Origin of the sequence: Pseudoalteromonas sp. T1lg24, from assembly GCF_002964745.1 — a bacterium.
In the GTDB taxonomy this organism is placed as follows: Bacteria; Pseudomonadota; Gammaproteobacteria; order Enterobacterales; family Alteromonadaceae; genus Pseudoalteromonas; species Pseudoalteromonas spongiae.
This window is the reverse complement of the sequence record NZ_PQCB01000001.1, coordinates 1-57,671: the sequence shown is the minus strand read 5'-3', so window position 1 is coordinate 57,671 and position 57,671 is coordinate 1. Positions and strand designations below refer to the sequence as shown.

The window sequence follows — 57,671 nt, the reverse complement described above, 5'->3', positions numbered from 1 at the left end:
GAGTTTTTGGTTTTGCTGCGTACAATCAGTTTGATATCAAATGCTGTGCGCAGCAATCGGGCGAACAATAAACCAATGGCACCATGGCCAACAATATACAGCTTAGGCTTGTTCACTTTGTTTCGCTTTTGCATAGCGTTTATGCCATACAGCACTGATGATTAAGTAACTAAGAATACCTGCAACATCAGCAACAAAATCAGCAAATGAAGCTTGGCGATGAGGAAGCATGCCTTGCACATATTCCACACCAGCACCATACGCTGCCAAAATTACGATATATAACCAGAATGGCGCTTTTACCGCGCGTTTTAAAAAGCCTGTTAACACAAAAAACACAGCGAAGTGAGCAACCTTATCGATGTGCGAGATGCTAACTAGCGATGACTTTACTTCTTTAAAAAAGAGCAGGCTGCAGGCAATAATAAATACAATAAACAATGCCTGATAAATACGTCGGCTCACACAAAACTTCCTCAAAATCACGAATTTCGAGTATAACAAATAGCATTGCGTGAAAATATGAAAAATTTGTAAGTTTAATTATGCGCTTTATAATACCAATTCAATTAAATAGCTAATCATGCTTGCAGCTAAATTTATCGGTGTAGAGTGGTTACATAAATTAAATTCTGCCTTGTTAGCATTTCATTTATCCAGCGCTATATCTGATCACATATTTAACAGAATTGGTATAATCGCACCATTAGCACATTACGGAGATAACTATGCCTTCATTTGATATCGTTTCTGAAGTGGAAATGACTGAAGCAAAAAACGCGGTTGATAATTCAAATCGTGAATTAGATACGCGTTACGATTTTAGAGGTGTTGAAGCCTCATTTGAATTTGGTAAAGAAATTATCACGATGAAAGCTGATTCAGATTTTCAGCTTAATCAGATGTTTGATATTTTAGCGGCAAAAGCAGTAAAACGCGGCTTAGATGTAAAAAGCTTTGAAGTAAAAGATGTGGTTCACACTGGTAAAACGTATTCTCAGCAAGTGTTTATCAAGCAGGGCATTGAAAAAGACATTGCCAAAAAAATTGTGAAGCTGATTAAAGACTCAAAAGTAAAAGTACAAGCTGCGATTCAAGGTGAAGAAGTACGCGTAACAGGAAAAAAACGCGATGACTTACAAGCTATTATGCAACTCGTTCGCGAAGCTGAATTAGGGCAACCGTTCCAGTTTAAAAACTTCCGCGATTAATCGATGGATTTTCAAAATCGCCAATTATTTTAGCGGTTTAAATCAAAAAGAAAGAGCCACATTTATGGCTCTTTTTTTATGGATTAATCTTAACTTCGTCTGCGTAAGCTAATTAGAGTTAGAAGCCCTAACATTGCAAATAAACTACCACTTGAAGAACTTGATGTTGCCTCAGTAGTTGGAGGAGCAATGTTTTTAACTGTTACTTGAACACTTGCTGTGCTCGTTAGTAATTGGTCGCTCACTGTAACTTCAAATGTAAGTACTTGATCGCTATCAACGCTAGGTGCTGTGAAAACTAAGTTTGCCTCATCTGTACTGGTTAAATTCACTGCCGGACCACTGGTTTGTTTCCAGTTGTAATTGAGCGCATCACCATCTGGGTCGCTCGATTCTGCGGTTAACGTGACCGTTGTACCTTCATTTACTGATAAATCATTACCGATTGTAACTACCGGCGCTTGATTTGAGCGCTTGATGTCAATTGAAATATGAACACCTGAAGAGCCCTTACCGTCAGATACTGACACAAACAAATTAATAGAAGTATCACTTGCTACATCTGGCGCTGTAAAGCTAAGAGTGTTGCTGGCATTACCTGCTAAATCAATTGCAGGGCCTGAGATTTGTTGCCACTCATAGGTTAGTGCATCGCCGTCTTCATCTGTCGCGGAGACGGAAATCGTCACTAGCTCATTAGCTAATACTGATTGAGGTGTATCAATTTCGACAACTGGAAGCTTATTTACATTGATAACGTTTACAGTGATGTATGCGGTTGTACTACCTTTGCCATCATCTGCTGTGAGCGAGAATGTTAAGCTTTCGTCTGCTTGCACTTGCGGTGCGGTAAAGTTTAGGTTTGCACTTGTGCTATCTGCAATTGCCACTTCGGTACCTGATATTTGCTGCCAAGCTAGCGTGATCGGGTCGTTATCAGCATCGCTCACAGTTGCGCTTAGCGCCACAGCTTCACCTTCGGTAACATAATGAGTGGTTTCAAGTTGAATAATCGGTAGCAGGTTGTTGTCTACCGTATCTTCAACTTCAAGGTAATCAAGGTAATGTGAAATCAGCGCAGACTTACTGCCAGCAGATAAGTGGCTTAATGAGCAGGTATTCACAATTAGTTTGCTGTTATTGATCGCACCTTGAATGCCACACGGGCCAAACTCATTTTTCCATTTACCTTCAATGTCATCATAAAATAGACCTTTTGCGTTAAGAAAGGTTGTTGCATTTTGTTGTGTAATAAACTCAGAGCTTGGCGGTGAGATGCTATCCTCAGCAATGATAGTTTGGCTGACGGTTTGCCCATTATTAAGCGCGATACTTTCCACTTGCTCAACACGAACATCGGTGTTGGTTACCGTTAAATCGAGTGCATTGCTAAGTTCAGGCGATAGGCTAAGGACATTTTCACCGGCAATAATAAGCTTGCTGTTAAAGCGCGAGTAGTTATCAATAAATGATACTTCTTCACTGCTTGCTTTACGGTCACGGCCGAATGCTTGCAGTGTGCCATCGTCGAGTCTATTCCAAGGCGTGCGAGACTCACCAAAATCGACAGAGACAAATTTAAAATTGGTGCTAGTTAGCGGGAATAAAAAGTCTGAATAGTAAACTGGTAAGGTCAAGCTATCGTAAACTTGTTTTGTTTCCGCATTTAATGAGTGATCTAAATGAAAGTGCACTGCTGAAGATTCACCGTTGTATGCGAATACTTTCAAGTATTCAGCGCTTTTATAACCTTCTGCGGTAACGGCATTAAACTGCAAGTTTAGTTGGCCATTCTCGGTAATAAGCTCTGCAAAATTCACATCAAATGGTGCGGATAGTGTTTTTTTAAGTTCGCCGTTAATTAACAATTCAACATGATCAACTTGAGATAAGTCGTCACTGCTAATGGTTGCTTGTGCATTATGTGCTATCAGTGATTTATCGCTAATAGAACCGACCGAAATCGTCGCAATACTAGGGTAAACCTGTGCATTAAATGTAGCGCTATTGCCATCGGTATTGAGGTTTTGAATGTCTACGCCGGTATGTTTTGCGGCATAGTTTTTACTCGCTGGCTGTGTTTGAGGTGAAAAGCTATCGCCTGTAGTAAATACGTCGTTTTCATCAGCGTAGGCCGCAGCTAGTTCAATTTCATTTAAATTATCAGCTTGAATTAGGCGAATAAGTTTGTTGTCAGAGTAGCTGTTATCGTTGGCAAAGTAGCCCCAACTATTGAGCTCTGAATTTATATGCCAAATATTTAAACCTTCAGCGTTTAAGTTTAAGTCGTTACCGCTTCTATCACGGTATTGCACAATAAAGTACTCGTCGTATTTATTGGTGGCACTTGTGTCGCTGCGTAAAATAAGCGCATCTTGGTTAGTTGATGTGGCTGAAAGTTGATAGTTGGTATCTGAAGTTGATGCAAACTGTGGCGTCAGCCAGCCAAGCGCAAATTTACTAAATGCACTGTGATCTGAACTGTTATTATCCATCATATCCATGCCACCTGTACCACCACGTGGACCAATGCTGTCGTCGTAATCGTAGTAATCAGGCAGGCCAAGAGCATGGCCGGTCTCATGAATAAGTACAAGCGGCGAAAATGCTTGTCCTTCCGAATAGGCCAGCCATTGCCATGAAATTGTGCTGATGGTTTTACCATCGACGGTAAATGAATTGTCGCCAAAACCTGAGAAAGTACCCCACCAAAGGCTTGCCCATTCGCCAGGAGGGCCAGTCCAAATCACTGCAACGTAATCGATGTCGCCGTCGCCGTCGTTATCGTATTGGCTAAAGTCATGGCCAAGCGCATCATGGTGTTCAATTGCTTCTTTGATGATTTGCTGCTTTACCTGTGCGGCATTTGTGCCATCGTCAAGCGGACGGTTGTACTCGGTTTTATACCAATCAAGCACATTACCTTGAATATCAAGTTTGTTATATGACGAACGCTGGTAAAATGCACGGTGGCTTTCAAACGGGAAACTGCTGGCGTTGCCCTCACCAAATATTTTACTGTTAATTGCGCTTTGAGAGTTGCTTTCATTGTGTAAGTAATCGGGAAATTCAACTAGCAGCACCAACATTTTAGGCGTGCCTAAACTCGGAAAATACCCTTCAAATGGGTTTGCTTCATCTGCTCTATTTTGCATTGTTCGCAGTTGCGGCAAATGCTGTAAACGCTGGTGGTTACCATATGATTTTGCTTGCAAAGCGCGCTGGCTAAGCGTTTTTTCGGCTTTATAGCGTTTTAGCTGCTCTTGGGTGGGCGGTTGTAATGCACTTACGTGTAGTGTCAAAAATGCACTACAGGCAAGCAGTACCTTAGTTAACTGTTTCATAGTTGAATCCGTTACAAATCTATTGTCACTGTGTGAGTAATAAAGTTTACTCCTAAATGACCTTTTATAGAAACAATTACCGCGCAGTAGATGAACTGTTTTTAGCGGTTTAGACTTCTAAAATTGACATTTTCACTTATCCCCTCCACAATACGCGCCTAAATTTATAGCCTATTGGTGCCGTTAAATTTTTGCTCTTTCGCTTTAGTAAAATAGCGGGTCAAACATAACAACGGATAATCGGGAAGTTGGTGCATAAGTCTTTGCCTTATTAAGTCCAACGCTGCCCCCGCAACGGTGATGTATTTTGTATTAAATAAAATGCTCAGCCCGGAGACCGGCCAATTGGTTTCTTAAAACGATTAACATTGTGCGGTGGGCACAAGGGGATAATATGTATCACAAATCTAAGTTAGGTTTGGCGCTTAGCCTTGCCTTGTCTTCTTCATTCGTTGCAGCTAACACAACTGACGCTCAAACACAGCATGATATTGAAACCATTGTTGTTACCGCGAATAAGCTTGAGCAATCAATTGACCAAACTCTGGCAAGCGTGCAAGTTATTGACCGTGCGCAAATTGAGCAATTAAATGTGCGTGATGTGTTAAGTGTATTAGAAACACAAGCGGGCATTCAAGTAAACCGTAATGGTGGGCAAGGGCAAAATGCGAGCCTATTTGTACGTGGCTTAGAATCTCGTTACTCGCTTATTTTAATTGATGGTGTGCGCGTAGGCTCAGCAACCTTAGGTTATAAAAGCTTATCAACTTTGCCATTAAATTCAGTTGAGCGTATTGAAGTAGTAAAAGGCTCTCGCGCAGCACAATATGGTTCTGATGCGTTAGCGGGTGTTATTAATATTATTACGCGTCAATCACAAGGTCACAGTATTGCATTAACAACAGGCTCTAATAGTTATGCGAGCTTAGAAGGCACGTCACGTTTTACTACGGAATACGTGGATATCGCGCTTAATGCAGGTTATGAGCGCACTGAAGGATTTGACGTATTAGAAAACGATGCAACAAACTTTGCAGATCCAGATAAAGACGGTTACGACAACTTAAACCTAGGGCTAAACCTTACTCATAATAATGCGTTGTTAGGTCAATTAGGTTTTATTGCTCAGTATTCAACGGGCGAAGTAGAGTTTGATAATTATTTTGATTATCAAGAGTCTACATTAGATAAAACCGAATATGAAAACTACCATGTAAATGCTAATTGGTTTAAACAGTTAGGTGACTTTAGCCATAAAGTAGATGTTGCGTTTAGCCAAGATCAAGATGATACGTTTGGCACTAAACCAACTAGCCGCTTTGCAACAGAGCGTGTACAGCTAGATTATTTATCGACATATCAGTTATCTGAGCAAATCGACTTTAATGGCGGCTTAAACTGGCATCAAGACAAGATTGATACAACGAGCAGCTATGATGAGAAAAGTCGCAATGCTTATGCTGCATTTGTTGGCGCGTATTACGATGACGGAAACTTTTTAGCTAACGTAGCTGTGCGTCACGATGATTATGATGAAGTTGGATCTGAGCAAACGTATAACATCGCGGGTGGTATTTACCTGCATCAAGACGCAGTACTGCGTGTAAGTCAAAGCTCTGGCTTTAAAGCACCTACGTTCAACGACTTATACTACCCAGGTTCAGGTAACCCAGAGCTTGAAGCTGAGACATCAGTTAACCGTGAGCTTGGCTTACGTATTGATTTTGATAGCTTAAGTGTGGATGTTGCGGCATTTCGTAACGAGCTAACCAATAAAATTGCGTGGGCACCAGCACCAACAGCGGATAACCCATATCGTTGGTCACCATTTAATATTGCTGAAGCACGTTATGAAGGCGCAGAGCTAACCACTAATTTTGCTTTTTACGGTTTTGATAACACGCTTAATGTAAGTTATATCGACGCGCAGAAAGTGGATAACTCACCAACCGCTCTTGAAAAATATAGTGACTTACCATTTGTTGCAAAAGAAAATGTACGTTACAGCATCGCTAAGCAGTGGCAAGATTTAGATATTAATTTAAGTGTTGCGTATCAATCAGAGCAAAAATCGACGCTGATTAATAAAATCCCATCGCGCATTGTGTGGGACTTAGCTGCAAACTACCAAATTCAACAGCAATTAACGGTAAGTGCTCGTATCGAAAACCTATTTGATAAAGAGTACATTCCAAGTCAAGGTTATGGCGTAGATATCGATGGTGATTGGGTGAATGATGCGTTTTACCACTACAACGAAATTGGTCGCCAGTTATTTGTTGGTATCGCGTACGATTTTTAACTGAGCGATTTAACAGCGAATCATTTTGTAAAGAAAAGCCGCAATTTGCGGCTTTTTTTATTGCGCTAGTAATGTCGCATAATTAGCTGAGAACTTAGCTAATTTAGGGCCAATCATAATACTGCAATACGGTTGATTAGGGTTATCGCGGTAGTAGTCTTGGTGGTATGTTTCAGCACTATAAAAAAGTGTCGCTGGGCTTAGCTCAGTGACAATTTTGTCTGCCAAAAGTGCTTGCTGACTTGCCAGCATTTTTAAGCTCGCTAGCTTTTGAACATCATCAAGATAAAAAATAACACTGCGGTATTGTGTACCCACATCATTGCCTTGGCGGTTTAATTGTGTTGGATCGTGTAACTCAAAAAAGATTTGTAATAGTGTTGAGTAGCTAATGACTTGCTCATCAAATTCAATTTTCACCACTTCGGCATGACCAGATAAGCCGGTACAAATATCTTGATAAGTTGGGTTATCTAAATGACCACCACTGTAACCTGATAGCACCGATTGCACGCCTTTTAAACGGCGAAATGCCGCATCAATACACCAAAAGCAGCCACCACCAAAAATTGCTGTTTGCATTATTGTTTAATCTATTTTCTTGTTAGTTGCGTAAAGATTAATACAGTTAGACAAGGAACGGCAAGATGAAACAAAGTTTAATTATTGGGGCGGGCGGCATAGGCTTGGCTGTTGCTGAGTTATTATGCCAACAAGGCGACGAACACAACATTACCATTATCACCAGCAATCCAACTCTTTTAAGTGATAAACGCTTTAATGTGTTGTTAGTCGAAAACCACAGCGAACAGCAGGTCGCAAGCTGCTTAGCGACGTTATCAATTAAGTTCGATTATGTCTTTTGTTGTTTGGGTTTATTGCATCAAGAGGAAATTCAGCCCGAAAAAAATCTATCACAATGGCGTGTTGATTCGGCAATGGCATTAATGCAAGCCAACGCATTTGCGCCGCTAACCTACTTAGTGCATTTGCAAAAGTTACTGACAAAAGAGTGTAAATTGGCGTTTTTATCAGCGCGAGTTGGCAGTATAAGCGATAACCGCTTAGGTGGTTGGTACAGTTACCGTATGGCTAAAGCAGCACTTAATATGGCAATCAAAACCGCGAGTGTGGAACTGGCTCGAAGTAGCAAGAAGGTGTGCGTAATAGCCTTTCATCCGGGCACAACTGATACCAAGTTATCTAACCCATTTCAACGTAATGTGCCGGAAAATAAATTGTTTACTGCACAATTTAGTGCGGAATGTTTAATTCGCTTGATGTTTCAGGTTAATGAAAAAGACAGTGGAAAATTCTTTGCGTGGGATGGGCAAGAAATAGAGTGGTAGCTAAGTTAAGCTTAGCTACCACTCTATAGTTTTATAACGGATGGTCGCTGGCTTGATCTTGTATTGCTTTTTCAGTGGTTTCTGGCGATTGTGTGTTACGCGCCAGCATGTAATACGCACTTGGAATAACAAATAGTGTTAGCAAGGTAGCCACAACCACACCGGTTAAAATAACAATACCAATAACCATACGACTTTCAGAACCCGGGCCAGATGCCAACACCAGCGGTACCGAACTCATTACTGTGGTTAAAGAGGTCATAATAATTGGGCGCAGGCGTTGTTTCGAAGCGCTGATTAATGCCTCGGTAAAGGCGACACCTTTATCGCGCAGCTGGTTGGCAAACTCCACAATTAAGATACCATTTTTGGCACTTAATCCTATCAACATAACAATACCAATTTGGCTATAAATATTGAGACTAGAGTTTGTAAAGAATAACCCTGTTAACGCGCCGACTAAGCCAAGTGGTACTGTAAGCATAATTACCAACGGGTGCACAAAGCTCTCAAATTGCGCTGCAAGTACTAAGAAAGTAACCGTGAGCGCTAAAATAAACACATAGGTCATTGCCGATGCGCCTTCGTAGAACATTTGCGATTCGCCTTTGTAATCAATCGCGCCTTCAATATCGTTTTCTTCCATTGCCACTTGGTTTAGGAAATCAAGCGCTTCCGCTAATGAGTAATCAGCTGCAAGGTTGGCGCTAATGGTAATGGCGCGCATACGGTTATAACGGTTTAAACGCGCTGCTGTCGCTTGTTCATCAATGGCGATTAAGCTATCTAGTGGTACTAAATCATTGTTACGTGATTTTAGGTAAATCGACGAAATATTTTTAGGGTCTGAAAAGTCAGCTTTGGTGCCTTTTAAAATTACATCGTATTCTTCACCGCGGTCAATAAACGTGGTGACTCGGCGCTGACCCAGCATAGATTCAAGTGTACGACCAATTTGCGAAATACTAATACCCAGATCTGCTGCTTTGTTTTTATCAATACTGACTAAAAACTGCGGAAAGGTCTCTTTGTAATCGTGGTCAAGACGCACCAGCCCTTTGTTCTCACGGGCACGAGCTAGAATTCTGTCACGCCAATCGGCCAGCTCTTCGTAGCTGTTACCTTGCAATACAAACTCAACCGGACGGCTGTTACCACGACCGCCAACACCAGAGCGCATAATGGCAAAGGCGCGCACATCGGTGACATCGGTTAATTTACCGCTGATTTCGCCCATAACTTGCCATGTATCGCGTTTGCGTTCGTCCCAATCGGCCATACCGACAATTGCAACGCCGCCACGGCCACCCCAGCCAGGAACACGAATAAGTACGCGACTCAATTCACCATTTTCCTGATATGGCATCAGTTTTTCTTCAATCTGAGCCATGTTCTGTGCGTTATTTTCGTAGCTTGCGCCTTCAGGGCCATTCATCATTATAAAGAAAGTACCGCGGTCTTCTTTTGGTGTCAGTTCCGATGGCAATTGTTTAAATAACAAGTAGCTAGCAAGGCCTGCAAAAATAAGTAATAGCAACATGCTTTTACTGCTAGCCACGTTGTTACGCAGTAAATTTTCGTAGCCGTTTTCAACTTTGCTAAATAGTGCATCAATTTTATGACTAAACTTCGACGCTTTCTCGCTTGGTTTTAAAATTTTCGAGCACAGCGCTGGCGATAATGTGAGTGCGGTTAAACTTGAGAAAATCACCGCAGCGCTGGTGGCCATAGCAAATTCAGTAAATAAGCTACCAATTCGGCCTTCCATAAAGACTAGCGGCACAAATACCGACACCAGTACGAGTGTTGTTGCAACAATTGCAAAGCCGACTTCACGTGCACCGCGATAGGCCGCAAGCAGTGGCGGTTCGCCAAGTTCTACTCGGCGGTGAATGTTTTCAAGCATTACAATGGCATCATCTACCACTAAACCAATTGCCAGTACTAAGGCGAGTAAGGTAAGTAAGTTAATTGAGTAACCCATGCCGTAAAGAAAAGTAAAGCTACCAATCAGCGCAACGGGTACGGTAATTGCCGGAATAAGGGTTGCGCGCACGCTGCCTAAGAATAAAAAGATAACGGCAACTACTAACGCCATTGCAATAGCGAGTGTGCGATATACCTCAGCAATTGATTCACGGATGAAAATAGATGAATCGTAACTGTCTTGAATGGTGGTGCCTTCAGGTAATGAACGCTTAATTTTTTCTATTTCTTCGCGTGCTTTTTCAACTACGGTTAAGGTGTTAGCTTTGGCTTGCTTAACAATACCAAGGCCTATCATGTCTTTGCCGTTACCGCGGAATAAATTTTCTTCATCAACCGCTTCAAGCTTTACATCGGCCACTTCTTTTAAACGCACTAAGTAACCACTGTCGCCACGTTTAATGACTAAGTTTTGAAAGTCACTTTGCGATTTATAGCTGCGCGCAATACGTACGGTGAAATCGCGATCTACCGATTCAATTTCACCGGCTGGTAATTCAACATTTTCTTGACGTAACACACGTTCAATTTCATCCGCAGTAACGCCTTTTGCCGCCATTGCATCGCGATTTAACCATACTTTCATCGAGTATTCGCGCTGACCACCAAGACGCACATTAGCTACGCCATCTACTACCGCAAGCCTATCAACAATATAACGCTGGGCGTAATCAGACAGTTGCAATGAATTCATTGATGTACTGTTTAATACAAACCATGCAATTGGGCTTTCATCGCTGTCGGATTTTGACACTTCTGGCGGGCGTACTTGCTCGGGTAAGCTATCAAGTGCGCGTGAAACACGTTCGCGTACATCGTTGGCAGCGGCATCAATATCGCGGTCAATATTAAATTCAATGGTAATATTTGAGCGACCATTTCGGCTTGACGAGTTAATGCTTTTAACACCTTCAATACCTGAAATACGGTTTTCTAATACTTGGGTTATTTTGGTTTCGATAACCTCAGAAGACGCACCTGTGTAGCTAGTGCTTACTGACACAATTGGTGTATCAATATCTGGGTACTCTCTTAGCGGAAGCATTGAAAATGCAACTAAACCAAAAGTAAGTAGCAATAAGTTTATTACGGTTGCAAAGACCGGACGTTTAACTGAAATGTCGGTTAAAATCATTTCAGCATCTCCTCAATTGTTACTTGGCTATTTGGTCTGACTTTAATGATGCCTTCAGTCACAATTTGTTCGCCTTCGCTTAAACCGCTGCCAATGGCAACCCATCCACCGCGGCGCAGGCCAATAGTGACTTGACGTTTTTCAATCACGTTATCGTTAATCACATAAACAAAGTGTTTGTCTTGCTGCGGAATAAGTGATTTTTCAGGCACCATCAAGGTATTCTCTGCGCTTAGTTCTAATTGTGTGTAAAGCAGCATGCCAGTGCGTAGCATGTTATCTTTATTATCAAAGTTAGCGGTGATTTTTACACTGCGTGTCGCCGCATCAATACGACTGGCAATGTGTGACACTTTACCGCTGAAGGTTTTTGTTGGGTAAGCAGGGCTTGTTGCGGTTACTGTCATACCAATGGCGATTTGTGCGAGGTATTTCTCTGGTACATTAAAATCGGTTTTAATCACGCTGGTATCATCCAGTGTGGTGATTTCTGTACTGGTATTTACAAAGGTACCTGTAGATACTTCTCGCAAGCCAAGTTTGCCGCTAAATGGGGCGTATAGCTTCATTTCAGCAAGTTTAATTTTAGCGCTAGCCAGTTGTGTTTTGGTTGCCTCATAGCTTGCCTCTTGCTCATCAAGTGCAGAGCGTGCAGTTGCTTGTGTTTTTGCCAGCTGTTGTAAACGCTTTAATTTGCGGTTCTCTTCTTTTAACAGAATTTCAAGTTCTTCAACGCGGGTTTTTTCTTCGGCATCTTGAAGTTCAACCAGTAGCTGGCCTTTTTTAACGGTGTCGCCATCATCAAAAAAGATATTTTTAATATAGTCTGATTGTGCGCTAACGAGCGTTACCGCTTGATTTGCACGCGCAGTACCAAGCGATTCGATAATATTTGCTTGGCGGCTAATTGCCACTTGATGCGCTTGTACTGGTGTTGCGTTTGCATTTTGCTTGTTTTGTTGTCCTTGCGATTCAGGTAAATACAAATAAATGCATAAACCGAATAAAACAAAACAGATGAGGGGGAATAATGCTTTACCAGATTGTTTTGCGTGCATAAAAGTTTCTCGTAAGTGTTCAGGGCTCACTATTCTACTAGACAGTTTAGAACTTGTGCGTGCTAGGCATCGTATAATATTGTGAATTAAACGTGTTTTTTTCCGTGAGTACGTAGAATTTATGAAAAATAAAAGTAAAAATTGCCCATATTGCAAACAGCTACGAGCAGCATTAATTTGGGGTGTTTTAATGGCATGTTTATATTTTAGTGTGTGGGGCTAATGGCAAAGCGTTTAAAAATAGCCGCATCGGCGCATAAATACGGTGGCGAGTTTTTGGTTGCCGGTAGCATTGTTCTGGTGCTGGTATTGTTGTTCGTTAAATTAAAGCCCGAACCCATCTCTATTTTTGATGTGGCGGTAGTGATTGGTGCCTTGTTTGCGATGTTTATTGGATATTTTAAATTATCAGAACCGCGCTATAATTTAGTATTGAGCAACAATGGTTTAGTGTTTTATCATCGCTACGGCAAAGTACGTATTTCTCGCGATAATATCGCTGAAGTTGGTCAGGTAAGTATTGCAAATGATGAACAGTTTATTGAACTTTCATGCTTGGGATTACGGCTTAAGTCGATTGCGCCACTAATTAAGCGTATGCCACCAAGGTTGGCACTTAAGCTAATTATGGAGCAGCGCAACTGGCTAATTGCAGGCATTAAAGTTAAGTGGCCGCTAGGTAATGTGCCGGATGATTGGCTAATTGAGGCGAATCAGTATCAAGATAAGTTTGAATCCAATGGTTTACTCGCCATGATGAGCCATCGTCTTGAGCATTTTAATGAGCTTTATGGCTATCATTTTTTGATATCCTATAATTATTTTGATCGCCCAGCAGATGAATTTGTGAATTTATTGCAACACTGGTTGCGAGATCCCGAGAAAACGATAGAAAAATATAGTAACATCAAGTAGAAAGATAGTTATAAGCGCAAATTGTTGAATGAAAACTCTCAGAGTTTCGCGTTGCGTAAATCGGAAAGGCTGAATATGACAGTTGAAAGAGCATATGTAAAAAGTGGTCGCAACACCATAATTCATAAAGAAAAAAAGTTTGATTTAGTGATTGTTAATGGGGATAACCACCCCAAGATTAGAGTGACTGCTTTTGGTTTACAGCCTTTTAAAGAAAGCCTGCCGCGCAACCGCAGAGAAGCCAAAGAGCGTTATTTAGAGGTCGTGCAAATAGGCTCACCAGATGTATTTGGTGAAGAGAAACAACTTCTTTTTTTACAAGCACTGGATGGCCGAGAGTATAAAGTTGATTACTCAAAAGTTGGCACAAAGCTGTTTGTGCGCGTTCATCAAGAAAGTTACTTGTAGCCCAGAACGATTATTTTATTTCTAAAAAAGCAGTCATAGTTGAAAAATTATGGCTGCTTTTTTGCATTAAATTTTTATATTTTAGAACAACGATTTTTGATTAGGTGTTATTTATGACCATTGGAAAACAGCGTTCCGTGTTGCTCACTTGCTTAAGCGCCATGTTAGTACTGGGGTGCGGTGGCGGCTCAGGTTCATCTAACGATGACAATACCAGCGCGCCTTTGTCTGTTAATGCCGGAAGTGATATTGCACTCGATGAAAAGCTAACGTTTTCAGTTAACGCGGTCGCAAGCCCAGAAGGTGGTACGTTTACTTGGCGCCAGTTAAGTGGGCCGCAAATAGAAGGGTTTCCACTGGAGGGAGCCAAGCAAGAAATTGTCGCGCCCGATGTAAAACAAGATCAAACAATTGAGTTATCGGTTGAATATGTTGCCCCAGATAACCGTACGGTAAGCGATAACTTGGTGGTGTCGATTAACTCAGTTAATTTATTACCCGTTGTTTCAATTAAGCAAACTGCGCCAACAAGCTTACCGTCACAATATGGCGATACTATTGTGTTGTCTAGCAGTAGCTCATTTGATCCTGATGAAAATGGTCAATTAGTCAGTTATTTGTGGCAACAAGTTGCAGGAACGGCAATTACCATTGCCGATAAATCATCTGTTGATTTAACATTTACACACCCATTGCTTGAACAAAATAACGAGGTAACGTTTAGTTTAACCATCACTGACGATGAAGGTGGTCAGCAATCTAACGAGTTAGCGCTAACCTTACAAAAAAGTAATCAGCTAATTTTTGCCAATGCCGGCGCAAACCAAAGCGCGCAAGAATTTTCCACCGTTACCTTAGATGCAAGCGCTTCAACCAGTGTTGATGGCAGTTTTCGCTGCAATTGGGTACAGCAATCAGGTGTAACAGTTACACTCGATAATAGCGATGTGTGCAAAACTCAATTTATAGTGCCAGATGTTGATGCCCCTGAAAGCCTTATATTTGAGCTAACGGTAACGGATAACGCCAATCGCTCTGACAGTGCACAAACGCAAGTACTTGCAGAGCCAAAAGCTCTTGGTTTAATTAATGACAGTGGTATGAATCGCTGCTTTGATAACAGTAAAGAGTTAATTAACTGTGTTTCAACTGAATTCCCAATGCAGGACGCAGCACTTGGCCGCGACATTCATGCCGGTTTACTTGATAAAGTTGGCAGCGGCCCCGAAGCATTTGATTTCACCAAGCTTGATCAGTTTGCCGGAGAGTTGCCAGACAATGCCATTAACTTTAGCTGTGTAAGAGATAATATTTCAGGGCTAATTTGGGAAGTTAAACAGCCCAGTAGTGGCACATTGCCTAATACGCAACTGCGCGAGGCACAAAATACTTATAGTTGGTATTTAACAACGGTTAATAATGGTGGTTTTGCTGGGGTAGAGGCTCCCGCACAAGTTTCTTGCCCAAGTACGGTTAATTGTGGTCTTGATCAGTATGTAACTGAGGTTAATGAGATTAATTATTGTGGCGGTAATAATTGGCGAGTGCCAACCCATAGTGAGCTAAGCTCGCTACTGCATTTCGGTCAGCAGGGTTCTGGCAGTGTGCTGATCTCTGATTTTTTCCCGCACTCGGCAACACTCGCAATTGATGGTGTACTTCCGTATTGGACAATGCAAACCAGCGCTGAAGGTGGACAAAGCGCATTTGCTTGGGCGATTGATATGTTTTCAGGTAAAGACATTGGTTATCCTAAACAAAACCTTGGCTACATACGTTTAGTGCGAGACACCAGTAATGATGATTAATAAAGAGGGTACTATGCGTATTTTTAGTAAATTATCGATTATTGTGACTACAACTATCTTTGCATGCTCTGCTAATGCGCAAGTATGTGTTGGTAATATTCCTAGCACGTCACCAACAGCGCAATTTACGGTAAATGCAGATGGCACCGCGGTTGATAATTTAACTGGCCTGATGTGGATGCGTTGTAGTATTGGTCAATCGTGGGATGCGACTAATAGCACCTGCACCGGTGGCACTGAGCAGTTAACTTGGCAACAAGCCTTGCTAGTTGCAGCAGATTATCAATACGCTGGCTTTGACGATTGGCAGTTGCCGAATGTTAAAGAGTTAAGTTCGCTTGTTGAACGTCAGTGCGTTGATGCGGCAATTAATAACGTTGTATTCCCAGCAACATTGGCACAAAACTATTGGACCAATACAAGCGGTGTTGGCAGTATTACTCAAGCATGGGCTGTTGCCTTTTATAGCGGTAAAACAAACCTAAGAAGCAAAACCTCAGATGTGCACTTGCGTTTAATGCGCTATGCGAAATGATTTGGTATCTACCTCGTTAGTTTGATAATCTTGTTGGGTTATCTTTGGGGTAGAATTGTTATGAAGTTGGTGCGATTTTGGGTCTTTTTGATTACAAGCTTACTGTTTTCAAATGCATCGTTGGCTGATGAATTATGTGATGTTGAGCTTGGACATGGCTTAATTATTACCGATGATGTCATTCGCATTGTCGATAAAGGACAAACCAATGTGCAGATAAATAACGACACTCAGTTGTTTATTCGTGGCCGTTGGGTTGAGCTTAACGATGAAGAGATGCAAGTTTTAAAAGAATACAGTAAAGGGTTGCGCAGTACCGTACCTGAACTGGTTAAACTTGCTACCGACGGTGTGAATTTAGGCTTGTCAGCAATTGAACAAGTGGTTACAGGCTTTACCGATAAAGAGCCTGAAGTGTTAAAAGACCAACTAAAGTACGTTGAAATTGCCCTAAAAGATAAATTTAAAGCGGGCGATGACTTTTTCTATATCGCACCACAATCCCTTTCTAAATTAGATGATTTTTTTGAAAAAGAAATCAGTCAAAAAATTCACTCTGCTGTGCATGGTTCTCTCGGCGCTATTTTAGTTGCGCTTGGTGATGCATTTGAGTCAAATGAAGGCAATATCGAGCAGAAAATCACAGGCATGGGTGAGCGTATTGATATTATCGCCAGCGAAATTGATAAGTCATTGCAAAAGAAAGTTGTGCAGCTCGAACAAAAAGCGAATCAATATTGCGGTTGTCTACGTACCTTAAATGAGACTGAAGACAAACTACAGCAGCTAGTACCAGAACTTGCTGATTTTGATTTAGTACAAGTAAAAGGGTTGAGTTTGTAATGACTAATTCAGTATTTGATAACACTGATTTTCAAGTGGATTGTACTTGGTTAAAGCAACACCTCGATGACACTAACTTAGTTGTTCTTGATGCCAGTATGGATAACCCGGTAAATAAATCAAAAGATCAAAGCTGTGGCGTGATCCCAGGCGCAATACGTTTCGACTTTAGTAAACATATTGTAGATGTAACCGCATCATCGCCCAATACCATGCCGAGTGCGCACGTTTTTGAAGATAAAATACAGCAGTTAGGAATTAATCAAGATTCGCATCTGATTGTATATGATAAACAAGGTATGTTCTCTGCAGCGCGCGCTTGGTTTATGTTTAAAACTATGGGCTTTGATAATGTTGCTATTTTACGTGGCGGCTTACCTGCATGGCAGCAACAGGGTTTTGATGTTGTTGAAAATTATGCGATACCAACTGTGAAAGGTAATTTTAAAGTTCAGCAAGATAAGCAGCTATTTGTTGATAAGCACTATGTATTGAATGCAATTAACAATGACGATATTCAAATTGTTGATGCGAGAGGTTATGGCCGTTTTAGTGGACAAGAAGCAGAACCGCGTGAAGGGATGCGCAGTGGCCATATTCCAAACTCGCTTAACTTGCATTACGCCAGTTTGCTAGAGCAAGGTGAGTTGTTAGATAAAGCTACGCTAAAACAAATTTTTAACGAACTTGTTCCCGCACCCAAAGAGTTTATATTTAGTTGTGGATCAGGTGTAACTGCGTGTATTTTGGCATTAGCAGCCGAGATTGCGGGGTTTGATAATGTGAAAGTGTACGATGGCAGTTGGAGTGAATGGGGTAAAGATAAGCTGTTACCAATCGATACTGTGTCAAACTAAATCATATAATAAAACGAACTTTTAGATGATTTAGTTTGTTTCTATGTCATTTATCTTAGTTCTTTGTGCGTTCAACTTTTCGAAATATTTACACACAATTTACAACTAGCAATGATGATACAAACAACTAGACTACACCTAGTTATACCCCTGTATTATCATTATGAATATCACAAGAAGTTCCTTAAAAAACCCAGCCAGCGTGCTGGTGATTTTAGTGCTAATTATGCTGTTTGGTACAATTAGTATCTTTAAACTACCTATCCAATTAACCCCCGATATTGAGCAACCACAAATCACGATTATTTCAGGTTGGCGCCAAGCTGCCCCAGAAGAAATCGAGTCAGTGATCATTGAGCCGTTAGAAAATGCGGTAAAAAACACGCCTGGTGCGCTTGAGGTAAATACGCAAATTAACCAAGGGCAGGGTTTTATTAATTTAACCTTTGCTGTTGGCAGCGATATGCAAGAGGCGATGCTAAATGTGCTAAACAGCTTAAACCAAGCTCCGCCTTTGCCTTTAGATGCAATGGACCCAATTGTTACGGCAGGTGGTAATGCCGGTCCTGGCTCCGGTGGGCCAACCGCAGCAACGTTATTGGTGGTACCTACGGAAAGTAGTGGCCATCTCGATATGGCGCGTTATCAAAAACAAATTGATGAATTAATCCAACCACGTTTGGCTAAAATTCCCGGCGTAGCCTTTGTTAACTTGGCGAGTGAAAGGCCACGTGAATTGCGCGTTACTTTTGACCCCCATAAAGCGGCCGCATTGGGTATTAGTTTAAGTCAAATTAGCCAAACGTTAGCGTCGTCAACCGACACTTCAGGTGGTATTGCCGATGTTGGTCGTCGTCAATATACCGTACGTTTCACTGGGCAATATGATTTAGATAATATGGCGCAAATGCGCATTGGCTATTCAGGAGAGCGCGCTATTTTCTTAGGCGATGTAGCGAAAATTGAAAATACCGTAACAGACCGCCGTGCAATGACGCTGCGAAATGGTAAACCTGCTTATTACATTACGCTTACCCGTGCCAATGAATCGAATACAGTTGCGGTACTTGATGAACTGAATGCCACAATTAAAGAGTTAAACGAAGGTATATTAGCCCAAGAAGGCTTGGCGATTGAATTAAGTTACGATGCATCTGTGCATATTCGTAACGCATTACAGTTGGTAAAAAGTAACCTTGGCCTAGGTGTATTATTGGCCTGCGGTATTTTGTGGTTGTTTTTCAGAGGTTGGCGTACAACGTTAATTATTGCATCGACAATTCCGGTGTCGTTAATGGTGGCTTTTTTAGCGTTAAGTATTTTTAATCGCAGTTTAAATGTGGTGTCGTTGGCAGGATTGGCGTTTGCTGTAGGTTTAGTACTTGATGCTGCGATTATTGTGCAAGAAAATATCACGCGATTGATGCAAGCAGGCATGGCGCGAAAGCAAGCCGTGTTAAAAGGCGCGGTGCAAGTAAGTGGTGCGCTATTTGCCTCTACCGCAACCAGCGTGGCGATTTTCCTACCAATTTTATTTATGGCGGGTATTGAAGGACAGCTCTTTTCAGATTTAGCGTTAACGCTTTCTATTGCGGTAATTGCCTCATTAATTAGTGCTATCAGTATTATTCCTATCGCCAGTAAATATTTACTGAGCAATGAAAATAACGACGATCAATTTCATGCCTACTGGCGTCGTTTAACCAATTTAATTATGCGACTCACTAGCACGCGTACTAAGCAAGTTTCTTGGGTGGTAGGACTGTTAGGTGGCGCGATACTGGTGACATACACGTTAGTGCCGCAAACTGACTTTATGCCGCGCGCACCAACGGATGGTTTCTTTTATAGTTTAGTAACACCAGCCGGTGCCAATATTGACTACATGGAAGAGGAACTGGCCGAGAAAGTAAAACAGCGCTTAATGCCTTATTACTTAGGTGAGAAGTCACCTGCAATCAAAGATTTTAATTTCTATGTATTTGGTTCAAATGCGGGTGGCTTTATTTATTCTGCCGATGCTCAGCGCGTAGAGGAGCTAATGCAAGTTGCTCGCGAGGAAATATTTGCAGAGTTGCCCGATACCCAAGTCTTCTTATTTCGAGGCTCGATGATCCAAGTAGCAAATGGGGGTAACGGCCGTACTTTAAGTATCGATTTGCAGGGCTCCGATATGGAGCAATTGATGTCTACTGCGCAACTAGCACTGGCTGAAGTGAAAAAAGCTATGCCAGAAGCAATGGCGCAGCCGCAACCTTCTCTTAATATGGCTGAGCCTGAATTGCGACTCACGCCAAATGATAGACGCATTACGCAAGCGGGTTTAACACGTCGTGATGTTGCAAGTGCGGTGCAAGCCTTTACCAGCGGTATGTTTATTAGCGAATACTTTGACGGTAACGAACGCATGAACGTGATTTTACGCGCTAATCCATGGCAAAGCCCTGAAGAGCTAGCGAGTTTACCTATCACAACACCATTGGCAGGTGTGCAAACGCTGGGTGAGCTAGCCACTATTGAGCGAACCGTTGGACCATCTCAATTACGCCGTGTAAATGGCTACCGTACGGTGAGTATTCAAATTACGCCGCCAAATGATATGAGTTTACAGCAGGCGCAAAAAATACTTACTGAACAAGTGATGCCCGTTGTGCGTGAAAACTTACCTCGCTCAGCAAACGCAATTTTGGCGGGTAATGCGCAAAAAATGAATTCAGCAATTGAAGAAATGGCCTACAACTTTGTGCTTGCGCTATTTATTTTATTTTTGTTGATGACGGCACTGTTTAAATCGGCTCGCGATAGCCTATTGGTGTTGTTAGTTATGCCTCTGGCCGTAGCGGGCGGCATATTGGCGCTAGCGGCACTTAACGTTGTGAGTTTTCAGTCACTCGATTTACTTACTATGATTGGCTTTATTATTTTACTCGGGCTGGTTGTGAACAATGCGATTTTATTAGTAGATCAAACTCGCCAAGGCGAACGCGATGGTTTATCACGCCGTGAAGCGGTTGAAAATGCAGTACTTATTCGTGCAAGACCGGTTTATTTAAGTACCTTAACCAGTTTATTTGGCATGTTGCCACTGATGATAATGCCAGGTGTTGGCTCGGAGATTTATCGTGGACTGGCAACTGTAATTGTCGGCGGCATGGCAATTAGTGCCATGTTTACCTTAATTTTAATGCCAAGTTTATTACTACTAGGTAAACAAACGCCACCGCAATTAAAACAAGCAAATACTAAAAACGATAAAACACAATTAGATCTGGTTGCTAATAAATAGGGGATACCAAGATGAATAAACCATTAAATACGCTGTTAGTTGCTTCATCGCTGTTGGTTGCACCTTTATATGCATTACCAACGGTTGCGGTCAAATTGGTTGAGCAAGCGCCACTTGTTCAAACCGTGGCTTTGAATGGCACTTTAAGAGGTAAAGGCGATGTTGATTTAACCGTTGGCACCGCGGGTAAGCTTAGTTTTGTTGCAGAGCCAGGTGCCATGATAAAGCGAGGTGATGTGATTGCGCGAATTGAAATGCTACCGCTTGAATTAGAAGCGGCAGAGCAGCGCATTATGATTAAGCGTGCTGAAGTTAATTTAACTTATCAACGCCAAGAGCTTGAAAGGCTTAAAAAATTAGCTAAGACCAGCAGTGCAGCGGCAAACCAAGTTGATTTAGTGCAAAGTCAGCATGACTTAGCGCTGACCGATATTGAGCTGGCAAAAGTGAAGCTGAAACAAATTGAAGACCGCATGGCACGAGCAACTGTGGTTGCACCATTTGACGGCATAGTCAGCAAACGCTTTTTATTAGCGGGCAGTGATGCGAGCCGTGCCGATAAGTTGGTGCATTTTATTGATATCAACAATTTGGAAGTACGTTTTTATGCGCCGGTAAAGTACTTGGCATATGCAGCGGTTGGTCAAAACGTTAGCTTAAGTAGTGGCAGCTTTGATAATTTGCAAACCGGTAAGGCAAGGGTAAGCGCGGTTATTCCAGCCACAGATTCGCGCTCGCAGACATTTGAAGTACGCGCTAAGCTGCTCACAAACAATAAAATGAGTTGGGCCAGTGGCCAACTTGTTGATGTTGATTTTAATATTGAAAAAACACAACCAAGCTTATTAGTTGAACGTGATGCGCTTATTTTACGAAAAGCAGGCGTTCATGTTGTAAAAATACAAGATGACAATAAAGCACAACAAGTTGCCGTGGAAGTTGGTCAAGGGCAAGGCAGTAAAGTTGAAGTGCGTCCTGTAACATTGGAGCAATTAAAACTAGGCGATAAAGTTGCCATCAGAGGCGCTGAAAGACTCACATCAGGACAAGAAGTGTTAGTGCAAGAGTAAGCTTAATTAAAAATTTTGACACAAAGTGAGAAAATTTATTGTTACTTTGTGCCTTTACTTACGAAATTAGTAGGCTAATTTAGTTCTGTTTATAAAAAGAAAACTCGAAAAAACAGGCTGTTTTGCTTAATTCGCGGAAATAGTGAAAATAAAAGTAAGTTTTACTTTCCCTCGGGGCAAGAGATCACTATAATTAGCCGCTATAAAATTTACACATGAGCTGAACTAAAGATCGGGTTTCTTGATCTTAGCCTGTATTTGCTGTATAAAGAGCGCCCTTTGATTAATTCCGGGGCAGAAACGTACACAAACCTCGGAAGAAATGATTTAGCTCGAGCGAAGTTATTGGAGATAAATAGACATGTCTAAAGTCTGTCAAGTTACAGGTAAGCGTCCAGCGGTAGGTAACCACCGTTCACACGCTCGCAATGCGACTAAGCGTCGTTTTTTACCTAACCTACAAACTCACCGTTTTTGGGTTGAAAGCGAAAAGCGTTTCGTTACATTACGTACTACTACTAAAGGTATGCGTATTATCGATAAGAAAGGCATCGACGCGGTATTAGTTGATATCCGTGCTCGCGGCGAAAAAGTATAAGGAGCTTGAGTCATGCGTGATAAGATCCGTTTAGTTTCTACTGCTGGTACTGGTTATTTCTACACTACCGACAAAAACAAGCGTAACATGCCTGAAAAAATGGAAATCAAAAAGTACGATCCAAAAGTACGTAAACACGTGATTTTCAAAGAAGCAAAAATCAAGTAATTGTGATTTGCTGAAAGAATTAAAAAAACCCGAGTTTATCTCGGGTTTTTTATTGCCTGAATTTTAAGCCAGCTTAATTTAATAATATCCTCTCGCTTAAGTAAGTGTTTTACTTTAACGTTGTAAAGTTGTGTTGATGACAGGAAATGTTTTGCTGTTTAATGGTTCTAATTGGGAATTGGCATCATCAAGTATTTAACTTAAATGTTGCTTGAAATGTAAGATTACTGCCTTCAGCTCATTTTTTATTACTGTGTGCGACTGGTAACCGTCTTACTAACAATCATATCGTAGTTATTAATCACACTTGCTAGGTTGATTTGATACAAATCTAATAGTTCCCCTTGATTTCGTCCCGCCTGCTTTGCTTTGTATAACGCTTGATCTGCAAGTTCTAGGGCAAAGTCTAATGTTGTCTCATCATAAATATTGACGTTGGAAGCAGCGCCAATCGATACAGAAATTGACACGCGATGCAGTTCAAATGTAATAGGTTCTGAATTAGTAATAGTGAGTAATTTTTTGATAAGTTGAGCATCAGCTTCTAGGTTGCTATTTTCAATCACCAGTAAAAACTCTTCGCCACCCATGCGAATCAGATTATCTTGCTGTCGAATTGATTGCCGAATGCGCTGGCAAAATTGTTTTAGTACCTGGTCGCCACAGGCGTGGCCATAGGTATCGTTGAGCGATTTAAAATGATCAATATCAAGGGCGAATAAGCTAAAGCTAGCTTCAGGCACATTCAGCATGCGCTCGCGCTGCTGTACTTCAAAAAAGCGACGGTTTAAACCTTCGGTAAGCGGATCGATAAAGCGTTCTTCATTGAGCTTAGTATTGTGTTTGGTTAGCTTTTTATTGGATGTATTTAGCTTGCGATAAAAAAACGACAAAATAATAAAGGCTAACAAAGTGATAACAGCACTTAATACCCATATTCGTTTTTGCAATGACTTGTTTTCAATTTCAGTATTTTTGCGCTGATTATCAAACGCTAACTGCTCAATTTCTTGATCTTTTTGTGCCACCTCGTAAAGCTCTTTAATACGTAGCATACGGCTCTCGCGTTCGGTGTTAAATATCTTATCGCTCAGTTCTTTGTAGCGTAACTGTGCTTTATATGCCGCTTCAAAATTTTCAATGCTGGCCATCGCTTCCGACCAAGATTTATAGTTATCTGCCAACAAGCTAATCATTTTATACTCTTCAAAATAGCTATTGCCTTTATCGAAGTACTCTTGAGCTAGGTCGAGCTGATTTAAATAAACATTATTAATCGCCATAATAGAGTAGGCGTGCGCAGCGAGGGTTTGATAGTCACTTTGTTGTGCATATTGCAGCGTCTTTTTTGCGTAGTCATTTGAAAGCGCAAGTTCGCCTTCAGTAAAGGCAATTGCAGCTAAATTGCTGTAAATTTCGTGAATTGCATCTTGGTTTTCAAGTTTTTTAGCCTGTTCAATAGCGTCTAGGTAAATGGCTTTTGCTTGAGCTGTATTACCTTGGCTATTCAGAATAAACCCTCTATTTTGATATAGACCTAAAATGGCATTTTGTTGGTCTACACTTTTATACCAATCAATCGCCCATTGGTTATTTATCAGTGCGTCGTCAAAAAAACCTAGTTCTGCTTCTGAGATTGCGATAATGGCTCTACTGGTGGCTTCTCGGTAATTGTCTTTATTCACGTTAGCAATGGTCATTGCCAATTTTGCTGCCTCAATTGCCGCCGAGTGCCTGCCTGTATCTTGCGCCATCATGGCAAAGCTAATGGCAATCCAGTATTTAAGTACAGGTGTTTGTGCATTTAGTGCATAGTTAAATGATTGCTCAATGTAGAGATCGTATTGCTTAGCATCTTTTTCAAAATAATAGCGCCAAGATTTACAAAAGCTGGTTGCTGCAGAAATAGCGGGATCTGAGGCTGAGCTGATAGTCAGCGCCAGTAAACTTTGTTCTGTTTGTTGGTAGGCATCTTGTTGGTTATTCACCAGTTCAAGATAGCAGCGGTAACTTAATAAGTAGGCGAGATCGTTTAAATTTTTGTTGGATTTTGTTCATTGAACTGATTTAGCGCAGCCAGCATCTCAAGGTTGTCTTGATTATGCTTAAGCGAAAGCTGTTCAATGCGATTTTCGTAATTGGAGAATGTTAAGTTACTTTGCTTTTGAATGTGTGCGCTAATATTTTGCTGTGTTGCTTGCTCTATCTCTGTCGCATCAAGCGCAGCTGCAAATAAAACACAAAACAAAAATACTATTAATGGCATCGCAAACTTAACTAATTGAATTTATATAAGCATAGAGCTTAATTGATGGTTTGCATAGCGAAATGGCGCTTTATCTTAAGCATTAAAAAAGGCGCTAAACGCGCCTTTTTTACTAAAGCTTAATTAAGCAAATGCATCTTGTAGTGGTGGCACTACTTGCTTCTTACGGCTTAGTACACCATCTAACCAAACACGGCTTTGCTCAGGCGCAACACCGTAAGCACGCTCAACAATGCCTTCGTCATCAGACGCGATTAGCATTTGTGAACCTTCTTTCATGATGTCTGTAAGTAGTAAGAATACAGAATGACGACCACCTTCTTCTTTAAGCTTTGCAATATCAGCTTCAAGGTCAGCTTTGATGTCGTCAAATACAGCTAAGTCGATAACTTCTAACTGACCGATACCTACTAGGTTGCCGTTCATATTGAAGTCTTTAAAGTCACGCATAACTAGGTCGCGAGCTGGCGTACCTTCAACTGCAGACTTAACTTTAAACATTTCCATACCGAATGCTTTGTAGTCTTCGATACCTGCGATTTCAGCCAGTACTTCAACACACTTGATATCAGCAGTAGTACAAGTTGGTGACTTGAAGATTACAGTATCAGATAGGATTGCACCTAACATAAGCCCAGCGATGTTCTTTGGAATTTCAACACCGTAGAAGTCATACATCATCTTGATGATAGTGTTTGAACAGCCTACAGGGCGGATCCAACACTCAAGAGGTGTAGACGTTGTTAAATCGCCCAGTTTGTGGTGGTCAACAACACCAACAACCGTTGCTTCATCAATGTCATCTGGTGCTTGTGTTTTTTCAGTGTGGTCTACAATGTAAACCTCTTCACCTGCGTAGCTCATTTTAAGCTCAGGTGCTTCAAAACCAAATGTGTCTAGAATGAACTGAGTTTCAGGTGATACATCGCCTAAACGTGTTGCGATTGCTGCTTCACCAATTTGATTCTTTAAATATGCAAGTGCAATTGCACCACAGATAGAATCTGAATCAGGGATCTTATGACCCACTACATACATTGCCATGGACGGAACTCCTTAAATTTTGGCGCATAGTTTAGCAAAAAAATAGCCTTTTAACAGCGACAGAAATTACTCATTTGGTATTACTTATACACTACCTAAATGGATGCTAAAGCGGCGTGTTTCATATAGACTTAGTAATACTGAAATACGCGCGTTTAGGATCGAAATGATTAGGCTTGGAAGAACCGGCTGGAATAATGTAATTATTTTCGCCATGCTGCTAATGATTTTTTTGTTTAATGGACTGCATCATAAGATTATCTCGACGTCTGATGATGAGGCTACTCAATCATTGTTGCCACCCAATAGCGCGGTATTGACCTATCAATACAGTGATTTCAAAATTGAGCGTATCGGTACGAGTTGGCGCACTAATAAGCAGTTAAATATTGATGTTGAATTGCTTGATTTAAATTGGCGACAAGCAAGCGGTGAGGTGATGCCGATAGTTGATGAAAAGTCCTCGGCGCTCGCAAGCGTGGAACTTTTCATTGCAGGTTATGATCGCAGTTTGGTGTTTGACGTATTTACTACGCCAGGTGGGTGTTTTGTTGATGATAATCAAGCGCGTCGTTTAAAATTAGATAAACAAACCTGCAATCAGTTATTTCCTACCACGGAGTTTTAGAGTTTTTTATGCCTGAATTACCAGAAGTTGAAGTGAGCCGTTTAGGCATTACACCCCATATGCTAAAGCAAACGGTGAAACAAGTGCGTGTTCATCAAGCGCAATTGCGTTGGCCTGTGCCAAACGACGTTTATCAACTTGAAGGTAAAACAATTACAGACATCAGCCGCCGCGCGAAATACTTAATGATTAGTGTGGATACAGGTAGTGTTATTTTACACTTAGGCATGTCGGGGAATCTGCGGGTGGTCGATAATTCTGTTCCACTCAAAAAGCATGATCACGTCGAAATAGAGCTCGAAAATGGCAAAGTACTCCGTCTAAATGATCCTCGCCGTTTTGGCGCTTGTTTGTGGCAAGCAGCGGGTGAAATTCATAGCAGCTTACTAAAATTGGGTCCTGAGCCATTAACCGACGACTTTGATGCTGACTACCTCTATGAAAAATCACGACAAAAGCAAACTGCAATAAAACAGTTTTTAATGGATAACAGCGTGGTTGTAGGAGTGGGTAATATTTATGCCAATGAATCTTTATTTAAAGCGGGTATTCACCCTAAGCGCGCTGCAGGTAAGATCTCTAAAAAGCGTTACCAACAATTAGTGCCTATCGTAAAGCAAACATTAGCGGATGCCATTGAACAGGGCGGCACAACACTGAAAGACTTTGCCCAAACTGATGGCAAACCAGGTTATTTTGCTCAGAAGTTACTAGTGTATGGGCGTAAAGGCGAGCCGTGTGTAACCTGCAAAGAGCCACTGCTCGAAATTCGCCAAGGACAACGCAGTACCGTGTATTGTAAAAATTGTCAGAAATAGAGCTAGAAAAAAGGCGCTGTAGCGCCTTTTTTGTTTAAATGTATTTAAAGGTCAAATGGCGCAACGCCTACGCCTTCGATACGATAACCTACTTTTGCTAGCTCGCCCTCCCAACTTTCGGTTTTCATTTTACCGGTAACAGAAATGGCATCGTAAAGGCTTTCGATTGGTACACCATCTTTAAAAGTCACATGCACAATCTGGTTTGGCGGCGGTGGCGGCACATGAATACAGGCGCCAAAATAAGGTACTAATAAAAATTCGGTGATCACTTCATCATCACCCTCAAGTGGCACAACAAAGCCAGGCAATGTCACCATAGTATTATTTAGCTCTTTTACAATGGGCGCGTTTAAATCGGGCTGCACCCAATTGGCTTCAGAGTTTTCATTATGTGCAGCTTGCCCTTCAACAGGTGATGACGAGTAGCCTTTAGGAATGAGATCTTCCCAGTAAAGCTCTTTTGCTTTTCCATTGGCAAACAGCTGATTACTTAATAACGTTATTAAGGCGAAAAAAGTAAACAATAGCGAATGTCGTTTCATATAATTCTCAAACTTTTATGGTTAAGCCATCGCTCAATGCGTAACGATATGCTTTGTAAGCAGGTAAACAACCAAATATGGTGCCAAGCAAAATAATACCAGCCAATAAGCTCATTTGATATTGGCTAAGTGCCATAAGTTGCAAGTGAATCCCGCTGATACTGCCAAGCATGTTAGCAAGCAATACAATAACAAGGTAATAAAATGCGATAGCCAGCAAGGTAGCACACGTTGTGATTAATAGTGCTTCTAACCCGAGTAACGTAAATATGGTACTCGGCGATGCGCCCACTGAGCGTAAAATTGCAAGCTCGCGGCGGCGCTGACTGAGACTTGCCAATAAATTAGTCAACATGCCAAGTAAAGCAATAACGACAACAGCACCTGAGATAACCAATAAGGCTTTTTCAAATACACCGACCACTTCCCATAATTGGCGCAAAGTGAACTTGGGCATAATCGCCAACAGTGGCTCTTGCTTAGATTGGCTGATATTACGTTGTAGTTGCAGTGCAAAAATTGGACTTTTTAGGCCTAATAAAAATGCGCTGATTTTTTTTGGCTGGCCGGTGAGTTCCGCATTTGATAGGGCGGGCAGCTTGTCATGTTCATCATGCTGTTCGCTGTGGTGTTGATGATCATCATGGTGGTCGTGGTCATGATGCTCATCTGCTTGATGCTTCTGGCTAATACTAGGTATTGTTGAGCCATGAATATTATCAATTGCCACTAACGGCACATGCACACTGTTATCAACCGCCGTGCCGGTTGCCGCTAAAATTCCCACGACTTTAAATGGGTGGTCGTCATGATGATGAAAGCTGGTATTGCCAGCGCCATGCGACAGTACAATCGAGTCACCTAAATGGTAATGCAGCTTTTTAGCGACATTACTGCCAAGCACCACATGATTTACTTGTTCAAAAGCGTGTCCTTTTGTGAATACAAGGTTTTGCTTATTGGCATAACGATAATGAGCAAAGTAGTCATTATTAGTACCAATAACGCTAAAACCTTTGTGGCTATCACCAAGCGAAAGTGGAATAGCCCATTTTACTGAGCGTTTGCTGGTAATATCTTGATAGCTTGTGAAACTTAAATTGTTCGTTGGGTGACCGATACGAAATACCGAAAAAAGTAATAATTCGGTGCTGCCAGTGCGAGCACCGACAATTAAATCGGTGCCTGATACCGTATTATGAAAGCTTGCTTTGGCATCAACACGGGCACGTTCAATAAGCAGTAACAAGGTAATACTTAAAGCAATCGCAATGGTCGTTATGGCAATACTTGAAAAACGATTCAGTAAGCTTTTGCGGGAGAGGGTTAATAGGCTCATAGTGTTTGCTCCTGCATAAAGCTTGCAAGCGCTACTTGCCTATCAAACAAATTTGCGAGCGTTTGGTCATGGCTGACAAACAAAATACTGGTTTGATTATTGTTAGCTTGCTCAAAAAGCTGGTTAATAAATTCTTCTCGAGCGTCGTTATCAAGAGCAGACGTAGGTTCATCAGCAATGATGAGTTCTGGTTCACCAAGTAATGCTCTGGCAGCGGCAACGCGTTGTTGTTGGCCTATGCTTAGTTGATTGACTGGCTTAGCAATATTTTGTTCGCTTAAACCAAGCGCCATTAATAACTTATTCGCACCTTTTTCAACACTGCCGTATTTGGTTATGGCTTTTTCAGTACGTATTTTTGAGAACTCACACCCCAGCGCAACGTTTTCAGTTGCAGATAAAAAAGGGATTAAATTAAATTGCTGAAAAATATAGCCAATATGATCTGCGCGAAAGCGGTCTTTTTGTTTTTGTGAAAGAGTCGAAAAAGCGGTGTCTAAAATTGAGATTGAACCGCTGTTATGTTGCTGCACACCAGTAATTAGCGACAGCAATGTTGATTTACCACTGCCACTTGGGCCGTAAATAAACACATGTTCGCCTTTTGCTAAGGCAAAATCATGCAGCACAAATTGGCTCTGAGTGCCTGGATAAGAAAATGTGAGATTATTAATCGCTAACATGACTGCACAAAATAAATTTAAATTGGTGTGATACTATAACAACAACACCTTGAAACCAATCTTTTGCGATAGCAATTCATACGCTTGCTTTTTTTGTTCAATTATTGAGTTTGCAGCGACTTTTCACTAAAATTGGCGCACCCCAATTTAGAGCGCATAAAGTGCTTTTCTAGTATCAAAAATATCTTTTGGAGTTTCCATGAGTTCATATAAGGTTTTGGACGTAAATGACGATTTACCGATCCGTACCAAAGGTAAGGTTCACAGCGGTAAAGTTCGCAGTGTTTATTGGTTAACCGAGCAAGACAGCGTTCGCTTAATCGAAGAAAAGGGATATAACATTCCAAAAGATACACCACTTGCACTTATGGTTATTTCAGACCGTATTTCAGCGTTTGACTGTATTTGGCAAGGTGAAAACGGCCTTAACGGTGTGCCAGGTAAAGGTATTGCGCTTAACTCAGTGGCGTCTCACTGGTTTAAATTATTTGACGAAGCAGGCCTTGCGGGTAATCACATTGTTGATATTCCACACCCTTATGTATGGATTGTACGTAAAGCTGAAACTGTTCGCGTTGAAGCAATTGCACGCCAATACATTACGGGTAGCATGTGGCGTGATTACGCAAAAGGCGTTCGCAACTTCTGTGGTATTGATTTACCAGAAGGTTTAGAAGCTCACCAGAAATTAGACAATGTATTAATTACACCATCGACTAAAGGCATTATTACTGGCGTAGCAGAAGTGCCAGAAGTAGATGATGTCAATATTACACGCGAAAACATCGAAAACAATTTAGCAGCATTTAATTTTAAGTCGGCAAGCGATATAGATTTATACGAAAAGCTATTAACTGAAGGCTTTAAGCTAATTAGCGAGCAACTTGCTGAGCTTGACCAAATTTTTGTGGATACGAAATTTGAGTTTGGCTACGTTGAAGAAGTTGATGGTTCGCATAAGCTTATTTATATCGATGAAGTTGGTACACCAGATTCATCACGTATTTGGGATGGCCCAGCTTACCGCGATGGTAAGATTGTTGAAAACTCGAAAGAGGGTTTCCGCCAGTTATTAATTAATAACGTACCTGATAGCGATGTATTACTTAATAAAGATCGCATGGATGAACGTGAAGAACTCGCCAAAGGTTACAAACTACCGGTCGATGTGATGATGCAAGTGTCAGACACTTACGTTGGTATTGCGAGTAAAATTGTTGGTAAACAGTTAGAAATTCCAAGCGATCCGCGTCAAGAAGTGATCGACATTCTTGATAAAGAATACGGTCTAATCGACTAAGCTTTAATGCGCCTTAAATAACCCTTATTTAGGGCGCTTTTTTATTACACCTTTCCTTTATTAGATCTTACCTATTCAATCTACTATTTATTGCTTTCTACTTATCTTAGAGCTTTAGCCTGAAAATAAGGCTTCTCTCCCAGCATATTTTTGCCGTGTGTGTGACGTTTTTATGTGATGTTAACTTTGTTTACAAAGTGATTGTAAACAAATGTAACGGTGTTTTTGGGTTCAATATAAATGAAATGCGAAATAAGACTGATTTCTATTAAAGTTAATTTGAACAGGTCTGATGAGTTTGAAGACATATTTGGAAATATTATCCCTTTTTTTCGATTAATTGAGTTGTTTGTTGCAATAATGCTTTTAGCTGTTTAGCTCTGAAGCTGTTTAGATGTCTGCTTATGCTAATTTAAATTAAATTATTTTAATAATGGAATATGTGATTTTTGTTGTTGAAATGTTAAAACTTGGTTAACTTTATTCCCGAATACAGATACGGCTTTCAAAGCATGTGTCTCACTTTATGTAATCTGGGAAAGCTATATGAAATTAAAAACATTAACTACATCAGTACTACTAGCGTTAAGCACAGTAGCTACTGCGCAAGCAGCAGATGAAAACCGTTTTATCATCCAAGTTGATAACAACAACAAAGGCGTAGTAAAAGCGCTCGCTAAAAAACTTGGTGGTGATATTAAACTAGATTCAAATGGATTTTTTGCTGCAAGCTTCTCAGGGAAAGATTTATCAGAAGTGAAAGGACTTCTTAACAACCCACATATTAAACTAATTGAGCAAGATTTTGTGCGTAAGCCAATGTCACTTTACAGTGATGACATTGGTGATGCGACGACACAGCAATTAACACCGTATGCTGTATACCAATCACAGGCAGATCAACTAGCGTTTGATGCATCTTCAGATATGAAGGTATGTGTAATCGATTCAGGTCTTGATCAATCTAACCCAGATTTTGTTTGGGGTAACATCACTGGTGATAATGATTCTGGTACAGGTAACTGGAATGAGCATGGTGGTCCTCACGGTACTCACGTAGCGGGTACAATTGGTGCAGCTGATAACGGTTTTGGTGTAGTAGGTATGGCACCAGGCGTACCAATGCACATTATTAAAGTATTTAATGCTGAAGGTTGGGGTTATTCATCAGATTTAGCGCATGCAGCTAACCTTTGTAGCCAAGCTGGTGCAAACATCATTAGCATGAGCTTAGGCGGCGGCGGTTCTAACAGTACCGAATCAAACGCATTTGCGAACTTTACTGCTGCAGGTGGTTTAGTTGTAGCGGCAGCGGGTAACGACGGTAACAATGTGCGTTCATACCCTGCGGGTTACCCATCAGTTATGATGATTGGTGCAAATGATAATAACGACCAAATTGCAGACTTCTCACAATTCCCTAGCTGTACAACAGGTCGTGGTAAGCAAGCAACTGAAGATGAAACCATCTGTGTTGAAGTAACTGCTGGTGGTGTAGACACACTTTCTACTTACCCTGCAGATATGGCAACAAGTGCATCACTTTCTGCAGATGGCGTTGCGATGAATACATCATCAATGGAAAACGCAGGTGAAGCAACAGCCTCTACCTTCTTTATGGGTACAGCTGAGGTGGTTAACTCTGCAGCTGCAGGTAAAATTTGTGTAATCGACCGTGGTAATATTTCGTTCCACGATAAAGTACTTAACTGTGAAAACTCAGGCGGTGTAGGTGCTGTTATTATTAATAACGAAGCGGGCATGCTTTACGCAACATTAGGTGATACAAACGCGACGTCAATTCCTGCAGTAGGTGCAGCACTTGAAGACCGCGCGACGCTTCTTAATGCAGCATCAATGACAGTTAAAATTGGTACAAGTGATTACGGCTTTATGAGCGGTACATCAATGGCAACACCAGCTGTTTCAGGTATTGCAGCACTAGTTTGGTCAAACCACCCAACCTGTACTGGTACTGAAATCCGTGATGCGCTTAAAGCAACAGCGCAAGATGCAGGTGCGGCAGGTAAAGATGTTTACTTCGGTTACGGTATTGTTAAAGCAAAAGCGGCTGATGATTACCTAACAGCTAACGGTTGTGCTGGCGGTGACAATGGCGGCGGTAACGGTGGCGGTGAAGGCGATATCACATTATCAGCACAGGGTTACAAAGTGAAAGGTACTAAACGTGTAGACCTAACTTGGTCAGGTACAAGTGTATCTTCAATGGACGTTTTTCGTAACGGTTCAATGGTTGCGACAGTATCAAATACAGGTAGCTACACAGATGCAGTTGGTGGTAAAGGTGGCGGTAGCTTCACTTACCAAGTATGTGAAGCGAGTACTTCTACATGCTCTGCTGAGAAAACAGTTGTTTTTTAATTAATTTGCTAATCAACCCATAAATCAAAGCCGCTTACGCGGCTTTTTTATGCGCTGCAATATCTGTTATTACTGGCATTTCGCATAAAATTTACTATTCTAAAAACTGCAACAATCATGTTTGGGGCAGTAACTAATGAAACTCTCTTCTCTTACCGTATGCATTGCATTGTCTTTTACTGCGAGTGTGTACGCCGAAATCGATAACCACCGTTATATCATTCAAGTCGACAATGGTCATAAAGGCGTAGTTAAAGCACTTGCAAAGCAATTAGGTGGCGAAATTAAGCTTGATAGTGATGGCTTTTTTGCCGCGTCATTTAATGGTACCGATTTATCTACGTTAAAAGGGCTGTTAAATAACCCGCATATTAAATTGATTGAACAAGATCATCCTCGCCAAGCATTTAATCTGTTTAATGATGATATTGGTGATGCAATGTCACAGCAATTAACGCCTTATGCTGTGTATCAATCACAAGCAAATCAAGTGTTATTTGATGGCAATACTGGTATTAAAGTTTGCGTGATTGACTCAGGCTTAGACCAATCTAATAACGATTTTGTGTGGGGCAATATAGATGGCACTAACGATTCCGGTACGGGTAACTGGTATGAGCAAGGTGGACCTCACGGCACCCATGTAGCAGGCACCATTGGGGCTTCGGATAACAGTTTTGGTGTTGTGGGTATGGCACCCGGCGTACAAATGCACATTGTAAAAGTATTTAATACCAGTGGTTGGGGGTATTCATCAAGCCTTGCCCATGCAGCGAATGTTTGCGCGGCAGCAGGTGCTAATATCATTAATATGAGTTTAGGTGGCGGTGGTGCAAGCTCTACTGAGTCTGCCGCATTTGAAAACTTTGCAAGTGCTGGAGGTCTGTCTGTAGCTGCTGCAGGTAATGATGGCAACAGTGTTCGCAGTTACCCTGCAGGTTATTCGTCGGTGATGATGATAGGCGCCAACGATGCTAACAATCAAATAGCCGCTTTCTCTCAATTTCCAAGTTGTGAAACGGGTCGTGGTAAAAAACGAAAACAAGATGAAACCATTTGCGTAGAAGTCACCGCAGGTGGTTTAGATACCTTATCAACCTATCCTGCAGGAACTGCAAGTACTGCTGCTGTGTTAGCTGATGGTTTTGGGGTTGCTTCGAGCGCGATGGAAAATACCGGGGACGAAACCGCTGCACCTCACTTTATGGGGCTCGGAGATTCTGTTGATAATGGTGCTAACGGCAAAGTGTGTGTGATTGATAGAGGCAGCATTAGTTTTCATGATAAAGCGCTTAATTGCCAAAACTCTGGCGGTATTGCTGCGGTTATAGTGAATAATGAAGCTGGGTTATTTAGTGGTACATTGGGCACACCCAATAACACTAATATTCCAACAGTGGGTGTTGCTTTTGAAGACAGAAGCCAAGTGCTAAATGCGTTATCTATCCGCGTTAAAGTAGGAGCTAGCGATTATGGTTATATGAGTGGCACATCTATGGCAACTCCAGCCGTTGCAGGCGTAGCAGCACTGGTTTGGTCAAATCATTCCGATTGTAGCGGCGAAGATATTCGTAGTGCATTAAAAGCAAGCGCGCTTGATGGCGGAGCCACTGGTAAAGATGTGTACTTTGGTTATGGCATAGTACAAGCAAAAGCCGCAGATGATTACTTAATTGCTAACCCGTGTGGTGGTGATGGCGGTGGTGACCCAGGTACTACGGACTTTAACATAACTGGCTATAAAGTAAGGGGTGTACAACACGTAGACCTTGTTTGGTCGGGCATATCGGGCAGTTTGGTCGACATTTACCGTAATGGCACTGTTGTTAACTCAGTAAGTAATAATGGCGAATACACTGATAACATCGGTGTGAAAGGCGGTGGTAGCTACACCTATAAAGTATGTGAAGCTGGCACTAATCAATGCACTTCAGAGCAATCGGTGGTGTTTTAAATAAGCTGCGATAGGGAAGTCGCATACCAAATGCTAGCAGTAGTCCCATGTTTGACTTAAGCCTCAGTTAAAATTCATGTAATATACAACAAAAAATTGTTGGAAATAACATGAAGAAGAAAGTTGCCGCAATTACTAGTTCTCGTGCTGATTACAGCCATTTATATTGGCCACTTAAGTTACTGGAAGCCGATTCAGAGATTGAATTAACCATAGTTGCAATGGCGGCTCATATGTCGCCAGAGTATGGTAATACTTGGCAAGAAATCGCAGCTGAAAACTTCTCTCATATCGAAACAATAGAGTGTCTTTTAAGCTCAGATACTGATCTGGGAATGGCAAAATCACTTGGTTTAGCTACGCTGAGCCTTGCGGATAAGCTCGCCCAATTAAAACCTGATTTAGTATTAATCATTGCAGATCGCTATGAAATGTTAGCGCCAGCCAATGTAGCATTAACATTACGTATTCCAATTTTGCATATTGAAGGTGGTGATATTAGCGAAGGTGCAATTGATGATGCTGTACGTAATGCGTTAACTAAAATGAGCCATATTCATTTTACTCCTACAGAAAAAGCAAAGCGACGTGTTTTGGCTATGGGCGAAGAAGAGTGGCGAGTGCATTTTAGCGGTGCGCCATCACTTGATCATATTGCAAAGTCAAAACTAAAAACTAAACAAGAAATAAAAGATCTTTTAGGTCTCTCAGATGAATATCCTATTGTAATTGTAACCCTGCATTCAGTTTCTCTACTTAATGATGCAACAGAAGAAGTTACAGCACTCTTTGATGCTTTGGATAAACATAAATTTCAATATGTTTTTTCTTTTCCTAATGCAGATCTTGGTTCCCATATCATAATGCAAAAGGCTGAAGCTTTCTGTAAAAGCAATGAAAGAGCTCAGATACATGTAAATTTGGGAGCTCTAAATTATTTTTCACTACTTTCGGTGGCAGATTGTATGATTGGAAATTCATCAAGCGGCATAATGGAAACCCCAAGTTTTTGTTTACCCACAATTAATGTAGGTTTACGTCAAAAAGGACGAGAACAAGCGAAGAATATTATCGATGTAAAAGCGGATAAAAAAGCCATCTCGAACGCGATTACACAAGCGCTTAGCTCTGAATTTAGAGAATCAATTAAAGATACAATTAATCCATATGGCAATGGTGATGCCTCTGTAATTATCAGAGATGTGATCAAATCATTACCTGAACGAGATGTCTTGCTCTTTAAGAAAAACCAATTGTAGGGAAAGTAATGAGTAAACACTCTAATACTCAAAAAAAGGGCATAAAGTTCACATTGTCTATGCTGCTTTTGCCATTTATGGCGATTGCGAGTAATTCTGTATTTGAAGATATCACTCAGAAAAGCGGTGTAAATTTCAATCATTTTAATGGCATGACAGGAAAGTTTTATTTTCCTGAAATGACAGGCTCTGGCGGAGCCTTATTCGATTATGATAATGATGGTGACCTTGATTTATACATAGTGCAAGGTGCTTTGCTTGGTAAAAATGACACCTTAAAAGATACGCTTTATAAACCCCAGCAGCCAATCGGCGATAAGTTGTATCGCAATGATTATATTCTAAATGGCAAAGTACAAGGAAAAATTAGCTTTACAGATGTAACTGAGCAAAGCAAATTAGCGGTTACTGATTACGGTATGGGCGTTGCTGTTGGTGATTATAATAATGACGGATGGCGCGATCTTGTCGTAACAAATTATGGCTTTAATCGTCTTTTAAAAAATAATGGTGACGGCACATTCTCAGATCAAAGTGATGTATTAAAACAATCGCAACATCGTTGGGGTACAAGTGCGAGTTTTTTTGATTATAACAATGATGGCTGGCTTGATTTATATATCACTAACTATGTTGATTATGATGTTAATAATCTTAAAAAGTGCTATGCCCGCAATAGCCGCCTAGATTATTGTGGTCCAGCAGCATTTACACCTCAAGCTGATACTCTCTACCTAAATAATGGTGATGGCAGCTTTTCTGATATGACATTTAAAACTCTATCAGACTATCAAGCAGGGCCTGGACTTGGCGTGATTGCTGATGATTTTAATAATGATGGATGGCTTGATTTATTTGTTGCTAATGATGGTGCGGCTAACCAACTGTGGTTAAATCAACAAGGTAAAGGGTTTGTTGATGATGCACTTTTTTCTGGTACTGCTTTTAACTTAGATGGTCAAGCTGAAGCTAGTATGGGCGTAGATGCTGCAGATTTTGATAATGATGGTGATAGTGATTTGTTTATGACTCACCTTATGGGTGAAACAAATACATTATATAAAAATGACGGAACCGGCTTATTTACCGATGTGAGTCAAAAAATGGGACTTGGTTTATCAAGCTTGCCATACACTGCTTTTGGAACTGCTTGGTTGGATTTTGATAACGATACCTTTTTGGATTTAGTAGTTTTAAATGGCGCTGTTACCTCTATAGAATCCCAATTGCAGGCAGGTGAAATCTATCCATTAAAACAACCTAATCAATTGTTTAAAAATATTTCAGGTGGAAGTTTTAAAGAGTTAAAGGGAGAAAGTGTTAGCTCTTTAAACCACAGTTATGTATCACGTGGTGCAGCTGTGGGTGATTTGGACAATGATGGTGATACAGATTTAGTTATTTTTAATAACAATGGACCAGTACGCATTTTGCAAAATACCTATACACAAAAACCTAACTGGGTGGGTTTCTCATTGAATTCAAAACAATTTAAACGTACCAGTTATGGTGCGAAAATTGAGATTAAATTGGCTTCTGGAAAGTCTATATGGCGCCGTGTTAGGGCCGATGGTAGTTATTGTTCAGCAAACGATGATCGGATCTTGGTGGGTTTAGGAAGTAACACAAAAATTAATCAAGTAGTGATCCATCAGCCTAGTAAAAAACCGCAAATATTAAATTCGTTTAAGCTAAAACAGTATAATTCGATAACACTATAGCTTGCTAAATAAGAGTTCATTAAATGCATATTTGTATTAAAAAGTTCCTAACGTGTGGGCTATTACTTGTATCAAGCCAAATATTTTCATCAGAATTATCAGAAAAGCTTAAAACAATGTCGTTTGATAGTTTGGAGCCCTTAGTTACTGAGCATATTCAACAGCAAATAATTGAGTTAGATGAGACAAATACAGAAGCGTTGTTTGAGCTTGGTAAAACATTACAGGCTTATGAATTTTTTGAACAAGCCATAAACTGTTATTTAAAGGTTATTGAGTTATCTCCGCAAAAATTTGATGCACAGTATTTATTAGCAAAAAGTTACCTACAAGCGAATATGCTGGAAAATGCCATTGACGCTTTTGAAACTGCGCTAAAAATAGATTCAACTTACTTACCTGCACATACTAGTCTAATTGAGTCTGCTATCAATCTTGAACAACTCGGATTTGCTCAAACCAAATTATCAAGCTTACCAGAGAGTTTGCTTAATACTCCTACTGTATTGATGCTGCAAGGTGATATATATCAGTTGCAAAAGCAGCATCAAAAAGCAATTGAGTTTTATTACCAAGCCCTGTCATTACAACCGCAAGCGAGTCGTTTGTACTATAAAATTGCCATGAGCCAGCGAGCGCTTGATTTGAGAAATGAAGCGCGAGAAAGCCTAAAGCTCAGTGGAAAAATAGGTGTAAAACCAATTGACCCCATTTTCAATGAAATTGCTGATTTGGCCAAAGGCGAGCGTATTAACTTACTAAAAGGTAAGTCTGCATTTTCAATGGGACAGTATCAAAAAGCACAGCAGTATTTCGCCGCTGCTATTAAGAGCGCACCTAAAAGTGCAAGAGCGAGAGTAAACTTGAGTGCAACGCTAGTTCAATTAGGTCAAATGGATGAAGCTAAAAATGTACTTTTAGAGGCATTAACGTTAGACCCAAATAACACAACGGCCCACTATAATCTTGCTGAGTTACTATATTTTAGTCAAAACTTTGATTTGGCAAAGACACATTATCTTCTGGTTTTAAAAGATGCACCAAATGATTTACCCGCAAATTTTGCATTAGCAAAGACTTTCATACAATTAGATGAAACTTCGAAAGGTGAACAGTATATTGAAAAGGCCAATATATTTTCTCCGTTAAAAACGTCTCTTTTATTTGAAGTAGTTGAGCTGTTTTACACTAAAAGAGCGTATAAACAAGCAGTAGCATTAATGGAAAGAGCGTTAGTTATCGCTCCTGAAAATGTCATTGTGGCATTAAATTATGCAAATCTGTTACAAGCATTGTCTGGAGACTTTTATGCCGATGATGATAAAGCAATAATGTTGTATGAGCGCATTATGAAAAGCAATCCTAGTTTCGATATTGCTAGCCGTTTAACTCAAGCTTATCTCAATGGATATTACTGCCAAAAGGCCGTTGACTTGATGATGCAGCTTGATAATTTGGCACATCAACAAAAAACCGATATTTCACAATATAAACAATCCACGCTAGCACAGCTAAATCAATTACAGCAATTTGCAGTGTGTAAATAATAGAAGCCAATATGTTTCACAGTATTAAATTTAGTTTACTTATTCTTGCTACTTTTTTGGTTGGTTGCGGACCTAATGTTACCAATCAATTTAAGATAAACGAACAAATGGCCCAGCAAAATAATTTGGGTGTTGGTCAAATGGGCCTATTTGATTATGCACTGGCATATACAACATTTGATGAGCTCGCAACAAAATATCCAGAGTGGCAACAAGTAAAAATAAATCGAATTATTGCACTGTTAAATCGCAACCTTGAAGGTGATACAGAGCAAGCTTTAGCTGCTATTGAGCAGATAATACAAACTAACCCTAAAAATATACAAGCACGTTATATTCGAGGTTTACTAAAACAGCACGCTGGTGATATTGCAAGCGCTGCAATTGATTTTAAGTTTGTTTTAGATACACAACAGAATGATGCATATGCCGCATACTTTTTAGCACAAGGCTTTGCGCAACAGCAGCAATATCAGCAAGCACTCGATTGGTATCAAAAAGCGATCAATTACGACCCATATTTACGCAGTGTTTATTATGGTGCATTTAAGGCTTCACAACAGCTACGTGATAGAGCGAAAGCAAAAGATTATTTGCAGACTTTTCAAAAGTTAAAAACCAACCCGAGAGCGCAACTTGCTGAAATTAAATACACGCGAATGGGCCCACTTGCTGAAGTTAAAACCGTTGATGCTACTCGCACTAATAAAGAAAAAATATCTAAATCACCACTTTTTAAGCAGCCTAGTACTTACCATATTAGTCATAAAAGTGTTGGCTTTGCCGCTAACTATCAAAATAATCAAACCCTATTAGCAACGTTTGCATCAGAACCTAAATTCTTGAATTATAAAAGTAGTGGCTTCAATGAATCTTCCGCGCCTTGGGCGAAAGTAGATAACGTAAATGCGATTGCCTGGGCTGATGTGAATAATGATGGCTATACCGACGCATACTTAATTCGCAAGGGTGCAAATCAGCTTTGGCTACAAGATTCGCTTGGCCAATTCACACATTCATCATTTGAAGGCGTTGAGGGTGATGGTAGTAATACTTTAAATGGCGCATTTTTTGATGCCGATCATGATGGTGACCTTGATCTGTTGTTGGTAAATAAACAGGGTAATGTTTCACTGCTAAACAACAACTTAAACGGCTCATTTAGTAATATTTCTGAGAAATTACCTGAAAAAGTTAACTCATTGAATATCATTGACTTTATCGTTCAGGATTTTGACAATGACCGTGATACCGATATCTTATTATTAACAGCTAATAACCAGCACCTCTTACTTGATAATTATTTGCTATGGCATTACCAAGTTGGCGAGCTTGGAGATTCCTTAACCAATTCATCAATCGAGAATGCAATTGCCGCAGACATTAATAGTGATGGGTATATTGAGCTTTATACTATCAATGAAAATGGTCAGCTATTAAGTTGGCATCGCCAAGCGCAAGGTGGTTATCAACAAACTCATATAAAATTGCCAATAACGCTAGCGACTGATGCCAACTTACATTTAGCTGTTGCGGATGTTGTTGGTAAGGGTGAATTAGCACTATTAGTAACGACCTCCTCAGGCTGGGCTGCATTTACGATTAAAGATGATACTGCGACTGTGGTATTTGAAGCTAAATCGTCAGCACCTATTGTTAACTTCCAGCCTCTTGCTTTATCAGCTTCTAATGGTCCAACGATTGCTGCGTTAACGTCTCAGAATGATCTTGTACTTTGGCATTCAAATGAAAGTGTCAATCAGTTTGTTACCTTGAGTGTTTCTGGCCTTGAGCAAGATGCAGATGGTATGCGTTCGAATGCATCTGGTATCGGTACCAAGATTGCGCTGCGAACTGGTTCTCGTTGGACCTTAACTAACACTTTCAAACAAAGTTCATCAGCGGGTCAAAGTTTGCAGCCAGTTATAATTGGTATAGGAAATAAAAGTTCTGCTGATTTTGTTGCCTTAGAATGGAGTGATGGTGTTTACCAAACGGAACTTAATTTGCAACCGGGGGGTCATCACATTACAGAAACTCAGCGCCAGTTAGCGAGTTGCCCGGTGCTATTTGTATGGAATGGCGAAAAGTTTGAATATGTTAGCGATATTCTCGGCGTTGCTGGTATTGGTTTTGCTATAGGGCCAGGGCAGTATGCAGAGCCTCGCCCTTGGGAAAACTTTATGTTGCCAAATAACTTATTGAAAAGTAAAGATGGCGTATATGAGTTATTGCTAACAGAGCCAATGGAAGAGGTTATGTACCTAGATAATGCCCGTTTAGAGGTCTATGAGTTACCTCCAGGATGGCACTTAGCACTCGACGAGAGAATGGGTATTAATGCGCCATTCCCAACGGGTGAAGCATTTGTATATCAAGACTTTATTTCTCCACTAAACGCATTTAATGGTGAGCACCAAGATGTTACTAACAGCATTTTGCTTAGAGATAATATTGCTGCACCAATACCAGAGGCGGATAAACGTTTCTTAGGATTGACGAAAGAAGCGCATCAACTAACAGTGACTTTTTCTGAGCCAATTAATGAGACTAATAATCCTTATCTATTAATAGATGGGTGGGTGGAATATCCTTATTCTCAAACCAGCTTTTCAGCTTGGCAAGCAGGTGAAGTCTATAAGCCAGCAAGTCTTGAGGTAAGAACTCAGGATGGACAATGGCATATGCTCTATACAGATTTTGGTTACCCAGCAGGTATGCCAAGGCAAATGAGTTTACCGTTACTCAATCTACCAAATGGAGTAGATGCAATTCGCTTATCAGCCAGAATGGAGATTTTTTGGGACCGTATTGGTTTAGTCTACGGTCAGTCGCTCGAGCAACAAAGTAGCACAGCAAATTCGGCGATTAAACGTGAAGCGCCTCTTTTAGCTGCAAGTGCAGAAGAGTTTGGTTTTGCTAAACGTTCGACTCTAGCGCAGAAAAGACCGCATTATGATTTTGAACAATCTCAACCGATTTGGGACACAAGATACCCAACAGGTTACTATTCTCAACTTGGTGATGTAACTGAGCTGGTTAAAGAACATGACAGTGCACTTGCAATTATTGGCCCAGGTGAAGGGATCCGCCTTCAATTTGCTGCAACACAAGCTCCGCTTAAAGCAGGGTGGCAACGTGTTTATGTTTTATCTTCAAAAGGTTGGGTGAAAGATATGGATATGTATACTGAAGACACAAGCACGGTAGGGCCACTCCCAGGTGAGGAAACTAAAGCGCGTAATAAACTTCACAGCAAATATAATACGCGCTTTGAGTAATCGGTTGTAAATTTTACATGTACTTCGTTAGCGGCTTATCACGTGTAACTTATTGAGTGCTAAGTTATTAGCAATGGTCTGTGTTACACCGTCAGGCCAAGTAATGCTAATAGCGTCTATTTTTGGCGAAGGACCTAAACCAAAATAGGCAATTGCTGGCACTTGCGATAAATAACTGCGACTCGGCATGATATCTCTGGTAAGTACCTCACCAGAGGAAAGAGATAGTGTTACTTTGGCTCCAATCGCATCACGGTTAAGCCCTGCTTGAGATAGCTTGATTTGCAACCATTGATGGTTGCTATTTTGTTGGTTTATTAATAGTCGAGCAGGTCCTGCAATTTGTGTAATTGCAAGATCGAGATCGCCATCATTATCAATGTCAGCAAAACTAGCACCACGGCCAACCATTGGACTTGCTAAGGGGTTGTCAGCAGCTAATTCCAAGTTAATAAAGGGCTTGTTACAAGTTGGACCGCAGTTCCAAAATAACTGACTTGCTTGTTTATATTGCTGGCTTGACTGAACACGATTAATTTCACTTTCTACATGCCCATTCGCTTGAAATAAATCGGTATATCCATCAAGGTCAAAATCAAAAAACAGCACCCCAAAGGTCAATGCTTTACGGCTAGCAGGGCCAATACCATCAATAATTGCTTGGTCACTAAAATAAGATGATTCAGTTTCACCAACATAAAATGATGTCATCTCGTTTGCAAAGTTACCGATGGCGAAACCTAAGGTATTATCATTTAAATACCAAGCAGCATCAATTCCCATAGCTCCCGTTGCATGGCCATTTCGATCAAACGCAAGACCTATTATTTCGGCCACCTCACCAAATTGACCATTGCCTTTATTTTCAAATACAAAGTTTTGCACAGTGTCATTAGCAACAACTAAATCGATTAACTGATCGTTATTGATATCGATAGGGCGAATGGCTAGTGATTTTCCGATAGCTTTTTTGAGTTCAGGGCTGGTAATCTGAATGCCACTTTGCGCAGAGTAATCGATAAATCTTCCATCGCCTTGGTTCAAATAAAAACGTGCAAACTGACCAGCAAAGTTAGTTGGTGGTCCGTATGCTCGCCCTATTCCGGTCAGTTGATAATCTACCTCAAAATCAATGTCACGATTCCAGTCAACGTAATTAGCTACAAATAAATCCAAATCACCATCATTGTCAGCATCAAAAAATGCCGCACTTGTGCTCCATTCATTTTTTCCACCTTCAACAGCTGCGCTTTTTGTTACATTGGTAAAATAGCTATTGTCGTTTCTCAGTAGTAAATTATGACCTACAGCAGTGATAAAAATGTCACCATCACCATCACCATCGTAATCTGCAATTGCCACCCCCATGCCGTAAAACTGTTGAGTTAATCCAAGCTCGTTAGATACATCGACAAAGTGTTTGCCATTTTGGTTTTTGTACAAGGTGATTGAGGACTTAGGGCTATCTGAGTTTTCGTTCCAGTCGTTGCTATTGATAAGCAATAAATCTTGAAATCCATCATTATTGTAATCAAAAAATGCAACACCCCCTCCCATAGTTTCTGGTAGAAGTTTATCTCCGGTTGCCCCGTTATTATGGATAAACTTAATTCCAGCACTGTCGCTTATATCCTCGAACGTTGCGTTAGGCGGAACGCGTGTCGTATCTATAGAGACAGTTTTTGGGGTTTCAACTGCAATATTATTTGTCACCGTATTGACTTCGCTTGAGTCGCGAGTAAACAACCAAATGATCAGGGCGCAGAACCCGATAACTGCAAATGCGATGATGGAGCCTTTAAATGCTTTTGCAATTATTTCATCATCTTGAATGTCGAGTTGCTCGTTTTGTTTCATTTATTTTTCTTCTAAAGGCTTAAGAGTAGTGATTTGTTCGGTGTATATTGTTGGTCTATTTAAATCATAAATAACCACTGGCGCAGCAGCGTGATCTGCAGCTGGATTTTTTACCCGGTGTGCGCTTATTGCAGTATCTTTTGCATTATTATCTGGTCGATACTTTTCATGCAAATTACGATACTTTTCAGCACTTTCATGGTCCTGAGTTAATTTGGCAATAACATATAAATTGTAATAAGCCTGATGGTTTTCAACATCAAATTTTAATGCTGTATAAAGCGCTTCTCTTGCTTTGGTAAAATCAGCTTGCTTGGCCGCTTCAGCTTGTTGGCTGCGATGAGTTTTAGCTCTTTCAATATAAGTTTGAGCCAATTCTACCCATACGCGATAGTCCTCTGAAAAATCAAAATCACGCGCTTTTGCATCATTAAAATCAGTATTTAATAAGCGTTCGAAATTATTAATTGCTTGATCAAAATAACCATTTTGTTTGTCTATCAGTGCACTAAACCAGGTTACAGTCCAAGGCCAAGCAGGATATTCATTTGTTGCGGCTCTTGCTAATGCGTCAGATGCTTGCTCTAGTCGACCTTCTTGATAGTAAATTCGCGCAAGGTTGAGTTCAGCAAGTCCTTTACCTTTACCTGAAACTTGTTTAAATGCATGTTCAGCCTGCTTAAATTGGGACTTTTTAGGTTTGCGCAGTAAACCTATACCGTAATCATTCCAACGCATCCAATTTGGTCGTTTAGTTTGGTTTTGCTTTTCAATGGCTTTGCTTTCAGAGGTAGAAATAACAACGGCATCTTTTGCAAGCTCTACTACGGGTAAATCATTGGTAGTGAACTTATCATTCATAAATAAGCGCATGTATGGCGTGTTGAATTTGCGGTAATTTAGTCTCGCAGTCAGCTTGAAATCGCCTTCTAGAGACTCAGGAAGCGTTATTTTGTAATGAATTACATCTGCTGCTCCTGGCGGGATCTGATTGTTATACAAGGGGACGAATATATCTTCTGCATTGCGTCGGTCAATTTTATTACCATTGCGGTCAAGTACATAGGCATTAATAAAATGTGACCAAGGATCAACTGCTTTTTCGTTCTCTTCAATACCACCAGAGCGGCCAATCACTTTATTACCGTTGCTAGCAACTAACTCTAGCCATACTTGGTTAGAATCAGCAGTTCCTTGAGTAAATAAGTGCCCCATTTTTAATGTTCTTACCACAACTTGAAACAAATAGGTTTTCCCTGCTTCTAACTTTAAAGTTTGTTTCTCAAGTGGTGCCAAAAGAGGCCCGTCAATTTCACCACCTTCACGTACACCAAAAATATCAACTTCCATTACATCTTGTAAAAACTGGCGATGTTTTTCGTTAGTTAGTGGTGGCAACCCCTTTAAGTGAGGTAGTGCAGTATTAGCTGATGGGAACATATGATCATGCACTTTTAGTTGATTGCTATCATCTAAAAATTTAGCGCCAAAGTCATTCGATGCAACCGCTGGCATGTGACACCCGTTACAGTTGTTATCCGCTTTCGGTGGATAGTAAAAACTGGTAACACCGTGACCTGATACACCGCTTAAATGGTAGCTATCAAAGTGATTTTGGCCTCTAAGCCATTTATATTTGTTTAACTCTTTTGGTAAATGAACTTTATGACAACCAGCACAAAACTCAGGCGTTTTATGTAACGGTTTAAAAAATGTCTTTTTGTGCATTTCTGGTTTGGCTTTTATCAGTTGCGCATTCACCCAACGCAGAATTTGATTATTAGAGTAAACAAATGGGTAATGTAGAGGCTCTTCTATGGTGTAATCGGCATTTCCTTTACTGCTATTGACATGCGTAATCGCATGGCAACTGGTGCATGTAATACCTTGTTGTGCCGTTGGGTGGTTTACATCGTCAAAATCAGGGTCATCAAATGCACCGCTAAAAAACGGAACAGGGTCGTGGCAGCCTGCACAAAAACGTGCAGCTTGAACGTCGCCATCTCGTTGAATAGCCATCTCACGGGTGTTACGCACTGAAAATAAGTAAGCTGGATTGTTAAACGAGCTCATTTTATGTGCGCTATTTTGCCATTGCTCATGAATATCGCTATGACATGACAAGCAGTATTGGTCCTGCATAAGTGCTTTTGCTGGAATAAAATCTCCGGTGCTGGTGCGTGATAGGGAAGGGAAAAAGTACTGTTCACCAGATTCAGGGCCGACGCGATTCCATTGACGTGGATCTTGTGTTTGCCAAACAGCTACAATTAAAGAGATAACAATTGCAGCAATAGATACTAACCCACCGATTCGCCATTTGATCTTTGGACCTACCAAACGGTGTAATACAAATAGCCATATACAAACAAAAGGCAGTACCACGTGAAGCCAATAACTAAGGCTTCTTACGCTAGGATGCTTAATTGAAAAGAAATCAAAACGAATTAATAATAATCCCGACAAGGCCATTAGTATTAATGCAGCAAAAAGAAATATGCCAACATAAATGGCGCGTTTATTTTTTCGTTGAAAAGTATTTTTAAAATGTAAACTTCCAAATAACAGCAAAGGAATAATGCAAATTAATCCAAGGGTTATGTGCCCTAAAAACATTAATTGATAGAAATAATCTTGGTAGACTGTTTGATTCAGCCATTCAAAAAAAGTCACACTACCAAGAAAAACAGAGTTAATCATTAGTAGTGAAAACGCAACCAGAAGCGCGACGAGTAACACTTTTAGTTTAGGGCCAACAGCATCAATTCTTTTGCGCTTTGGTGGGGATATGTTCATTTTATTCTTCTTATTATAAATATTCTGTATTTATTTTTTGATAAATGGCGACACGCTTTGTGCTTTTGCGATAGAACTGCTTAGGCTGTCATAGTTAATATCTTGCGTTGGGCTGTGTTTAGGATAAATAGGTTGTTTTTGTGCTTGGTATAGCTCTGTTCTTAGGTGAGTAGGCATACTATGGCCAGCTCTTCGTTTTCTTTCACTTCTTAGAGCTGCGATATTAATTGGCGCAACAACAATACGTTCTCCAGGACCTGGTGATGCCTCTGCTAAAATTCGACCATCATAGTCAACTACCATAGAGCCTCCTGGCCACGTAAAGGGAGGGTAATCTTTAGCGCCTTGATTCGCTGCAACGACATAACTCATATTTTCAATTGCTCGACAGCGATTAATAACAGTCCACCAATCCATAGGTTGTGTTGCACCCCAAGGATCCATATAAGCTGAAATGCGAATAAGGACTTCGGCACCTTTGAGCGTTAACTCTCGTGTGACCTCTGGAAACATCCAATCATAGCAAGTCGCTACCGCTAAATTACCTATTTCAGTTTCAACAACAGGTAATGGATCATCGGGGTAATTTTCAATGTCATGCGGACTTGAGTGAACTTCAAATGGGATCCAAGGGTTTACTTTTCGATACTTTGAGAGGATTTCACCTTCAGGACTAATTAAACAAGTAGTATTAAAAACACGGTCAGGCCAGCGCTCATCTACTTCCAAAAAACTACCTGTTTGTACATAAACACCAAGCGCTTTTGCTTTTTCTGCTATTTTGTCTGTGTGTTCATTGGGAATTGGCACAGCTAACTTTTCAAGAATTTCTTCAGCGCTCTCATAGACAGGAACAGCATGAGCAAATTCAGGAAAAACAATCAACTTAATATCATGGAATGGTTTGTATCCGTTTACGGCCTGTTCCATTAGCTCTAACACGCGTTGCGTATTTCTATGCATTTCATCCCGATTAAGCGGGTTTTTTTGGTCTACTTGGCACGCGGCAACGTAATATAAATCCATTGATTGAAACTCATTCTTTAATTGTTAGCCGTACATTGTAACGGTAATTGCAATGCGGGTTAAGTTTTAAGGTAGCTTCGTAAAAGTTTAATCTAATTTTCATGGCATGATTTAGCGACCAATCTAAACTTTTATTTAGGGGGTACACCTATTGAAACTCGATCCTACCCGTTGGGCGCCTAAGCATTATTACAAACGCATTTTGATTTGCGAATTTGTATTTTTATTCTTTTGTTTACCCGTATTTTTATATTTTGTACGCGATGTGATTGCGCCTTACTTACTGCTTTTTTTGGTATCGGTAGTCGGGTGGTGTGTTTTACTGTTGTTAAGTGATCCGCGTTTTAAGCGTTTTCGCCTTTGGAATCCGGTGCAGCTTAAATTATCGCTCGATAGAGTAGTTGCTACTTTTTTAGTCGCAGCGCTATTAATGATGATAGCTAGTTGGTATTTTACCCCGCAATGGTTCTTTACGTTACCCACGCAACAAACTAAATGGTGGTTCTTGCTGTTAATTCTTTACCCTATTTTTTCAGCCTGGCCGCAGGAAGTAATTTTTCGTACCTTTATGTTTCATCGCTATAAACGAGTCTTTAAAAGTAAGCAGCTACGTGCATATTTAAGTGCTACAAGTTTTGCATTAGCGCATCTATTATTTGCGAATTGGATTGCGGTAGTGGGGGCCTTTATTGCAGGTTTAGTATTTTCATTTACCTATATTCATTCGCGTAGCACCTTGTTAGTGGCTGTTGAGCATAGTTTATGGGGATGTTGGTTATTTACTGCTGGGCTCGGCATGTATTTTGATAGCACAATGCGTTTATATGGCGAATAATTCACGTTTAATGTTTGAAGTAATAGCGGTAACCAATTTGATATTGGCTTTCTTTTTTATCTACCGCTTGGTTTACGTACCAGCGCGAAGGGCGTGTTGAATCGATATAGTTATACTCAGTTAGAATAAATGATTGTTTAGAGAGCTTATAGCGATAAGCAAGTGAAAAGGCATTACCTTGCTCGTTGTTGTTATCACCCCAAATGTTATCTAAATCATCCACATTAAAGTGCTCAAAACGTGCTGCAATATGATGGTTTGACCAAAAATGACGTAACATTACAAATGCGTTGTCGAAATCATTATCGACCACTTTTTCTTGGTATGGTGATGTCATGTAAGTATTGCCTTTCATATACTGGGCAATGACTTCCCATTCTTTCGCAAAACGGTATTTCAACGCTAAATGAATAAATTCTGTTGTCCATGTGTATTGGCCGTTTTCTACCACACCTTCTTTAGCAAAGTTATCGTAATAGCCTAAGTTAAATTTAAGTTTATTTGCATACTTCCAATTGGCTGAAACATGCAAACCAAAGCGGTCATCAAGTTCTAAAAAAGGGTCTGATTCAGCGGCTTGTGCAGCGAGTTTTTGTTGGCGTGCGGGAAAATCTTGTACAATTAATTTTTCATGTAGCAAGGTTTGGCGACTACCAACAGTCCAACCGTGCCACGCTAGCATTGCACCTGCAGGATCGTTGTTTTTAAACAGCGAAATATCGCCTGAAAAATTATGCTTTGAACCTGAGAATTTCCCCAACTTTTCAAGTGATAGGTTTATGCCTGTATTTCGAAGTTCCTCACCAACCCAATTGTTTAAACTGCTAGAGGTTAATGTATAGGGGGTAGACCAGGCAGTAGCTACATTTTCAAAACTAATCGTTGGATAGAAAACACCGAGTTTTGATTTTATTCGCCAGCCATTGCTTGAAGGCAGGCCTTTGTAACTAACAAAGCCTTCGGTTATACCAATAGCACTATTACCTTTGTTAGCAAATGCGTTAGTGATTAATGTTGCAGACCATGTTGAATTAAATTCCAAATTAAGATGGGCACCTAACTGCCCGAGTGCTATTCCAAGGCCATCGTCAAAGCGAAATTTTCCATAATCACCGGTTAAATAGCTATTACTATCATCGCTTGTTACATGATAAGCCCTTAAATCAATTAGCCCTTTTATATTTGCATCTACGGCCAATAATTGGCTACTTGCGCACAAAAGGGAAATCGATAGAAGGCTTTTAATCAAGTACTTTCGCATGTGTTTTCGTCTGTTTTTTATAGTTAGATTGAGATAACCATGCCTCAAATTCATGAGCGGGTAATGGTTTACTAATAAAGTATCCTTGTGCTAATTCACACCCTTGAGATTGAAGAAATAGTAATGTGGCTTCGTCTTCAATACCTTCCGCAACAACCGACAACCCCATATTGTGCGCAAGTTCAATGGTTGATTTAACAATGATTTGATCATTTTCATTATCGAGCAAATGCTGTACGAAGGACCGATCTATTTTTAGCTCTTGCATTGGCAGTTGTTTTAATTGCGCGAGTGAAGAATATCCCGTGCCGTAATCATCTATCGATAATTTAAAGCCGCTTTGATTTAGGTAGTTCAATACCTCGGTTGCCTTTTCAGGATCATCCACTACGGCATCTTCGGTAACTTCTAAAGTAATCGCGCAATCGGTTAATTGATGTTGTTGTTTTAACGAGATTACATAATCTGGATAGGACTTATCTAATATATTTTCGGCAGAAATATTTATTGCAATGTTGATGTGGATTCCATTTGATTGCCATGCCAAATATTGATTAATTGCCGCATTCGTTACCCAGCGAGTTAACGCATCCATTTGCCCGGTTTTTTCTGCAATGCTAATAAAACTATCTGGTGGAATTAAGCCTTTTTCAGGATGTTGCCATCTTACTAAGGCTTCAACGTGACTTATCTCCATTGTTTTTAACGAAAGCTTTGGCTGAAAAAACAGAGTGAGTTGGTCTTGTTCGATGGCTGTTCGCAAATTATTGGTTAAGAACAGGCGCTCAATGGCATTTTGGTCAAAAATTGGGTCATAAATTTGGAATGCTTTTTTGTTGTTTTTGGCGCGTTGAATTGCCACGTTGGATTTTTGTAATAATTCGGCCACAGAACAGTTTGGGTGTTGTGACGCAACAACAACACCAAAGGTAAATTGCAGGTGCAGATGAATGTTTTGAAATTGGCATTGCATTGTTAATGCTGATTGCAATGTGTCGATTAATGCGTCGATGTTTTGGTTTTCAATTAGAAGTATAAAATTCTCGTTACCTAAGTGATAACAATCAAAGTCATGTGGTGTGTTTTCAATACGATTTGCAACCTCATTGATGACATAGTCACTCGCCTGATAACCGAGGGTTTCGGCGATTTCCTCTGCTCTTAAAATACTCAGTTGTACAATTAAAAAGTCATGCTTGGATGTTTGACGTTTTTCTATTGCAGTAACAAGTGCATTTCGATTAGGTAAATGCGTTAGTTGGTCATGAAAGGCTTGAAAGCTAATTGTTTGCTCTCGCGAGATAATCGCTTTTGTCATGTCATTAAATTCATTTGAAAGTTGTTTTAACTCTCGGCTACCCGATACATTTACGATTCCGTCGTAATTACCTTTGGAAATTGATTTTACTTGGCTTATCAGGCTTTTAATTGGTCGGGTAATGCCTCTTGCTATGGCAATAGCGCCAAACGTCGATAAAAGCACCGTAATAAAAACCAGTAAAGCTAGTCGCGGCCATTGGATATCAATGCTTTTTAATAAATCTGCACGAGACTCAAAAAGCACCGCTGAAATATATCCATTGTCGGTATTGCCAAGTTCTATTCGGTTATATAAATATTGGTGTTCTGTATTGGCAATTATGCGTTTAAATACATCTGCTTTTATTGGGTAATTATCTTCATCTGAGCTGGCAATAACTTGGTAGTGTTTACCATCAAAACTGGCAAAACCAATGTTTACATCGGTCAAGGTAGCGAGTTCATTAGCAAGTGCGTTATTAATCAAATAACCGAAACCCACCCAACCAACAATGCGAGAGCCACTTTTAATAGGTGCAAAGCTCAGTTGATAAAGTAAATCGTCAATAAAGACCAGTTGTGCCGTTTCTTGCTGTAAAAAGCTGGTGGGTTGGCTAAAAGGTTCACCTTGTCCTTTGCCCACTCGCACTTTTACTATTCCATCATCGTTTGTGTAAGTAACTAGCTGCGCAAAAACGATTCCTTCGCTATTGATTGCCATTGCAAGGTCACTATCAATGCGTTTTCGGTGATTGTTTAGGGCAACTAAAAAGCTTTTTGTATCTTCGTCTAACACAGATTTTAGGCCGTAATCTTTTGCTGCTGTTTCAGCAAATGCAGAGAGGTAATAGCGGCGATTATTAAACTGTGTTTCAAATATATTAGATGCATTGTTTAAGCGATTATTTAATTGGGTACTCTCAAGCTTTACATTGGTGTGATAGGTAAAGTAGAAGCTAACCAGTTGCACGAGCAATAGTAAAAATAAGAACAATATTAAAATTTTACTTTGTAAACTGCGCACTTTGAAAAGTCTCATAGTTGATTAGTACTCTTCTAAAAATTCAAATTCTTCTTGCCCAACTTGTTTGGGAATAGGTAATAGTGGTTTGGTTAGGGTTAATGTCAGTGTTTTTTTATCTGTGCTTAGCAAATGGCTTTGGGTTATTTGATGTGATGGTGTATCAAGTTGAGGATGCCAAACTGAAATATCATATTGGCCTGAGTTTTTTACTGTAAATACGGCGCTACCGTTTGTGTTTGTTTTAGTAAAATATGGTGTGTCGACAACCAATATGTAACCACTCATCCAATCATGAATGTTGCATCCCATTGCAACCTCTTCGGCTGCACTCATATCAGAGATATGCTTTGAATCACCCGCTTTTAACTTAAATTCAAATCGATTTTTACCTGACACAGAGTAAATATGATGGGTAATATCATCCTTATTTGAGAAAACAACATTTTGCCCTTTTTGCATCACGGTAATATATGGCGTAAATTTTTTACCTTGTTGATCAATGACCAATTTTTGGTTGTTACTTGGTAAATCGGCGACCCCAGCTTTTGGCGTTACAAATACGACGACTTTATTTACAGCGTTATTATTTTTATCAACGACGTTCACCGTGAGCTCGAGTGCATTAGCTTCACTAAATGTAGTAACCGCTGATATTAAAAGTAATAAGTACCTCAAAAGATTTTCCCCATGTAATGCCAAGCTCATTTCAAATTAATTGTTAATGTTGAAAAGTGATTTTATGAGCTAAAAGTAAGTTTAGACCCGTTTATAGCTAGAGCGAGGTTTTAAGGAAAAAATTGCAAGATTTATTAATAATATAAAAAAAGCCAATCGGTGTTCGATTGGCTTTTTCGATAGAGTAGATGTAAAAAGAGTTTATTCTATGTTTTGGATTTGCTCGCGCATTTGTTCAATCAGTACTTTTAACTCAACCGCTGCGTTGGTGACTTCAGTATTGATAGACTTTGATGCGAGTGTATTTGCTTCACGGTTAAACTCTTGCATCATAAAATCTAAACGGCGGCCGCATGCGCCACCTTTTTTCAGGATTTTACGGGTTTCTTTAACGTGCGATTGCAGACGATCAAGTTCTTCAGCAACATCTTGCTTTTGTGCAAGGTAAATTAGTTCTTGCTCAAGGCGGTTTTGGTCAATCTCTGTTTTTAACTCTTCTAAACGGTTCGTTAATTTTTCACGCTGCCATTTCATTACTTCAGGCATTTGTCCGTTTACAATTTCAACTTGATCAATAATCGCGGTTAAACGGGTATCTATCATGGTTTCAAGGTTTGCACCTTCCGAACCACGCGCATCAATAAAATCAGAAACAGTTTTATCAAAACCACTTAGCAATTCTGTTTGCACTGAATCCATATCCATTTCTTCAGCTTCCATAACACCAGGCCAACGCAGAATATCCATCGGACTGATTTCGCCATCAATTTGTTCTTGTAGCCAAGTTGCATTTTTCATAATTTGCTTAGCTAACGCTTGATTGATTTTCATCTCGCCAACATGTGCAGGGTTGGCATTAAACTTAAGTGACACTTCTACTTTACCGCGCTGCAATTGCTTGCGTAGTTTTTCACGGATAACAGGCTCTAGTGCTCTAAATTGTTCTGGTAGACGAATAAAGGTTTCTAAGTATCTTTGGTTAACAGAGCGAATTTCCCAAACGCCGTTACCCCAGTCACCTTTAACTTCATGGCGAGCGTAGGCTGTCATACTATGGATCATGTGCGGTTTCCTAAGTTTTTAGAAATGATAATTTATGCTTGGTCGCATTATAGCGGAAGTTGTTAAGCAGCTTACAGTAAATTTTATCTGATAAAAATATAAAGACTGTGCCTTTTATGACTTTTCCCATAGCGATTCGAACAATTAGTTCTTATAATATGCCAAATCTTGAATAGTGAGGATATCCAATGCGTCCTAGTGAACGAACGCCTAACCAAATTCGCCCAGTTTCTTTTACTCGTAATTATACAATGCATGCTGAAGGCTCAGTATTAGTTGAGTTTGGCAATACCAAGGTATTGTGTACTGCAACAGTTGAAGCTGGTGTGCCGCGTTTTATGAAAGGCCAAGGTAAAGGTTGGATCACTGCCGAATACGGTATGTTGCCGCGTTCTACTCATAGCCGCTGTGGTCGTGAAGCTGCAAAAGGCAAGCAAGGTGGCCGCACTATGGAAATCCAACGCCTTATTGCACGCTCGTTACGTGCAGCAGTTGACTTAGCTGCGCTTGGCGAAAATACAATCACTATTGATTGTGATGTTATTCAAGCTGATGGTGGTACGCGTACTGCTTCAATTAGTGGTGCATGTGTAGCATTAGTAGATGCACTTACCTACATGCGTACTAAAGGCATGATCAACGCAAATCCACTTAAGCATATGATTGCTGCAATCTCGGTGGGTATTTATAACGGTGAAGCGGTAACGGATCTTGAATATTTAGAAGATTCAGAAGCTGAAACGGATATGAATGTAATTATGACTGAGACAGGTAAGTTTATTGAAGTGCAAGGTACTGCTGAAGGCGAACCGTTCTCTTATGACGAATTAACTGACTTACTTGAATTAGCTAAACATTCAATTCGCGAAATCATCGATATGCAAAAGCAAGCATTAGCGTAATAGGGTACAACATGAAAGATTATCAAAAAGAGTTTATTGAATTTGCACTTGAGAAGCAGGTGCTTAAGTTTGGTGAGTTTACACTAAAGTCAGGTCGTACTAGCCCTTATTTCTTTAATGCTGGTTTATTTAATACTGGTCGTGACCTTGCACGTTTAGGTCGTTTTTATGCAGCAGCATTACAAGACTCTGGTATTGATTTTGATGTTTTATTTGGCCCTGCTTATAAAGGTATTCCAATTGCGACAACAACTGCAGTTGCATTAGCAGACCATCACGACCGCGATGTGCCTTACTGCTTTAACCGTAAAGAGAAAAAAGATCACGGTGAAGGTGGTACATTAGTAGGCTCTGCACTTGAAGGTAAAATCATGCTGGTGGATGACGTTATCACCGCTGGTACTGCTATTCGTGAGTCAATGGAAATCATTGCTGCAAATGGTGCTGATTTATCAGGTGTACTGATTGCGCTTGATCGCCAAGAAAAAGGTAAAGCTGAGCTATCTGCTATTCAAGAAGTTGAGCGTGACTTTAATACACAGGTAATTTCAATTGTTAAGCTAGCTGACCTTATTACTTACCTTGAACAAAAAGGTGATATGTCTGAGCACTTAGCATCGGTTAAAGCTTATCGCGACCAATACGGTGTAGCCTAATAACCTAAAAGTTTGATATAAAACCCCGATTATCGGGGTTTTTTTATGGATAAATAAAATGAGCGAAATAAATAAACCAAATGGCGGCGGATTACAGCGTGTATTTAAAGCCAGCTATTGTTCTTATTTAGGTATAAAAGCGGCAATAAAAGAAGAGGCTGCATTTCGTCAAGAACTGCTTTTAGCAATTGTTATGTTTCCGGCCTCATTTTGGTTGGCTCAAGATTTGATTCACTGGGCTGTGTTAGTTTCAGTGCTGCTATTAGTACTAATTGTAGAATTATTAAATTCAGCAATTGAAGCGTTAACTGATCGCGTAAGCACAGAAAGACATGTTTTATCTGGTCGCGCAAAAGATATGGGTTCAGCTGCGGTTACTTTTTCACTATTAATCGTCGGTATTGTTTGGGGTGTAAGTCTTTATATAAAGATCTTTGCTTAATTTACGTTGGTGTAAAAATAGTCACTTCTTAAGTTATCCAGCTTTAAAAGTGATAAATATGTAACGAAAGTTGCAAATTATGGCGGTTTTGTACATATTTCGCCCGAACGATCCAAAAAACTAAAAAAAGTTTGAAATAGGGGTTGATCCAAATTCGGATCTCTCTATAATGCGCCTCCACCAACACGGGGAACGA

45 protein-coding genes and 1 riboswitch (1 of these 46 running past the window's edge) are annotated in these 57,671 nt (G+C 40.4%); of the genes, 26 read left to right on the top strand and 19 right to left on the bottom strand.

The features are described 5' to 3' along the window. Together C2M30_RS00225 and C2M30_RS00220 are read right to left on the bottom strand one after the other, a co-directional pair. A protein-coding gene (locus tag C2M30_RS00225) for a ketopantoate reductase family protein (protein ID WP_105170253.1) crosses the window boundary here: on the bottom strand, nt 1-134 show its start. 778 nt of this gene lie to the left of the window's left edge; the window shows 134 of its 912 coding nt (coding positions 1-134); the start codon lies at nt 132-134; its stop codon lies off the left edge, out of view. Then, the gene (locus C2M30_RS00220) at nt 103-465 is read right to left on the bottom strand and encodes a VanZ family protein (RefSeq protein WP_100914138.1); all 363 of its coding nucleotides are present in this window, start codon (nt 463-465) and stop codon (nt 103-105) included. Before C2M30_RS00220 ends, C2M30_RS00225 begins: the two co-directional genes overlap by 32 nt. 263 nt (nt 466-728) lie before the next feature. Here C2M30_RS00220 and C2M30_RS00215 point away from each other — a divergent pair, with 263 nt between their 5' ends. Further along, nucleotides 729-1,211, top strand: coding sequence for a YajQ family cyclic di-GMP-binding protein (locus C2M30_RS00215; RefSeq protein ID WP_100914137.1), 483 nt, complete (start codon nt 729-731; stop codon nt 1,209-1,211). Between the two features lie 89 nt (nt 1,212-1,300). On the opposite strand, the gene C2M30_RS00210 is transcribed toward C2M30_RS00215, so the two are convergent. Continuing rightward, on the bottom strand, nt 1,301-4,555 hold the full coding sequence (locus C2M30_RS00210; protein WP_105170252.1) for a M6 family metalloprotease domain-containing protein: 3,255 nt from the start codon (nt 4,553-4,555) through the stop codon (nt 1,301-1,303). A gap of 200 nt (nt 4,556-4,755) precedes the next feature. Then, a riboswitch (cobalamin riboswitch) is annotated at nt 4,756-4,915 on the top strand. A 34-nt stretch (nt 4,916-4,949) separates the two neighbouring features. Between C2M30_RS00210 and C2M30_RS00205 the strand changes: the two genes are divergently transcribed. Beyond that, nucleotides 4,950-6,857 (top strand): TonB-dependent receptor domain-containing protein, encoded by a 1,908-nt coding sequence (locus tag C2M30_RS00205; RefSeq protein ID WP_105170251.1) that lies wholly within the window; start codon nt 4,950-4,952, stop codon nt 6,855-6,857. A 57-nt stretch (nt 6,858-6,914) separates the two neighbouring features. Here the strand turns inward: C2M30_RS00205 and msrA are convergent, their stop codons facing one another. After that, on the bottom strand, nt 6,915-7,439 hold the full coding sequence (gene msrA / locus C2M30_RS00200; RefSeq protein WP_054980559.1) for a peptide-methionine (S)-S-oxide reductase MsrA: 525 nt from the start codon (nt 7,437-7,439) through the stop codon (nt 6,915-6,917). A 65-nt stretch (nt 7,440-7,504) separates the two neighbouring features. Between msrA and C2M30_RS00195 the strand changes: the two genes are divergently transcribed. Then, on the top strand, nt 7,505-8,206 hold the full coding sequence (locus C2M30_RS00195; protein ID WP_105170250.1) for an SDR family NAD(P)-dependent oxidoreductase: 702 nt from the start codon (nt 7,505-7,507) through the stop codon (nt 8,204-8,206). 31 nt (nt 8,207-8,237) lie between these two features. Here the strand turns inward: C2M30_RS00195 and C2M30_RS00190 are convergent, their stop codons facing one another. Both C2M30_RS00190 and C2M30_RS00185 read right to left on the bottom strand, forming a co-directional pair. Then, nucleotides 8,238-11,327 (bottom strand): efflux RND transporter permease subunit, encoded by a 3,090-nt coding sequence (locus C2M30_RS00190; RefSeq protein ID WP_105170249.1) that lies wholly within the window; start codon nt 11,325-11,327, stop codon nt 8,238-8,240. Further along, nucleotides 11,324-12,385, bottom strand: coding sequence for an efflux RND transporter periplasmic adaptor subunit (locus C2M30_RS00185; protein ID WP_105170322.1), 1,062 nt, complete (start codon nt 12,383-12,385; stop codon nt 11,324-11,326). Before C2M30_RS00185 ends, C2M30_RS00190 begins: the two co-directional genes overlap by 4 nt. A 222-nt stretch (nt 12,386-12,607) precedes the next feature. On the opposite strand from C2M30_RS00185, the gene C2M30_RS00180 reads away from it, so the two are divergent. The 10 genes from C2M30_RS00180 (at nt 12,608) to rpmG (ending at nt 22,873) form a co-directional block, all read left to right on the top strand. Beyond that, a complete protein-coding gene (locus C2M30_RS00180; RefSeq protein ID WP_100914130.1) occupies nt 12,608-13,300 on the top strand; it encodes a DUF2982 domain-containing protein in 693 nt (230 codons plus the stop codon). A 75-nt stretch (nt 13,301-13,375) separates the two neighbouring features. After that, nucleotides 13,376-13,708 (top strand): hypothetical protein, encoded by a 333-nt coding sequence (locus tag C2M30_RS00175; RefSeq protein ID WP_105170248.1) that lies wholly within the window; start codon nt 13,376-13,378, stop codon nt 13,706-13,708. Nucleotides 13,709-13,821: 113 nt separating this feature from the next. Continuing rightward, complete coding sequence (locus tag C2M30_RS00170; protein WP_105170247.1) at nt 13,822-15,516, top strand: Lcl C-terminal domain-containing protein; 1,695 nt, start codon at nt 13,822-13,824, stop codon at nt 15,514-15,516. Between the two features lie 13 nt (nt 15,517-15,529). Continuing rightward, nucleotides 15,530-16,051, top strand: a complete 522-nt coding sequence (locus C2M30_RS00165) for an Lcl C-terminal domain-containing protein (RefSeq protein WP_234004657.1) — start codon at nt 15,530-15,532, stop codon at nt 16,049-16,051. 60 nt (nt 16,052-16,111) lie between these two features. After that, nucleotides 16,112-16,894, top strand: a complete 783-nt coding sequence (locus C2M30_RS00160; RefSeq protein WP_010562027.1) for a YggN family protein — start codon at nt 16,112-16,114, stop codon at nt 16,892-16,894. After that, complete coding sequence (locus C2M30_RS00155) at nt 16,894-17,751, top strand: sulfurtransferase (protein ID WP_105170245.1); 858 nt, start codon at nt 16,894-16,896, stop codon at nt 17,749-17,751. Before C2M30_RS00160 ends, C2M30_RS00155 begins: the two co-directional genes overlap by 1 nt. A 163-nt stretch (nt 17,752-17,914) precedes the next feature. Beyond that, complete coding sequence (locus tag C2M30_RS00150; RefSeq protein WP_105170244.1) at nt 17,915-21,037, top strand: efflux RND transporter permease subunit; 3,123 nt, start codon at nt 17,915-17,917, stop codon at nt 21,035-21,037. Between the two features lie 11 nt (nt 21,038-21,048). Then, entirely contained in the window at nt 21,049-22,107 is a 1,059-nt protein-coding gene (locus C2M30_RS00145) for an efflux RND transporter periplasmic adaptor subunit (RefSeq protein ID WP_105170243.1), read from the top strand. Nucleotides 22,108-22,468: 361 nt separating this feature from the next. After that, the gene (gene rpmB / locus C2M30_RS00140) at nt 22,469-22,705 is read left to right on the top strand and encodes a 50S ribosomal protein L28 (protein ID WP_010562023.1); all 237 of its coding nucleotides are present in this window, start codon (nt 22,469-22,471) and stop codon (nt 22,703-22,705) included. A 12-nt stretch (nt 22,706-22,717) separates the two neighbouring features. Then, entirely contained in the window at nt 22,718-22,873 is a 156-nt protein-coding gene (gene rpmG / locus C2M30_RS00135; RefSeq protein WP_005493124.1) for a 50S ribosomal protein L33, read from the top strand. A 248-nt stretch (nt 22,874-23,121) separates the two neighbouring features. Here rpmG and C2M30_RS00130 read toward each other — a convergent pair whose 3' ends face one another. The 3 genes from C2M30_RS00130 to C2M30_RS00120 form a co-directional block, all read right to left on the bottom strand. After that, nucleotides 23,122-24,861, bottom strand: coding sequence for a tetratricopeptide repeat-containing diguanylate cyclase (locus C2M30_RS00130; RefSeq protein ID WP_105170242.1), 1,740 nt, complete (start codon nt 24,859-24,861; stop codon nt 23,122-23,124). A 44-nt stretch (nt 24,862-24,905) separates the two neighbouring features. Continuing rightward, a complete protein-coding gene (locus C2M30_RS00125; protein ID WP_105170241.1) occupies nt 24,906-25,139 on the bottom strand; it encodes a hypothetical protein in 234 nt (77 codons plus the stop codon). A 123-nt stretch (nt 25,140-25,262) separates the two neighbouring features. Next, a complete protein-coding gene (locus C2M30_RS00120; RefSeq protein ID WP_010562021.1) occupies nt 25,263-26,183 on the bottom strand; it encodes a manganese-dependent inorganic pyrophosphatase in 921 nt (306 codons plus the stop codon). A gap of 166 nt (nt 26,184-26,349) precedes the next feature. Here C2M30_RS00120 and C2M30_RS00115 point away from each other — a divergent pair, with 166 nt between their 5' ends. Next, complete coding sequence (locus C2M30_RS00115) at nt 26,350-26,811, top strand: hypothetical protein (protein ID WP_105170240.1); 462 nt, start codon at nt 26,350-26,352, stop codon at nt 26,809-26,811. A gap of 8 nt (nt 26,812-26,819) precedes the next feature. Then, on the top strand, nt 26,820-27,629 hold the full coding sequence (gene mutM, locus C2M30_RS00110) for a bifunctional DNA-formamidopyrimidine glycosylase/DNA-(apurinic or apyrimidinic site) lyase (RefSeq protein ID WP_105170239.1): 810 nt from the start codon (nt 26,820-26,822) through the stop codon (nt 27,627-27,629). A gap of 44 nt (nt 27,630-27,673) precedes the next feature. Here mutM and C2M30_RS00105 read toward each other — a convergent pair whose 3' ends face one another. From C2M30_RS00105 to C2M30_RS00095, 3 genes are read right to left on the bottom strand one after another with little or no spacing between them, the layout of a single operon-like run. Beyond that, complete coding sequence (locus C2M30_RS00105) at nt 27,674-28,174, bottom strand: DUF3299 domain-containing protein (RefSeq protein ID WP_105170238.1); 501 nt, start codon at nt 28,172-28,174, stop codon at nt 27,674-27,676. 7 nt (nt 28,175-28,181) lie between these two features. Beyond that, the gene (locus C2M30_RS00100; RefSeq protein ID WP_105170237.1) at nt 28,182-29,513 is read right to left on the bottom strand and encodes an ABC transporter permease; all 1,332 of its coding nucleotides are present in this window, start codon (nt 29,511-29,513) and stop codon (nt 28,182-28,184) included. Further along, on the bottom strand, nt 29,510-30,196 hold the full coding sequence (locus C2M30_RS00095; RefSeq protein ID WP_105170236.1) for an ABC transporter ATP-binding protein: 687 nt from the start codon (nt 30,194-30,196) through the stop codon (nt 29,510-29,512). The genes C2M30_RS00100 and C2M30_RS00095 overlap by 4 nt, the downstream gene beginning before the upstream one ends. 199 nt (nt 30,197-30,395) lie before the next feature. On the opposite strand from C2M30_RS00095, the gene C2M30_RS00090 reads away from it, so the two are divergent. The 7 genes from C2M30_RS00090 (at nt 30,396) to C2M30_RS00060 (ending at nt 43,640) form a co-directional block, all read left to right on the top strand. Beyond that, nucleotides 30,396-31,496: a phosphoribosylaminoimidazolesuccinocarboxamide synthase gene (locus C2M30_RS00090; protein ID WP_105170235.1), complete on the top strand. Its 1,101-nt coding sequence runs from the start codon at nt 30,396-30,398 to the stop codon at nt 31,494-31,496. 546 nt (nt 31,497-32,042) lie between these two features. Next, complete coding sequence (locus tag C2M30_RS00085) at nt 32,043-33,878, top strand: S8 family serine peptidase (protein WP_105170234.1); 1,836 nt, start codon at nt 32,043-32,045, stop codon at nt 33,876-33,878. A 136-nt stretch (nt 33,879-34,014) separates the two neighbouring features. Beyond that, nucleotides 34,015-35,832, top strand: coding sequence for a S8 family serine peptidase (locus tag C2M30_RS00080; protein WP_105170233.1), 1,818 nt, complete (start codon nt 34,015-34,017; stop codon nt 35,830-35,832). Nucleotides 35,833-35,942: 110 nt separating this feature from the next. After that, nucleotides 35,943-37,091: a UDP-N-acetylglucosamine 2-epimerase gene (gene neuC, locus C2M30_RS00075; RefSeq protein WP_105170232.1), complete on the top strand. Its 1,149-nt coding sequence runs from the start codon at nt 35,943-35,945 to the stop codon at nt 37,089-37,091. Between the two features lie 8 nt (nt 37,092-37,099). After that, nucleotides 37,100-38,812, top strand: a complete 1,713-nt coding sequence (locus C2M30_RS00070; RefSeq protein ID WP_105170231.1) for an FG-GAP repeat domain-containing protein — start codon at nt 37,100-37,102, stop codon at nt 38,810-38,812. A 23-nt stretch (nt 38,813-38,835) separates the two neighbouring features. After that, the gene (locus tag C2M30_RS00065; protein ID WP_105170230.1) at nt 38,836-40,359 is read left to right on the top strand and encodes a tetratricopeptide repeat protein; all 1,524 of its coding nucleotides are present in this window, start codon (nt 38,836-38,838) and stop codon (nt 40,357-40,359) included. Between the two features lie 11 nt (nt 40,360-40,370). Then, nucleotides 40,371-43,640, top strand: a complete 3,270-nt coding sequence (locus C2M30_RS00060; RefSeq protein WP_105170229.1) for an FG-GAP-like repeat-containing protein — start codon at nt 40,371-40,373, stop codon at nt 43,638-43,640. 27 nt (nt 43,641-43,667) lie between these two features. On the opposite strand, the gene C2M30_RS00055 is transcribed toward C2M30_RS00060, so the two are convergent. From C2M30_RS00055 to C2M30_RS00045, 3 genes are read right to left on the bottom strand one after another with little or no spacing between them, the layout of a single operon-like run. After that, on the bottom strand, nt 43,668-45,497 hold the full coding sequence (locus C2M30_RS00055) for a CRTAC1 family protein (RefSeq protein WP_105170228.1): 1,830 nt from the start codon (nt 45,495-45,497) through the stop codon (nt 43,668-43,670). Next, the gene (locus C2M30_RS00050; protein ID WP_105170227.1) at nt 45,498-48,293 is read right to left on the bottom strand and encodes a multiheme c-type cytochrome; all 2,796 of its coding nucleotides are present in this window, start codon (nt 48,291-48,293) and stop codon (nt 45,498-45,500) included. It lies immediately after the preceding gene. A 30-nt stretch (nt 48,294-48,323) separates the two neighbouring features. After that, nucleotides 48,324-49,319, bottom strand: a complete 996-nt coding sequence (locus tag C2M30_RS00045) for a nitrilase-related carbon-nitrogen hydrolase (protein ID WP_105170226.1) — start codon at nt 49,317-49,319, stop codon at nt 48,324-48,326. A gap of 151 nt (nt 49,320-49,470) precedes the next feature. Here C2M30_RS00045 and C2M30_RS00040 point away from each other — a divergent pair, with 151 nt between their 5' ends. After that, nucleotides 49,471-50,154 carry a CPBP family intramembrane glutamic endopeptidase gene (locus tag C2M30_RS00040; protein WP_054980534.1) on the top strand — a complete coding sequence of 228 codons (684 nt, stop codon included), beginning with the start codon at nt 49,471-49,473 and terminating at the stop codon, nt 50,152-50,154. Nucleotides 50,155-50,161: 7 nt separating this feature from the next. On the opposite strand, the gene C2M30_RS00035 is transcribed toward C2M30_RS00040, so the two are convergent. The 4 genes from C2M30_RS00035 to C2M30_RS00020 form a co-directional block, all read right to left on the bottom strand. Next, nucleotides 50,162-51,415: a hypothetical protein gene (locus C2M30_RS00035; protein WP_158683282.1), complete on the bottom strand. Its 1,254-nt coding sequence runs from the start codon at nt 51,413-51,415 to the stop codon at nt 50,162-50,164. Further along, complete coding sequence (locus tag C2M30_RS00030; RefSeq protein ID WP_105170224.1) at nt 51,396-53,753, bottom strand: EAL domain-containing protein; 2,358 nt, start codon at nt 53,751-53,753, stop codon at nt 51,396-51,398. Before C2M30_RS00030 ends, C2M30_RS00035 begins: the two co-directional genes overlap by 20 nt. A 6-nt stretch (nt 53,754-53,759) precedes the next feature. Next, nucleotides 53,760-54,413: a hypothetical protein gene (locus C2M30_RS00025; protein WP_158683281.1), complete on the bottom strand. Its 654-nt coding sequence runs from the start codon at nt 54,411-54,413 to the stop codon at nt 53,760-53,762. Nucleotides 54,414-54,614: 201 nt separating this feature from the next. Then, on the bottom strand, nt 54,615-55,475 hold the full coding sequence (locus C2M30_RS00020; RefSeq protein WP_105170222.1) for a YicC/YloC family endoribonuclease: 861 nt from the start codon (nt 55,473-55,475) through the stop codon (nt 54,615-54,617). A 188-nt stretch (nt 55,476-55,663) separates the two neighbouring features. Between C2M30_RS00020 and rph the strand changes: the two genes are divergently transcribed. The 3 genes from rph to C2M30_RS00005 are packed head-to-tail and all read left to right on the top strand — an operon-like array spanning nt 55,664 to nt 57,475. Beyond that, nucleotides 55,664-56,377, top strand: coding sequence for a ribonuclease PH (gene rph, locus C2M30_RS00015; protein WP_010561976.1), 714 nt, complete (start codon nt 55,664-55,666; stop codon nt 56,375-56,377). Between the two features lie 11 nt (nt 56,378-56,388). After that, nucleotides 56,389-57,033 (top strand): orotate phosphoribosyltransferase, encoded by a 645-nt coding sequence (gene pyrE / locus C2M30_RS00010; RefSeq protein WP_038637440.1) that lies wholly within the window; start codon nt 56,389-56,391, stop codon nt 57,031-57,033. Between the two features lie 58 nt (nt 57,034-57,091). Continuing rightward, nucleotides 57,092-57,475 carry a diacylglycerol kinase gene (locus C2M30_RS00005; protein WP_105170221.1) on the top strand — a complete coding sequence of 128 codons (384 nt, stop codon included), beginning with the start codon at nt 57,092-57,094 and terminating at the stop codon, nt 57,473-57,475. Nucleotides 57,476-57,671 lie beyond the last annotated feature (196 nt).

Coding starts and splice junctions, on each gene's coding strand:
- C2M30_RS00215 (WP_100914137.1), top strand. CDS start 729: ATGCCTTCATTTGATATCGTTTCTGAAGTGGAAATGACTGAAGCAAAA.
- C2M30_RS00210 (WP_105170252.1), bottom strand. CDS start 4,555: ATGAAACAGTTAACTAAGGTACTGCTTGCCTGTAGTGCATTTTTGACA.
- C2M30_RS00205 (WP_105170251.1), top strand. CDS start 4,950: ATGTATCACAAATCTAAGTTAGGTTTGGCGCTTAGCCTTGCCTTGTCT.
- msrA (WP_054980559.1), bottom strand. CDS start 7,439: ATGCAAACAGCAATTTTTGGTGGTGGCTGCTTTTGGTGTATTGATGCG.
- C2M30_RS00195 (WP_105170250.1), top strand. CDS start 7,505: ATGAAACAAAGTTTAATTATTGGGGCGGGCGGCATAGGCTTGGCTGTT.
- C2M30_RS00190 (WP_105170249.1), bottom strand. CDS start 11,327: ATGATTTTAACCGACATTTCAGTTAAACGTCCGGTCTTTGCAACCGTA.
- C2M30_RS00185 (WP_105170322.1), bottom strand. CDS start 12,385: ATGCACGCAAAACAATCTGGTAAAGCATTATTCCCCCTCATCTGTTTT.
- C2M30_RS00180 (WP_100914130.1), top strand. CDS start 12,608: ATGGCAAAGCGTTTAAAAATAGCCGCATCGGCGCATAAATACGGTGGC.
- C2M30_RS00175 (WP_105170248.1), top strand. CDS start 13,376: ATGACAGTTGAAAGAGCATATGTAAAAAGTGGTCGCAACACCATAATT.
- C2M30_RS00170 (WP_105170247.1), top strand. CDS start 13,822: ATGACCATTGGAAAACAGCGTTCCGTGTTGCTCACTTGCTTAAGCGCC.
- C2M30_RS00165 (WP_234004657.1), top strand. CDS start 15,530: ATGCGTATTTTTAGTAAATTATCGATTATTGTGACTACAACTATCTTT.
- C2M30_RS00160 (WP_010562027.1), top strand. CDS start 16,112: ATGAAGTTGGTGCGATTTTGGGTCTTTTTGATTACAAGCTTACTGTTT.
- C2M30_RS00155 (WP_105170245.1), top strand. CDS start 16,894: ATGACTAATTCAGTATTTGATAACACTGATTTTCAAGTGGATTGTACT.
- C2M30_RS00150 (WP_105170244.1), top strand. CDS start 17,915: ATGAATATCACAAGAAGTTCCTTAAAAAACCCAGCCAGCGTGCTGGTG.
- C2M30_RS00145 (WP_105170243.1), top strand. CDS start 21,049: ATGAATAAACCATTAAATACGCTGTTAGTTGCTTCATCGCTGTTGGTT.
- rpmB (WP_010562023.1), top strand. CDS start 22,469: ATGTCTAAAGTCTGTCAAGTTACAGGTAAGCGTCCAGCGGTAGGTAAC.
- rpmG (WP_005493124.1), top strand. CDS start 22,718: ATGCGTGATAAGATCCGTTTAGTTTCTACTGCTGGTACTGGTTATTTC.
- C2M30_RS00125 (WP_105170241.1), bottom strand. CDS start 25,139: ATGCCATTAATAGTATTTTTGTTTTGTGTTTTATTTGCAGCTGCGCTT.
- C2M30_RS00120 (WP_010562021.1), bottom strand. CDS start 26,183: ATGGCAATGTATGTAGTGGGTCATAAGATCCCTGATTCAGATTCTATC.
- C2M30_RS00115 (WP_105170240.1), top strand. CDS start 26,350: ATGATTAGGCTTGGAAGAACCGGCTGGAATAATGTAATTATTTTCGCC.
- mutM (WP_105170239.1), top strand. CDS start 26,820: ATGCCTGAATTACCAGAAGTTGAAGTGAGCCGTTTAGGCATTACACCC.
- C2M30_RS00105 (WP_105170238.1), bottom strand. CDS start 28,174: ATGAAACGACATTCGCTATTGTTTACTTTTTTCGCCTTAATAACGTTA.
- C2M30_RS00100 (WP_105170237.1), bottom strand. CDS start 29,513: ATGAGCCTATTAACCCTCTCCCGCAAAAGCTTACTGAATCGTTTTTCA.
- C2M30_RS00095 (WP_105170236.1), bottom strand. CDS start 30,196: ATGTTAGCGATTAATAATCTCACATTTTCTTATCCAGGCACTCAGAGC.
- C2M30_RS00090 (WP_105170235.1), top strand. CDS start 30,396: ATGAGTTCATATAAGGTTTTGGACGTAAATGACGATTTACCGATCCGT.
- C2M30_RS00085 (WP_105170234.1), top strand. CDS start 32,043: ATGAAATTAAAAACATTAACTACATCAGTACTACTAGCGTTAAGCACA.
- C2M30_RS00080 (WP_105170233.1), top strand. CDS start 34,015: ATGAAACTCTCTTCTCTTACCGTATGCATTGCATTGTCTTTTACTGCG.
- neuC (WP_105170232.1), top strand. CDS start 35,943: ATGAAGAAGAAAGTTGCCGCAATTACTAGTTCTCGTGCTGATTACAGC.
- C2M30_RS00070 (WP_105170231.1), top strand. CDS start 37,100: ATGAGTAAACACTCTAATACTCAAAAAAAGGGCATAAAGTTCACATTG.
- C2M30_RS00065 (WP_105170230.1), top strand. CDS start 38,836: ATGCATATTTGTATTAAAAAGTTCCTAACGTGTGGGCTATTACTTGTA.
- C2M30_RS00060 (WP_105170229.1), top strand. CDS start 40,371: ATGTTTCACAGTATTAAATTTAGTTTACTTATTCTTGCTACTTTTTTG.
- C2M30_RS00055 (WP_105170228.1), bottom strand. CDS start 45,497: ATGAAACAAAACGAGCAACTCGACATTCAAGATGATGAAATAATTGCA.
- C2M30_RS00050 (WP_105170227.1), bottom strand. CDS start 48,293: ATGAACATATCCCCACCAAAGCGCAAAAGAATTGATGCTGTTGGCCCT.
- C2M30_RS00045 (WP_105170226.1), bottom strand. CDS start 49,319: ATGGATTTATATTACGTTGCCGCGTGCCAAGTAGACCAAAAAAACCCG.
- C2M30_RS00035 (WP_158683282.1), bottom strand. CDS start 51,415: ATGCGAAAGTACTTGATTAAAAGCCTTCTATCGATTTCCCTTTTGTGC.
- C2M30_RS00030 (WP_105170224.1), bottom strand. CDS start 53,753: ATGAGACTTTTCAAAGTGCGCAGTTTACAAAGTAAAATTTTAATATTG.
- C2M30_RS00020 (WP_105170222.1), bottom strand. CDS start 55,475: ATGATCCATAGTATGACAGCCTACGCTCGCCATGAAGTTAAAGGTGAC.
- rph (WP_010561976.1), top strand. CDS start 55,664: ATGCGTCCTAGTGAACGAACGCCTAACCAAATTCGCCCAGTTTCTTTT.
- pyrE (WP_038637440.1), top strand. CDS start 56,389: ATGAAAGATTATCAAAAAGAGTTTATTGAATTTGCACTTGAGAAGCAG.
- C2M30_RS00005 (WP_105170221.1), top strand. CDS start 57,092: ATGAGCGAAATAAATAAACCAAATGGCGGCGGATTACAGCGTGTATTT.